This is a genomic window from Herbaspirillum frisingense GSF30 (assembly GCF_000300975.2).
Classification (GTDB): Bacteria; Pseudomonadota; Gammaproteobacteria; order Burkholderiales; family Burkholderiaceae_D; genus Herbaspirillum; species Herbaspirillum frisingense.
This window is the reverse complement of record NZ_AEEC02000036.1, coordinates 1-55567: the sequence shown is the minus strand read 5'-3', so window position 1 is coordinate 55567 and position 55567 is coordinate 1. Positions and strand designations below refer to the sequence as shown.

Here is a 55567-nt window from a genome sequence, read left to right as displayed (position 1 = left end):
TGCAGCGCCGGTGATCATGTTCTTCACATAGTCGGCGTGGCCTGGGCAGTCAACGTGCGCGTAGTGACGGTTGGCGGTTTCGTATTCGACGTGCGCGGTGTTGATGGTGATGCCGCGGGCCTTTTCTTCAGGCGCTGCGTCGATCTGGTCGTATGCCTTCGCTTCGCCGCCGAACTTCTTCGACAGAACGGTTGCGATTGCAGCGGTCAGGGTGGTCTTGCCGTGGTCAACGTGACCGATGGTGCCGACGTTCACGTGCGGCTTGGTCCGTTCAAACTTGCCTTTTGCCATCTTAGACTCCTAGATTTGATGAGAATGTCCAGGCAACACGCCCGACTGATTACTGACTTGTCAGCGATACGACGAGAAACTGGTGCCCTTGACGTGGATTGAACACGTGGCCTCTCCCTTACCAAGGGAGTGCTCTACCACTGAGCTACAAGGGCATTTTTCCGACTGCACAACAACCAAACATGCAACCGGACCAAAACTTGGAGCGGGTGAAGGGAATCGAACCCTCGTCTTAAGCTTGGAAGGCTTCAGCTCTACCATTGAGCTACACCCGCGAGGAAACAACTTTCACTTCACAACCGCCGCGTCTTTCGATCGCGCATGTACTGCAGGACTGCTTTGACTCCCGGCCTAATGGTGGAGAGGGCTGGATTCGAACCAGCGTACTCGCAAGAGGGCAGATTTACAGTCTGCTGCCATTAACCACTCGGCCACCTCTCCGTGCAGGGAACTCAAAACTATAGAGGAACATCTTTGGACTGTCAACTATATTTTCGCTTCAGGGCTAAATATTTATCGACTGCCGGATATTGCTCAGAGGAACGACCCGCGACGTTTTTTCGAATCTTCAGGCTTTTTGTGTCTGCGACTCAACCGGCTTTTCATTCCAGGGCGCAATTCTAGGCAACATCAGCATTCCAGGCAAGGCCAGAACGAAGCAAATCAGAAAAAAATTTAACCAGCCGGTGTCGGCGACGATATAACCGACCGAAGAATTGACGAAAGTCCGGGGTACGGCCATCAAACTGGTGAACAGCGCAAACTGGGTGGCGGTATAGCGTGGATCGGTCTCGCGCATGATATAGGCGACGAAGGCCGTGGTTCCCAGGCCGACGCCGAAGGCCTCCAGCCCGATCACCACGGCCAGCACCGGCAGGCTGGCGCCGACATGGGCCAGCCAGGCAAAGCCCAGGATAGGTACCGCCTGCAGCACGCCAAACACCCACAGACCACGATTGATGCCCAGCCGCACCATCCAGATGCCACCGATGATGCCGCCGGCCACGCTGGCCCACAGACTGGTGGTCTTGGAAACGACGCCGATCTCGGTCATCGAGAAGCCCAGATCGATGTAGAACTTGGTGGCCAGCGCCGTGGCCATGCTGTCGCCCAGCTTGTAGAGGAAGATGAAGCCCAGCACCCAGAGCGCATTGCCCCAGCCGCCACGGGCGATGAATTCGCGGAAAGGCAGCACCACGGCTTCATAGAGGCTCTTGGGCGGCGTCCCATAGACCTTGGGCTCCTTCACCAGCAGCGAGCAGAGCAGCCCCGGCAGCATGAAGGCGGCGGTAATCCAGAACACGGTGGACCACGGCATCTGGTCGGCCAGCACCAGCGAGAGAGCGCCGGGCACCATGCCGGAGAGCTTGTAGGCGTTGACGTGGATGGCGCTGCCCAGGCCCAGTTCAGCCTCGGGCAGGATTTCACGCCGGTAGGCGTCGATGGCGATGTCCTGGCTGGCCGAGAGGAAGGCCACCACCGAGGCCATGAAGGCGATCGTGGTGACATCGGTCAGCGGGTCCAGCATGCCCATGCCGCCGATGGCGAGGAACAGCAGCAGCTGCGTGAACACCATCCACCCGCGTCGCCGGCCCATGCCACCGAAGTGGAAGCGGTCCATCAGCGGCGACCAGACGAACTTCCAGGTGTAGGGAAACATCACCAGCGCGAACAACCCGAGGGTCTTCACGTTCAGACCGGACTTGGCCAGCCACGCCTGCAGCAGGCTCAACAGAATGAACAGCGGAAGGCCGGAAGTGAAGCCGAGGAAGACGCAGATCAGCATGCGCCGGTTCAGGTATTGGTGCCAGGAAGCGGCGGGTGCAGTCATGGGCGGGTCGGCTCGAAAAACGCGGGATATGAAAGAAAAAACGCCGGAGGCCAGCGATGGGGCGCTGCCGGACCGGCGTCTGCGGGGCATGTGAAGCTGAGCGCTTATTTCTTGCGCAACCTGAACACAGCCAGGCTGCCGCGCCAGTTGGGCAGGTAGCGTACCGGCTTGCCGTCCTTCAAGGCCACGCATTCCAGCACCTCCAGCCCGACCTGGTTGGCCAGCGCCTCGAAGTCCCTGATCGTGGCGCAGCGCAGGTTCGGCGTATCATACCACTGGTAGGGAAGGCTTCTGGAAACCGGCATGCGCCCCCGCAAGAGCGCCACCCGGTGCGGCCAGTAGGCGAAATTGGGGAAGGACACCGTCACCTCACGCCCGACCCGGGCGATCTCGCGCAACGTGCCTTCCACGTCCTTGACCATCTGCAGCGCCGACAGGCACAGCACGGTATCGAAGGCATTGTCCTCGAACATGGCCAGGCCGCCATTCAGGTCCTGCTGGATCACCGAGACGTCGCGCGCCACGCACTTGGGAATCTGTGCATCATCGATCTCCACCCCATAGCCGGAACAGCCCTTGTCGGTCTGCAAATAATCCAGCATCACGCCATCGCCACAGCCCAGGTCCAGCACCTGCGACTTCTCACGCACCCAGTGGGCGATGAAGGCCAGATCGGGGCGCAACGCGCTCAATTGTTCGAAAGTCATGCGCGGCCCTCCTGCTGCAGTTCGGTCCAGATGCTGGCGTAGTATTCGCGCACCACCTTCATGTAGCGCGCATCATCGAGCAAGAAAGCGTCATGCCCGTGCGGCGCGTCGATCTCGGCATAGCTCACGCGGCGCTTGTTGGCCACCAGCGCCTGCACCATCTCGCGGCTGCGTTCCGGCGAGAAACGCCAGTCGGTGGTGAAGGACACCAGCAGGAACCTGGCCCGTGTGCGGGCGAAGGCCTTGGCCAGGTCGCCACCGAATTCACGCGCCGGGTCGAAGTAGTCCAGCGCCTTGGTGATCAGCAGATAGGTATTGGCGTCGAAGTAGGTAGAGAACTTGTCGCCCTGGTAACGCAGATAGGACTCGATCTCGAAGTCCACGCCGTAGCCGAACTGGTACTGGCCGGAGCGCAGGTCGCGGCCGAATTTCTCGGCCATGTCGTCATCCGACAGATAGGTGATGTGACCCACCATGCGCGCCACCCGCAGACCGTTCTTGGGCACCACGCCATGCGCATAGAAATCGCCGCCATGGTATTGCGGATCGGTCAGGATGGCCTGACGCGCCACGTCGTTGAAGGCAATGTTCTGGGCCGACAGCTTGGGGGTAGAGGCGATCACCAGGCAATGGCGCAGGCGCTCCGGGTACATCATGCTCCAGGCCAACGCCTGCATACCGCCCAGCGAGCCGCCCATGACGGCGGCAAAGCACTCGATGCCCAGGCGGTCCGCCAGGCGTGCCTGGGCATTGACCCAGTCTTCCACCGTCACCACTGGAAAATCCGCGCCGTAGGGCTGGCCGGTGGCCGGATTGGGGTGCATGGGGCCGGTGGAGCCGAAACAGGACCCCAGGTTGTTCACGCCGATGACGAAGAAGCGGTCGGTATCGAGCGACTTGCCGGGGCCGACCATGTTGTCCCACCAGCCGACGTTGTCGGGGTCGTCGGCATAGACGCCGGCCACATGGTGGGACGCATTGAGCGCGTGGCACACCAGCACGGCATTGGATTTGTCGGCATTGAGGGTGCCGTAGGTTTCATAGGTCAGCGAGTAATCGGCCAGCGCGGCGCCGCTCTGTAGCGGCAGGGGCTGGTCGAAATGCATGACCTGGGGCGATACGATTCCGATCGACATGATGTTTCTGCGTAAGTGACTCGGCGCCAGGCGATCCTTGTGGGTCAGGGCTGGCGGTCGCTTCGCCGGAATGAGCTGGAGCCCGTCTTCGGAGCGCTGGTCACGGGCAACAAAAAAGCCCGGAAGCAATGCTTGCGGGCTCACTCATCGATGGGGCTGGGGCTGGTCTTGGGAAGAACTGCTGATCCAAGCTCGCTTTAGCCGCATTTAGATGGGATCAGGATCCCGGCGCCCGCAAGCTGAAGTTGGTCAAACCGTTCAAATCGGCGCAGTGGCGTAAGAATACCCAAGTCGGGCAGGCCCGTCAAACGACCCTGCCCGACCAGCGCGGCGCAGCTCAGCGTCGCCTTGCCAACTTGGCTTCGACCGCCGGCACTTCGGCGTGCAGGGCCTGCAGTTGCGCCATGGCCGCGCTGATGGCGGACGGTTCGGAGGCGCGCAAGACCTTCTTGACCTGTGGTTCCAGCAGACGCAGGTCGCTGTTGAGGATCTCGTTCTTCACCGACAGGATCTGCGAGGGATGCATGGAAAATTCCAGCAGGCCCATGCCCAGCAACAGGCGCGTCCATTTCAGGTCGCCCGCCATTTCACCACAGACCGACACCGGAATGCCGGCCTTGCGCCCCTGGGCGATCACCGTCGAGAGCAGGAACAGCACGGCCGGATGCAGCGGGTCATAGAGATGCGCCACTTCGTGGTCGACGCGGTCGATGGCCAGCGTGTACTGGATCAGGTCATTGGTGCCGATGGAAAGGAAGTCCAGGCGCTTGATGAACAGGGGCAGTGCCAGTGCCGCCGCCGGAATCTCGATCATGGCGCCCACCGGGATGTCCTCATCGAACTTCTGCTTGCGATCGCGCAGCTGCTGCTTGGCCTGCTCGATCATCGCCAGGGTCTGATCGATCTCGAAGGCATGCGCCATCATCGGGATGAGCAGCTTGATCGGCCCATACGCGGAAGCACGCAGGATGGCGCGCAACTGCGTGAGGAACATCTGCGGCTCGGACAGGCAATAGCGGATGGCGCGCAGACCCAGGGCCGGGTTCAGGGCGGTTTCCTCATCCTCGTCCAGCGGCTTGTCGGCGCCCACGTCGAGCGTACGGATGGTGACCGGCCGCCCCTTCATGGCGATGACGACCTGCTTGTATGACTCGCACTGTTCATCCTCGGAAGGGAATTTCTCCAGATGCCCGGCGCGCCCCATGAACAGGAACTCGGAGCGGAACAGACCGATGCCCATGGCCCCCGCCTCGAAGGCCGGCGCGGCATCGCCCGGCAATTCGATGTTGGCCAGCAGCGTGATGGGTTCGCCATCCTGGGTGATGGCGGGAGTCTTCTTCAGGCGCGAGAGCTTCTTGCGCTCGCGCAGCAGGCGCTCCTGGCGGGCACGGTACTGCGCCAGCACCAGCGGTGAGGGATCGACGATGACCACGCCGGCATCGCCATCGATGATGAGCACGTCGTCGTGCTTGACCAGTACCGAGGCGTTATGCATGCCCACGGCCGCCGGAATGGCCAGGCTGCGGGCGACGATGGCGGTATGCGAATTGGGCCCGCCCAGGTCGGTGACGAAGCCGGCGAAGGCGTTCCCGCGGAACTGCAGCATGTCGGCCGGGGAGATGTCGTGCGCCACCACGATGATGTTGGCGGCGGCCTCCCCGGTGGGGGGAAGATGACTGGCGCTACCGGTCATGACCTTGAGGATGCGCTCGCCCACCTGCTGGATGTCGGCCTTGCGCTCGCGCAGGTAGGGGTCCTCGATTTCGTCGAACTGGGCCGACAATTCCTCGATCTGGGTGACCAGCGCCCATTCGGCGTTGTAGTAGCGGTGACGGATGATGTCCTGCGGCACTTCGGCCAGCATCGGGTCTGACAGGATCAGCGAATGTACGTCGATGAAGGCGCCCAGTTCCGGCGGCGCATCCTTGGGCAGTTCCGAACGGATGGTGTGCAGTTCCTGGTGCACTGCCTTGACGGCGCCCTTCAGGCGCGCGATCTCGGCTTCGACCTGGTCGGCCGCGACCAGGTAATGTTTGACGTCCAGTGCGGCCGGCGCCATCAAGTGCGCGCGTCCGATGGCGATGCCTTGCGACACCGCGATTCCATGTAAGCTGAAAGAAGCCATCGCGTATCTCCTGCCTGTGTTCTTATATTCCGCCGTGTTGCCAGCGCGCGGTAGCCTGGAGCAAGTTACCGAACAAATAGCGGTTTGGCAATCGCGACCGGGGACATCGCGGCGGAGTAGGGTGACAGGCAGCTGGGGTGAATATTGTTTCACGTCACGCAACATGCACGTGACGATCCTCACATCGCAAGAAGCATTCCAGCCGCGCCGCGATGTTGCGGCGCAAAACCGCGGGCGCGGTCGGGGAGGATTACTGGCCTTCGCCGAACTTGTCGGCGATCAGCGCTTCAAGCGCCGTGAAGCATTCCTGCTCGTCGGCGCCATTGGTTTCCAGGGTCACCATGCTGCCCTTGCCGGCGGCCAGCATCATCACGCCCATGATGGACTTGGCATTGACGCGGCGCTTGTTGAAGGTAAGCCAGACTTCGCACTTGAACTTGCCGGCCAGCTGGGTGAACTTGGCCGAAGCACGGGCATGCAGGCCAAGCTTGTTGACGATTTCGAGTTCTTTTTGAATCATGTTCCGCTTTCGTTTTTATCTTGTTGGCGCGCCGTCCGCGACCGCAGTCCACTGCGGTCACAACGATGGATCAGGCCGAGGCTGCCACGCGGATGCGATTGTCGATCCGCACTGCACCATTCTGGCCTCCGGCCAGCGCCATTTCAACCACTACATCCAGCGTGTCATTGCGATAGGTCAGAGCCCGTAGCAGCATCGGCAGGCTGATGCCTGCGATCACCTGGACGTTGCCCAGACCACACAGGAAGCCCGTACAGTTGGAGGGCGTACCGCCCATGACATCGGTGATGACCAGCACACCGCTGCCATCATCGAGGCGACCTACCGCCTCGATGGCGAGTTTTTGCACCTCCGCCGGATTCTGGTCGGCGATCACGTCAATCGCCTCCATCCGTTCGGGACGGCCGCGGAAGACGTGCGTTGCGGCGGCCAGGAAAGCTTGCCCCAGCGGGGCGTGCGTCAAGAGAAGAATACCAACCATGGATTTGTTGCCATCTGATGCGACGCGCTTTTCCCCGAGCAGCCCGTCATGCTCTGTCGATCCCATTATCCGATCGACCCTGTTGCCTCTGCTGCCCCTGCGGCTGCCTCCAGCGCGTCCACGAACATCGCCGCCACATCAAACCCGGTCTGCTGGGTGATTTCCTGGAAGCAGGTCGGGCTGGTCACGTTGATCTCGGTGAGATAGTCGCCGATGGCGTCCAATCCTACCAGCAACAGGCCACGTTCATACAGGACAGGACCCAGCGCTTCGCCGATCTCGATATCCCGCGCCGATGCCGGTTGTGCCTTGCCCAGACCACCGGCGGCCAGGTTGCCGCGCACCTCGTTGCCCTGCGGAATGCGTGCCAGCACATTGGGCACCACCTTGCCGCCGATCAACAGGATGCGCTTGTCGCCTGCGCTGATCTGAGGAATGAAACGTTGCGCCATGATCGTGCGTTGACCGTTGTCGGTCAGGGTCTCGATGATGGAGCCCAGGTTCATGCCGTCGGCCTTGACGCGGAAGATGCCCATGCCACCCATGCCGTCCAGGGGCTTGAGGATCACGTCCTGGTGCTCACCGTGGAAATCGCGCAGGCGCTTGGCATCCCGCGTGACCAGCGTCGGCGCGGTGTATTGCGGGAACTGGGCGATGGCCAGCTTCTCGTTGTGGCTGCGGATCGCAGCCGGCTTGTTGAACACGCGCGCGCCCTGCTTCTCGGCCAGCTCCAGCAGGTAGGTGGTGTAGATGTACTCCATGTCGAAGGGCGGGTCCTTGCGCACGATCACCGCATCGAATTCGGAGAGGAAGGCCGAGGCCGGCTTGTCGGCTCGGTACCAGTCATCGGCATCGCCGGTCAGCGTCAGCTTGAAGGCATTGGCGGTCACCAGCCCGCTTTCCAGCACCAGGTCGCCCTGTTCGAAGGCATAGATGGCGTGACCACGCCGCGCGGCTTCGCGCATCATGGCAAAGGTGGAATCCTTGTACGTCTTGAACGTATCCAGAGGATCGGCGAGGAAAGCGATTTTCATGAGACGGGTGTCCTGTTGGGCCTGGCGCAGGCCCGATATTAATAAACTTCCGGGTTGGGATCGGTCTTTTCCATCTCTACCGATGCCGCCAGCAGCGCCAGTCGCGCCACCACGCCATACATGTAGAAACGGTTGGGCGCGGCCGTCCCCGGCTTGGCGTGCATGTCCGGCAGGGCGTGCTGCTGGGCGAAGGCCAGGGGCACGAAATGCGCGCCGGGCGCATTGAGGTTCTCGTTCACGCCACGGTCGGCATGTACGCGGTAGAAACCGCCCACCACGTAACGGTCGATCATGTAGACCACCGGCTCGGCCACGGCCTGGTTGATGCGCTCGAAGGAGTGCACGCCTTCCTGCACGATCACCTCCGACACTTCCAGCCCTTCCTTGCCGGCCAGCATGCCGGTGCGCTGCTTGCGATTGAGGTCCTTGATCTCGCTGGCGTCCTTGACCGTCATGATGCCCATGCCGTAAGTACCGGCATTGGCCTTGATAAAAACGAAGGGTTGTTCCTTGATGCCGTATTCCTTGTACTTCTTGCGGATCTTCGACAGCAGCGAGGACACGCTGTCGGCCAGCGCGTCGGTACCGGTATTTTCCTGGAAATCGATGTCGCCAACCTTGGTGAAGAGCGGATTGAGCATCCAGGGATCGACTTCCACCATCTTGGAAAACTTCTTCACCACCTCATCATAGGCAGCGAAGTGATTGCTCTTGCGGCGCATTGCCCAGCCGGCATGCAGCGGCGGCAGCACGCTCTGCTCATGCAGGCCCTCAAGCACCGACGGAATGCCGATGGACAGGTCGTTGTTGAGCAGCACCGTACAGGGATCGAAATTCTTGAGGCCCAGGCGACGACCATTGGCCGAACGTTCCAGCGGCTCCAGGGTGATCTGGGTGCCGTCGGGCAACTCCATGTGCTGCGGCTTGGTCACGCCCGGCGCCAGGGTCCCCAGGCGCACGTTCAGTCCGGTCTGGCGGAAGATCTGCATCAGCCGGCCGATGTTTTGCAGGTAGAAGGTATTGCCGGGCTGGTTTTCCGGGATCAGCAGCAGGTTGCGCGCGTCCGGACAGTATTTCTCGATGGCGGCCATGGCCGCCTGCACTGCCAGCGGCAGCATTTCCGGCGACAGGTTGTTGAAGCCGCCCGGGAACAGGTTGGTATCGACCGGCGCCAGCTTGAAGCCGGCGTTGCGCAGATCGACCGAGCAATAGAACGGCGGCGTATGTTCCTGCCATTCCATGCGGAACCAGCGTTCGATGGCCGGCGTGGCGCCCAGGATTTTCTTCTCCAGCTCCAGCAGGGGACCATTCAGAGCGGTGACGAGATGCGGGACCATAAAAAACCTTAACGAGATGTAAATGCCGGCAGCGAGTGACGATTTTAGCGGATTCCTGCATCCGTGTTGCGACGCGGTATAAGCCGCTGGGCTGCGCTGTTGCCATTTCAGCCATGGCCCTCACCGGCCACGGTCGCTGCAAGGGCGTGGCTGGGAGACTCCAGATGGCGATGATGAAGGTATTTTAAAGAGCCCGAGTCAAATAGTCGGGAATTATTGCGCGGCGATGCAAAAGCGCATCACTTGCAGCATTGCCATGAAGAAATCTTCACTAACCTTTCTCTTCCTGGCGGCCGGAAAATGAAAAAAGGCGCCCGAAGGCGCCTTATAAAGAGGCCGTTTCCAGCCCCGAAGGAATACTGCAGACTCGTTACAGCTGATGCTTAGTGGTAAGCCGATTCGCCGTGGCTGGAAATGTCCAGGCCTTCGCGTTCTTCCTCTTCGGTCACACGCAGACCGATGACGACGTCGACGATCTTGTAGGCGATGAAGGAAACCACACCCGAGATCACCACGGTGGTCAGCACGCCCTGGAACTGGATCCAGACCTGGCCGCCGATGGAGTAGTCCGGTGCCACGGCATTGGCGACGTAGTCGTAGATGCCGGTGCCGCCCAGGCTCGGTGCAGCGAACACACCGGTCAGGATGGCACCCAGGATGCCGCCCACGCCGTGCACGCCGAACACGTCCAGCGCGTCGTCCGAACCCAGCAGCTTCTTCAGACCGCTCACGCCCCACAGGCACAGCAGGCCAGCCAGCAGGCCCATGACCACGGCGCCGATGACGCCCACGAAGCCGGCCGCCGGAGTGATCGCCACCAGACCGGCGACAGCACCCGAAGCAGCACCCAGCATGGAGGGCTTGCCCTTGCCGATCCATTCGCCGAAGCTCCAGGACAGCACGGCAGCAGCAGTTGCCAGGATGGTGTTGACGAAGGCCAGGGCAGCGCCACCGTTGGCTTCCAGACCGGAGCCGGCGTTGAAGCCGAACCAGCCGAACCACAGCAGCGAGGCACCGACCATGGTCAGGGTCAGGCTATGCGGCTTGAAGGCTTCCTTGCCGAAACCGATACGCTTGCCGATCACATAGGAACCGACCAGGCCAGCGATAGCGGCGTTGATGTGCACCACGGTGCCGCCGGCGTAATCCAGCGCGCCCTTCTGGAACAGCCAGCCCGAGATCGCAGTCGCCTTTTCAGCGGCAGCAGCGTCGGTGAAGGCGTCCGGACCCGGCCAGAACCAGACCATGTGGGCCATCGGCAGGTAGGAGAAGGTGAACCACAGGATCGAGAACAGGATCACGGCGGAGAACTTCACGCGTTCTGCGAAGGAACCGATGATCAGCGCCACGGTGATGGCTGCAAACGCACCCTGGAAGGCCACGAAGACCAGTTCGGGGATGACCACGCCCTTGCTGAAGGTGCCGGTGTTCGAATCACCGGTCAGGCCATGCAGGAACAGTCGGTCGAAGCCGCCGAAGAATGCTCCGCCCTCGGTGAACGCGATGCTGTAGCCGTACACGAACCACAGGATGTAGATCAGCGAGAAGATCATGAAGCACTGCATCAGCACCGACAGCATGTTCTTGCTGCGCACCAGGCCGCCGTAGAACAGGCCTAGGCCCGGCAGGGTCATGAGGATGACGAAGGCGGTGCAGACCAGCATCCAGGCGGTATCGCCCTTGTTGGGCACCGGTGCGGGTGCGGCGGCAGCGGCCGCCGGGGCGGCAGGAGCAGCAGCGGCAGGAGCGGCAGCTTCAGCCTTGGGTGCAGCCGGAGCGGCAGCGGCCGGGGCAGCGGCGGTGGCCGCAGCTTCAGGCTTGGGCGCGTCCTGCGCCTGGGCCGGGGCAGTAAAACCTACTGCAAACAGCAGCGCGCCAATGGCGAGCGCGCCGGAAAACATTTTCTTCATGCTCATTAGAATTCCCCTTTTTTTACAGAGCGTCTTTGCCGGTTTCGCCGGTGCGGATACGGATCACATCCAGCAGATCCTGGACGAAGATCTTGCCGTCACCGATCTTGCCGGTGCGGGCTGCGGTCTCGATGGCTTCCAGCGCGCGCTCGACGATGGCGTCGTCCACCGCTGCCTCGATCTTGGTCTTGGGCAGGAAATCGACCACATACTCGGCGCCACGATAGAGCTCGGTATGGCCTTTCTGACGACCGAAGCCCTTGACTTCGGTCACGGTGATGCCTTGCACACCGATCGCGGAGAGGGCTTCACGCACCTCGTCCAGCTTGAACGGCTTGATGATCGCAGTGATCAGTTTCATACGAACCTCTTGTTAGAAAGTTTTGCTGATGGAGACGACGACGCCGTTCTTGCCGACGTTCTTGGCACCGTCCGATGCCGGAGTGGTAGCGAAGCCATCCTTCATGTCGGTACCGACATAGGCCACGCCCAGGGTGATGCCGGCGACTTCGTCGAAGGTCTTGGACAGGCCGATCTTCCAGTCGGTGTAGCTGGCCTCGCTGGGGTTGCCGCGCACGTTCTGGTGACCCACGTGCAGACCCAGCATCACGCCGTAGAAGGTCTCGAAGTTGGCACCCAGGTCGTAGTACTGGCTGTACTTGCTGTTGACCGCGCCGAACAGGTTGGTCAGCGATTGCGAATACTTGAAGTAGGCCGGGCCGTAACCGATCTGGCCATACAGTTCGAAGGTATTGGCGTTCTTCAGGCCGGCATTGGCCAGGGTGTTGCCCGGGTAGTAGTAGTACAGGCCGCCGACGTCGTAGGTGAAGCCGCCGCCGATGTCACCGCGCTTGCCGCCGTAGATATCCCATTCGACATCGCCCTTGGTATCGGTACCGGCCAGTGCGCCAGCGTCCTTGATCCACTTGATGTTGGTCAGCCAGGTGCCGGCGTACAGGCCGGTCGGGTTGTGCGTGTAGTCAGCGCCAACCTGCAGGGCCGGGTCGAAACGCGTCTGGGTCAGGCCGCGGTAGCGGTAATCGCTCACGACCGCAGCGTTGAAGCTCAATTCATTGTCTGGCTTGGCGTCCTCTGCACGGGCCACGGTAGAAACGAAGGATGCTGCGATGGCTGTTGCAAGAATCAGTTTCTTCATGACTTTCCCTCTGGTTTGTGTTTAACAGTTAAGTCTTTTAGTCTTTTGCCCAAACCATGTAGCAGGAGCCGTGCCATGTCCTTTCGGCAAGGCAGACTTGTGTTTTTGCTGGAAAGCGGAGATTTACAACGATTTTTTTCGACACCAGCTTCAAAATAGTGCACTCGAAGCGAAAATGCACGACCGTGGTGCGATATTGATTGCTTTTTGATAATCCTGCGTCAAACGAGGCAAACACATTTTGGTGCGTGGGCCCGGGGCGAAGCCAAAGTCACCAAGTCGGAGCATTTCCTGAAGGAAAATTCTTCACTTTCCGGCACCCGCTCGCAAAAAAACGGTCTCATCAGGGCATCGCGTTTTGAGGATGGCTGCGAAACCGCTAAACTTGCAGCTTAGCTATCTGCCAAGGAGATCCGACATGGACAAGCCCCCATTTTTTGAAGACCTGCAATCCAAGATCAACAAGGCGATCGAGAATTCTCCGGCCAAGGACATCGAGAAGAACGTCAAGGCCATGCTGAGCCAGGGTTTTGCCAAGCTGGACCTGGTCACGCGCGAGGAATTCGACATCCAGGCCCAGGTGCTGGCCAAGACCCGCGCCCGCCTGGAAGCGCTGGAAGCGCGTGTTGCCGAGCTTGAGGCTCAGCAAAAACAGACCCCATGACCCTGGCGACAACCCTCACTTCCCTTCTTCCCCCTCCCCTTTTCCCTTCCAGCACACTGCCGGGCTCGTTGCGATGAGCCTGGCGGTCTTGCGCAGCCGCGCCCTGGCCGGCATGGCCGCCCCACCGGTGACGGTGGAGGTGCATCTGGCCAATGGCCTGCCGGCCTTCACCATCGTCGGTCTTCCCGAAGCCGAAGTGAAGGAAGCCAAGGACCGGGTCCGGGCGGCGCTGCAGAATGCGCGGTTCGAATTCCCGGCGCGACGCATCACGGTCAACCTGGCGCCTGCCGACCTTCCCAAGGAATCCGGGCACAGGTTAGTTGCCTCTCATTTATTCCACTAGATTAGCTGCCGCCATGGACGAACTTCCCATTTGCTATTAAAAGCTAAACGCTCGCCACACAAATTCACTGACAACTGTTGCTTGGTCACAAACTTTCCTTCTTCGCCCGCCAGAAGATAGCTACGCGGTCACACGATTTCTCACCCGATCCTCCAGGAGCTCCAGACATCAGTCGTAAGACGGCCGCCCAGAGGCTGGAAGATAATCGCCATCTTGTCTCCCCAATTGGCCAAATAAATAAAATGACATCGGCGGTGACTTTGGCCGAATTCGAAGCCCAATCGCTAGGACCGCATATTTGTGAAAACCGCAATCGGTCAAGAACGGACCTAGTCCGGATTGCTTGCGATCATTTCTCGCTAATCGGGAAATCTGGCAGAATTGATGTGGGGATTGACGAGGAGAACCCTCCAACTAAACCTGGGGACTGCGATGGCAGTATGCCGGACAGAAAAGATTTTAATTCTGGCGAAAACTTATCCTTCACCGAGTGCGCAGTACATGGAAACATCGTGCGTCGCCGGCATCAACCAGGACGGCGTGATGCGACGCTTGTACCCGGTACCATTTCGGATGATTGAAGATGGACAACAATTCAAAAAGTGGCAATGGATTGACGTCATCGTCGAGAAAGCCAATAAAGATCATCGACCTGAGAGCCATAAACTCTACGTTGACACGATTAGCTGTGGCGACTTGATTGAGACGAAACGAGAATGGGTCCATCGCCGCAAGTGGCTCGATAAAATTCCAACGTTCACCAGTTTCGATGCTCTTGAGGCCGATCGGCTTAGCAGTGGATTATCTCTGGCCCTTTTGCGGCCTAAACAGCTCCTCCGGTTAGAGGTCAGTAAAGCCAAAAATCAGGACTGGACCGATGACGAACGTGAGAAACTTGCTCGAGAACAGATGCAGGGAAATTTGTTTTCAGAGGTGGAAGTCAAAAAGGAAGTCAAGACGCTCAAAAAGGTCCCATATGATTTCCACTACTGGTATCTATGCGATACGCCCGATGGCGAGAAGGAGTTCAAAAACAAAATAGTCGATTGGGAAGCCGGTGCGCTTTACTGGAATTGTGTGAAAAGCTACCGGACAGATTGGGAGACTCAGTTCAGAAAGAAGCTGGAAGAAGACTTTGCTTCCAAAGATCTGATGTTTTTGATGGGCAACCAACACCGGTTTCAGGATCAATGGTTGATCATCAGTCTCATCTATCCGCCTAAGCAAAAAACTCACGAACTTGCGCAGTCGTCTTTGTTTTAAATAAGGCTGTCGGCTTCTTTATGTGGCTAATTTGAGTTCCAGCGAGAGCTTGAACCGCGTTGGCCACCATAGAGCGGTGGCAGAAGTTGTGATCAGCCTCATAGCATAAGAGTGCGCAATTGGACGAGTTGACCAGATCGCTTAGTTCGGCAATGGCTTCATCTTGCGTCTTTAGGTATTTCATGAAACCATCGGTATAGCGTTTCCAGCTACCGTCTGCGCGATACTGATCTCGTACATTCCTAGGGCATCCCAGTTGCACCATGTGCAAATAGTCGAGCCCCTGAGAATTCACCGCACCGGCCAATGCTTTCTTCGAGAATCCCGGCTTGCGGGATAAGGGCAGCTCACGGATATCGACCAATGTCTCAATGTCGTGTTTTCGAAGCAACATTAAGAACTCGTCGATATTCAAACCTTCGTAACCAATCGTGAAAACTGTCATTTTTCCCTCACCGAATACGAGATTCTAGCCCATCGACTACCTTCGGCAAATAAACTTAACCGGCGCGCTGTAACCGACAATTGGTTCTGTGGGGCATTTGAACGCTCCAATTTCTCATCAGGGTATTTGATCCGCTAGGTCTGAGGGGAAAAGTAGTCTAATTGGATGCCTGAATAGAACGAAAAGCCACCCGCCGGGTGGCATTTCTCATTTGGAGCGGGACGCCAGTATCAATGCTCGACCAACTTTATTCATCGTGATCGTTTTTTATAGAAATGGCGCCCTAGTATCTTTGTTGATTTAGTGTAAAGTAATTGAAAATCACTGCAATAGAACAACAACTATGGATGAAATGGGGCTTTCCTTCAGTGGATCGGCAGAGGAATTGGAGCGGCGGTTCTCCACTCTCGAGGGAAAATGGGACAACGAGGATAAAGGGATCCTTCGGTTTAGAAAAATCGGAGGAGGCGTCGTCAGTTGGTATCCCCCAACTGGAAAAATCGTTTGCCAAGGCAAGGTTAAGATCCTGGATGAGTTGATCAAACAGGTCGCTGCTGCTTTGTCCGATGAGCAGCGTGTGCAAAAAGCAGAGGGCGAAGCCATAGCCACTGCTAAGAGCAAGCCCCAACGTGCTGCGACCAGCAAGGTCCCCAATCCCGAACCCAATGGCCAGACATACAAGCTTGATCACGACTCGGAGCTAGTCATTGGCCTAGTCGGAGCTGTCGGCACGGATCTGGAGCACGTCACAAAGATACTTTCGGATCGCCTCGGAAAGTTTGAATACACGACCAAGTCGATCCGCATATCGAACGACATCATCACGCCAGTGGCAGAAATTGAGCAGACCAAGGACAACTACCAGCGCATTGATCGCTTGATGACTGCCGGGAATAAGCTGCGCAAGGATGCCTCTGACAAAGCACTGTTGGTCAAAGCTGCCGCAGCAAAGATAAGTCAGATCCGTGTCGATATCAACAAGAAAGAAGAACCGCTGAAGAAGCATGCCTTCATCATTTCTTCGTTAAAGCACCCTGATGAAGTGCAGGCGCTCCGCAAGATTTATTCGAACGGCTTCTTCTTGATCGGAGTATTTGCCGCGGAAAGCAGACGCGTAGAGTATCTCATCAAGAACAAGGACATCTCGCCAGAGAATGCCGAGTTATTGATCAATCGCGATGTCGATGAATCGAATCCGTTTGGTCAGCATACTCGCAATACGTATCACCTCTCAGATTTCTTCATTAACTACGACGGCAACATTGATCGCCTGCAGCACGATCTCTGGCGTACATTGGACCTGATGTTTGGCAGTCCCTTTGTTACGCCTACTTTCGACGAATTCTCCATGTTCATGGCATTTTCAGCGTCGCTACGTTCTGCTGACCTTTCTAGGCAGGTTGGGGCCGTCGTCACCAAGAACAAATCCATCGTGGGCACTGGCGCCAACGATGTCCCCAAGTATGGGGGAGGCCAATACTGGCCGGAATCCAATGGGAAAGAGATCCTCGATCAGAAGGGTGGGCGAGACTACACGCTAGGGAAAGATCCGAATGTCGCCGAGCGGCAGGCGATTATTGATGACATTCTTCGTGGCATACCTGCGGATCAACACGGAATCGTGCGCGATGCCTTGAATCAAAGTAAACTACGCAACCTGACGGAGTATGGTCGAGTTGTTCATGCAGAAATGGATGCACTGTTATCGTGCGCCCGCGAAAGCATCGGCACTCAAAATGCTGAGCTGTACTGCACTACATTCCCTTGTCACAATTGCGCTAAACACATTATCTCTGCCGGCATTAAGAGAGTTGTGTACGTGGAGCCATACCCGAAGAGTAAAGCGCTTGATTTCCATGGCGATGCGATTACTCTAAGTACTGAAGGGCCGCAAAATAAAGTAGTTTTCGAACCATTTGTAGGTGTTGGTCCTCGAAGTTTCTTTAATCTGTTCTCTACGAATCTTGGCAGTGGTTATCCGATACGGCGCAAAGAGGATGACGGTAGTACGGCCGAATGGGATCCCCACAATAGTCGGTTACGCATGCAAATGCTTCCAACGTCCTACATCGAACGCGAAACGGCGGCAGCTGCTGAGCTGAAAGAAATACTGGAGAAAATAAAATGAATGCCAAAACCGGATTCTGGGCTCATCTGAATCGTTCCAGTGCGATAGTGAAAGAATGGCCAAGCTGGAAACAGCCGCCCGCCGAGGGAAATCATCCCGCCAAGGTAGAGGTGGCGCAAAAACCAGCCCCAATGGAAGTTCAGCAGAAGGCCAAGAGCCGCTGATTCCAACAAAAAGACCCGCAAATTGCGGGTCTTTTTGTTTTTATGGGCGCGATCCGAATGTCTGCCCATATGCTCCCAATTACACCTCTGTCGTCACCAAATTAAAATGACTAGTGTCTTCCGAACAGTCAAAACTGGACAGTTTCTTGCTTGGTCGAAAATGGACTTCACCGGCAAAAATCACCTCATCCGCTCAGGCGTTCCAGCGCGATATGTGGGCGAGCTGGCATCCGCCATGAATATGCCAAAAGAAGTTCTGATGAAGTCGCTAGGTCTTTCTGGCACCACCGTCAACCGTAAAATGCAGTCTGCGTGGCTACTCTCGCCTGGAGAGTCCGAGTGAGTGATAGGTAGCAGGTGCTGCTCGACTAGGTGCTGACCATGATCAATGCCGAGAGCCCGTCGGAATTTAGTGCAGAATTGCCTTGCAAGCTGGTTGCTTACGCCTACTTCACAAGTCATAAACCGCTCCCCATTTTTTTGATCTTTTGTTGTTGTACATCGCTTCCCTCCTAGTATGGCGTAATAAGCAACCATGGGTAAAACTTGCACCCTAGTGAAGGCGCGATTAATGAACGACAAAAGAAAATTCATTTAGCGCGCAGGAGAACCCCAAAATGGAAAAGGCCGCTTTCCCCTAAAGCGGCGCTGTAATTACACTACGAGCCCTCGGTGTGATCTTTGCAAAAGCATGCTCCGGGCACATTACGTTTTTATTGGGTAAATACCCGAATATCCATTCCTTCTTGAGCCGCTTGGGAGGCTTGCTCTGAGGGTACGTCTTTTTGCATCGGCCCACACGATACAACGCTATATTTCGAAGGAATGTAAACATTGTCGATCGCAGAGCGATTTTTCACAAACTGCTCGAACGATTCCTGGATAGACAATTTTTTATCAATGAGTACTTTGTTCTGATCTTGGCCAAAGAATAGATAGCTCTTACGCTCCTCCTCAAGGCTGCTGGAATTGACGCAATAGGCCGCCTCACTGAAATCTAGGTAGTGTGCCAATTTATAGGCCTTACTCCTGATTTGATCATCGCCAAACGCCACATGTGTTAGCCACCAAAAATTGCCGGCAACCAAGAGCGAGCTTACGATAAACATGAGGGAGTTCCAAGGAAACAGAAATACGTCCTCTTTATTTCGAGCCGCGTTCCAAACCACCATCCCGTGAATTACCGCGAATAAGGCCAAAACAAAGAGGAACGGGGTGCACATTTTCAAAAAGAAAACTGCAGAAAGTATCGCTCGGGTGTAGGGCAAATTTGATCCGTCAATCTGGAAAATCGAATTCAACTGGCCGCTTGCCTGTGAACTGGCATAGATGACTGCCGCAGAAAATATCAGCGCACAAAGCACCTTTGCTGAATTGAATTTCAAGATGCGACTTATTGGCAAGCTTCGCTCCATCGAGGCAGCTGCAAACATCACAGTTAAAACAAATCCCATAACGAAGAAGAAGTATGAGTAAGTACGCCACCACTCCCAATCGCTATTGGTATTCGCAGCTAACAGCACTAGGATCAGCCCCAAAACACCTATTGTTCCTAGTGAGATACCTTCAGACCGCTCTCGATCTTCGCGTCGATTCTTATCCGCCCAATGGTGGTCATTCAAATTTTTATATATAGATGCGAGGTACCCTTTAATCGTCTGCTCGGGACGTTTTTCTCTGTCAGTCAAAGGAGTGATACTGAGCTCTTCATATATCGCCGACACAGTTTCTTCCGGGGTCTTCGGCTTGGTGTAGTGAAATTTTCTGCTGTCGTAGCTGTCCATCGTTTTTTCTCGTTTCGAATTCTTTAGATGATGCAAGTTAAAACCCATTCGGTATCTGCCAATAGTCAACTTGAGGCTAAACGCACCACATGATTTTTCCGTTACGAACCCAGAAATGAGAGCGGCACCCATCTCTTAGCCAAACAGATGGCGTCAATGTCGGCCGTCCCCCCGTGCCAATGTGTAACTCCCAATGCGGATTGGCTTCCCGTACTAACAATAATTCGATGGTTCGCCCGCAGCCGCATGGGCATTTAAATCCAACACTCCAGTGCTCCCCTGCATCGTGAACGAGAACCAGATTTCGCCTAGGCATTTGGGAGGGAAGGAAATCACCTTTTGCCATTTCAATCCGCCGATCAACCCAGCGCTCTTCAAATGCCGCCCGGAATTTATTCCAAAGTGCTTTGAGCATTGTTTACTCCTGGAGCAAGGAAGCAATGTTGGGAGGTGCGCTCAGGTAAGGCATACCAAGCAAAGGCTCACCCCCACCCCTCGCCAAAAGCGGGTTATTTCCAATCTCGAATTTTTGTTCTGGAATGAATTCCTCTTCGCCGGCGGCGAAGCTCAGTTCTCGGCGACTGTAGTTTCGATTTGAGGTATGCCGGAATGGATATACACGTGCGATGTATTCCAACATCAGATCGGCTGCGGCCCTCATGTTTAGTGAAATTACCGAAGGAGCTTCTTCGATGGCACCTTTTATGTAGCCATCTTGCAACTCCTTCTTATACTGTTCGGGCGCTACTCGTTGCAGATGTTCAGCACGCAACCCTTCAAGCGTATAAACGCCGCGATCAAAGAGCGTCGGCCCTCCTGGGCGAACATAGTCAATTCGCGCACAGACATCCAAAATTGCCGCCTCCCCCTGCTTCTGGCGCGTAGGAATACACACACCGACATCAAATATGGGAATCAGAAAGGCCGAGGAAATGAGATCCACGACCTGCCTCCCCTCTTTAGAATCAACGCAACAAAAGATGACGTCGGCTTGACTGACTTGCAGAACCGTGTCCCGGTCCAGAATGGAATTGGGAATGGGAACCGCAATATCTTCGCCGCGGTGTGATGCGATCGCTTTGGCAAGTACATTGACTTTGTATAGCCCCACGTCCCCAACACCTGAATTAAGGACCCGATTGAGGTTCTTCAGCTCAATTTTGTCAAAGTCCACTAGCAGGACGTCACCGAATCCCAGCCGGGCACCCTGTTCAATCGCAATCGATCCAGTGCCTGACGCTCCGATAAACGCAGCTTTAATCCTGTTCATTTCGTGACGCGACTCCGAACTGAATGCCATTGGACGCCGGCGAAATTTCTCATCGGACCACCAAAGATGGATATCGTCTGCGGCCACGGTCACCAAATCAATTTGCTGACACCTCATGTCGCCGCCATAAACTCGCGCGCGCATTTCCCCACTAGGGACCATGATGGCGGATCCGTGAATTTGACCAACTGCCTGAGAAATACATGGAATGGTTCGTTGATCGCTACGATCATCTAGCGATGAAAAGTTGAAATATCCTCCAGGGTGAGAATGCAGCAGAATTAGGCTTAGACCTTCCTGTTCTGCCATGTCAATCGCGCTTTCTATAGCCATTCCTGGCCACTGCAGAAAATCCGCTTCTCGTTTGCATTCTGCGTGGGGCACCATGGCCACACCGCGAACGATCAACCGGAGACGCGGGCCGGCGCCGCGGGCGCAGAGCAGAATTGCCGCAGCCTCGAGCCCGTCTCCGGGAAACAGATGACAAAGAAGCCGTTCATGATGCTCTTGCGTCATCACCAGAACAGACTTAGATGTCATGGCTGCACCTCTTTAACCACCGCCGACTCCACAAGCGCGAGATGCGTCATGACGTTGTCGATCCCAGGGCGCCATTGCGAATTTCCGCCACGATGGCGCGACCAACGCTGGTAAGAATTGCCCTGAATGGCCTCTCTGTATTCCGTTGCTGGGATCATGGCGCCCGACAACACCGCCACGGCGGGAAACAGATAGAACATATCGATCTGCTGCATCGGGTACGTTGTAGGTATCTCGATCGCCAGTGAAACGAAATGCTCCGAGTAACCTGACGGGAGGGCGTACTGCGGCAAAATTACCCACTGGCGCCCGTTTTCAAGAATGGCTTGCCAGCTGGGGTAAGTACTGTCCAGATAAGCCTCATCGTTCGGCAATAACCGGAACTGCCGAAGCAGCTCGGCGCTCGCTTCGCCGTTGGACACATCCTTCGGTGTCAGGCGAAGCTTTTCAATGCCTGGGGCCGTCAGATCGATCTCGTCATCCAAGGTCACTTCTCGTTTATCTTGACCCTGAACGATCAAAAAGATGTGCCAACCTTGGTTCGCATCCACCCCCGCCAGCTCCAAAGCTTGGCGTACTTTGACCTTGGGCGTATTCAGCGTGAGCACGACGCCCTGGACATTCAGTTTCCAGGTCGGCACCTTCGTCACTAGGTTTTCGACTCCTGCCAGGGAAAGATCCAGTACGGTGCCCTCAGCCTGCAGAAGTTCGCCGCGATCGGGATCCACAAGAAAGATTTCCTTATTCGCAGGCACAGACGCCAACATGCGAATAACACTTACAGGGATACGTGGCGCAGGCCAGTCGTATCGCACGCCGTCGATGATGAAGCGAGAACTACCATCACTTTCTGCCACGATGAATCGCGAATTGCCATCAGGCAAATTCACGGTCTCAGTCGGGCGGATATCTTCCAGACCATGTTTCAGCCATTGGAGCACCGTAATTTGCGGTGTTGGCGCAAATCCGGCTTTTTCTGCGAGCTGCATTCCAGTTGGCTTATCGTCCTCGATGAAAGCGACGCTCGGCGTCAAATTGAGATCGTAGAGGGTGATTTCGTGACGACCGCGTTGGTGCAAATTTTGTTGCGAATCCATTTCGTACCTCTTAGCAAGGAAAACTCGAAGATCGGCCATGTCACGACTGAGCATGTATGCGCCGGCTGATCAGTGTTCTCCCTCTTGCATAGACTTCCTGCAATGCCATCATCAAAAGTTCGGAACTCCGATACTTTTCAGTCTCGCATTATTTTTCACGGAACGTCAAGATAAAAAGTTCGGAATCGTGGTATAATGCGCTTATGTTTCACTAGGAGGATTCCGTCCATGCCCAACCAATTGGGGGAAAAGCTTCGTGCTTTACGCAAGGAAAAGAAGCTGACCCTTGATCAGCTGGCCGCTCAGGCCAAGCTAAGCAAGAGTTATCTCTGGGAACTTGAAAACAGAGAGTCACAGCGCCCATCCGCAGAAAAACTGACTGCTCTGGCGGACGTGCTAGGAGTAAGCACTGCTTATTTTTTAGAAGATGACGTACGCCAGCCTGAAGAAAAACATCTTGATGAAGCCTTTTTCCGGGGCTATCAAAACCTTGATCCAACAGGAAAAGAGCAGTTAAGAAAAATCTTAGAGACGTTTAAGAAATCGTGAGCTTGGACACTTCAACGCCCCAGAGAGCGGCGATTCAGTTATACAAAATCATTGATGCCTACAGTGCCGCCACCGGAACCTCTCCGTTTCCAATCGATGTGAAGCAGTTGGCACTGAACATCGCCGAGCAGTTCAAATGGCCCGATCCGATTGTAGAAGTGATGCCTGCAAATATCCAAAAATTTGAGGGAGCACTCTTTTCTAACGACAGGGGCGATAAATGGATGCTTGCCTACAATGATAAGCTTGCTTCTCCTGGCCGTATTCGCTTCACTATGGCGCACGAACTCGGCCACTACGTGCTGCATCGTTTAAAACGTGCAAAATTTGAGTGCGGACAGAAGGACGTCCTCAACGGGCTTGCCGATGAAAAGAACATCGAAGCGCAAGCGGACCAGTTTGCATCCTATCTTTTGATGCCACTGGATGACTACCGCAAGCAAATTACTACGATGGTGGATTTTGATCTGCTAGGAAAATGCGCCGCTCGGTATGACGTGTCGCTCACTGCTGCTGCGCTCAAGTGGATCAATTTCACGGAAGAAAAAGCTGTCCTGATCAGTCACAATGACGGATTTATCAATTGGGCATGGTCAAGCCTGTCCGCTCGCGAAGCTGGTGCCTTTTTTAAGACTAGCCAAAGCCCAATTGAAATTCCGTCGGGATCTGTGGCAGCAGAAGAGTCTCTAAAGCATGAGCGCTTGGGTGTACAGATCCCTTTGAGCACCTGGTGGCCAAATGCGGAAGAAGAATCGCAGATTCGAGAAATGAAAATCTCCGCGGATCAGTATGGAAACATACTGACTCTTCTAGTATTACCTCGACTGGCGAAAGCCTGGCCAAAATGGCGCCCCCGTTAAGCGGTCGTTAGTGTGAACGAGCAAGCGTTCGCTCACACTCCATTCACCTAGAGAAATGGTGTTGTAGATCCCGGGATCGAGTATCCTTGATCGCCTTGGCCCAGTCTGCGAACTGCTCCAATGACTCAACGTCAGTCGCTACTTCGTTCAATTGACGCTTCGGCCTTACCGCCTTCCACCGAACGACTAACCTTCCCTCTGTCGTCATATAGATAAACTGCACAGATCTGGTGACCCCACCATTTCCTATGTAAGTGGAATGCGGCCGAATATCGGTAACGTTCATATCATCTCTCATCCTGCGTAAGACGCACAGAATCCACCTGCACGTGGTCAATAGCAATGTAAGACCAAGAAGGCCGCAATACTAAGGAAGTCTTAATACATCGTCAAGTGCATCCTAAGAAACTCTTAGGATGACATCGCGGCAAAACACCTCAGATCCTTTTCCAAAACGCCTTAAGAAGGCAAGGCTCGCTGCCGGCTATACTCAATTTGCTTTGGGTGTCGCTGCAGGAATCGATGAATACAGTGCCAGCCCCAGAATTAACCAGTACGAACGCGGTGTTCATAGCCCTGATAAGAACATGGCAGGCCGCCTAGCAGATGTTTTGGGCGTCCCTCTGAGCTATCTACTAGAGCCTGATGAGAATTTGGCCGAGTTCATCTTGCTGGCAGGAAGACTTGGAAGCGAAGACCTATTGAGGCTAACGATCTATTTAAAAGAAGCACTTGAATAGTGTGTGCGTATTTCAGTGATTGTGGACACTTCTAGTTCAATCGACTTGGATAGCTGAAAGGCTCAAAAATTACTTAGCGCCGACGACTTATCGCTATAAGATGTCCGCTATCGGCCAGAAGCTGCCCTCACTAGAACGGGGACCCCGCGCGATACAATCCCTTTAGGAAAAATACAGAAAACATCTATGCGAGTGTTTTTAGACGATGAGCGGGCAACTCCAGTTGGCTGGGTTCGAACCTACTGGCCGGAGGAAACTATTGCCTTGCTCGAAGCTGGAGGTGTCGTCGAGATCAGTCTTGATCATGATCTAGGCGATGACGAACATGGGACCGGCTACGACGTCATCGTGTGGATAGAGGAGGCTGTTGCAACAAGAAACTTCACGCCCCCGATCATCAAAGTGCATTCCGCTAATCCATCCGCACGTGAAAAGATGCGTGCTGGAATCAGGGCAATCGAAAACCTCGTGCAACGCCTAAAATAAGCCCGCAACCGGCCAGAAGCGGATATCGTCCGTCCCCAAAGAGCGCCCGAGCAGGCCTTTTATTAAACCAGATGGTCTCATCTGGAGACCGCGCACCTATCCGTACCAAGCTCTAGCAGAACCGCTTTCATGGCCGAAGGTGCATCGAGCGATTTGCCGCTGGCAGGAGAGGTCGTTTCAAGGTGCCCCTGCGGAACCAAGCCGGAGTGCTATTAGGGTTGCCTTCTTCCATGCGCGAAGGCGTCGAGGGCAAGTCTGATGCCGAGAGCGGCGACGGGCCCGCTATCTATGTCTCTGCTTATTCCGACTATCATCCTCCATCTTCTACTCCTGACTGATACCACGACCATCTGCCGCGATGGCATCAAGCGTCGCGCTAACGCTTGAAAGCAAATCTGGATGGTGCCGCTGAAGATGCAGACGGATATTTTCGTTGCGAAGAAGACGATTGATAAAACCTTTGGCCACGACAAGGGAAAGCATCGTGTCTCCAATCGTATCCTCTACAGCAAGACTGTCATGTTGCAGCCGTTCCATCTCGGCTTCCATACGAGTAATGTCCTCGGGTGAAATGTTCTTACCGACCTGGCTTTTCGCTTTTTCTAGCAACCCTTCTGGCCGCGTAGTCACGAGTATCATGTCCGCATAACTTTTCGCGAACTTATTTGCCGCTATCATCATTTCTGCAGCTTCGATTTGCCGTATGGGTTTCATTTTTCTGAGTACCCTGAAGACTTCAGGTGAGACTTGTCTATCCCTAAGAAGTCTGGCAGCCTCTGGTGCAATTCCATCGAGTAAATGCGCTTTCTCCCGTACTTTTTTGACGTCTATAGCCAAAACCTTTGCGATTCTTTCCTCGGAGGCTCCCTTCGCTAGCGCTGCTCGAATCATCCGGTATTCCTGAACTGAGGCAATCCGATTTATTTGCTTATTGTAAGTAAAGCTCTCGTCATCCAGTGCAACCATACAGCGAACGGTGCTCTGGCCAAGTGATTTCAACGCTTCCAGCCTGAGTCTTCCATCTAGAAGATCAAAATAGTCTGGTTGTCCTTGGGAAGGATGTACCGCTAGTGGTTCGATGATGCCAAGCTCTTTCACTGAACTTAAAATGCTTCTAAATTTCGGGGTCAAAAGAACTTGCTTCTTAAGTGGTACCAACACGCGAATTTTGTTAACTTCCAAATCTAAGATAGCGCGGTCAAAGCAGTGTTTGATATGGCTCATGGCAGCAGATCTCCTGGTAGACGCCTAGCAATGACTTCTGGAATGTCGTTTACCTGTTCAGCACGAAGAAGAGTTCGAAAGTGTTCGTCAGATAAAAAATGTCGTATTGCTGAAATGATGAGTAGAAGGCGTTCTTCTTGAACACGAGCCTTTTGAATGTTCAGTTGCTGCCGACGGACTTCGGTTTTATATATCCGGAGCAGCTTCTGTGGTGTCGGACTATCTTGATCTCTCTTGCGCTTGGGATACGCCGATTTTCCTAGCGCTTCTCGCTTGCTGATTATTTTTCTAACGACAAGAAGCTCGTCACCTTTTAGCGTGCCGTCTTCATATGCATCCATCAGCGCCTTCTGCACCCCGTCGTTAGACGCACGCGAAATTTCGACGGCAAGCCAGACCGGTACTTGAGACTTTTCAACTGCGCGCAGAAGCCTTTGTTCGCCGTTATCGAGGAGATGGAGAATACTGCGAACATAGCTTGTCTCTAGATTTGTTTTGATAGCAATCTGCTCTGTACTGTATCCTTTTTGTCGTAGCACGAGAATGCCGCTGAGCAGTTCCTCGGTAGTGTGCCTTCGCCTAGCGATATTTTCGGTGAGCGAGATTAGGAAACGATCTATTTCAGGTGCGGCCACGATGCAGCAAGGTATCTCAGTCTCGCCAAGGTGTTTCAATGCCTCAAATCTGCCCTGCCCGCACAGGACTTCGTACCACTCACCTGTTGCGTCTTTTCCCCCTATGGCGACGGTAACAGGGCGTTTTAATCCTAGTACCGAAATGTTCTCAACAAGTCGAGAAAAAATGAGTGGATTTCTGCTGCGCGGATTCAAAATCCGAATACGGTCGGCGGGGATAAGCGAAATTTGTTTGGACGCGTCTAGATGTTCCGAATGAAGCTCTCGAGGATTTGCCATATTTCTCTCTTAAAGCGCTATTCGGCGCGCTAAATAGGTAAGCATGGAGAGGTCATCATAGCGGTACGCATCGAACCCATTTTCATTCGCCTCCCCAAGTCGGAGCTTTTGAGAAAAGAGGTCTATATGGGGAAGGAGATAATAGTCTCGGATCGAGCATGCATCCTCGCTCATCCGGACTGCAATAGTGATTTCAGCTCGTACTAAATTGTCGAATCGTAAGACCCATCTGTTGCCGCCGTTAGTCAGACTGCGGCAACGACATAGCACAAGTGCTGCACTAAACTCCCTGTTGATCCACAGTAGATCGGATTTCTGGTCTTGTTCAGCCGTTGCTCCAACCGCATGTATCGCGGTAATCGCCGCGGAGACGATTTTTGGATGAGCTTCCCGGAGCTTTTTGTTTATTTCAAGATAGCGATAGTCCCGCCCAGGATCGTAACCAATAAGAGTATATGTTCTAATGAGGCTACCGAAACGGCTGGCGAATGCGCTGCTAGACGGGCATCCATTAGATTCGTCAATGATTATTCCTGAGAGCCGTCCGTGTTGATGCAATAATCGTTTCAGAGCAGCCAGCATTTCATCGTCAGTAAGCCGATAAGAGCGGGCCAAAATGATCTGACGTGCTGCATTGAAAATGAGGCGGTCTACAACAGCAGAAAAGGCACCCTCAGCGCGGGCCCAAGCAGCTGGTGGATTGTGAACACGCTCCAACTTAAGCTTGAACGATGTACGGTTCCAGACGTTATCCCCTACATACTTCTCATTAATCAAAATCTGATGAACCGTGCCACGAGTCCATGGTGTCCCACGGTCTGTTAGCTTTCCCTGACCGTTAAGGTTGGCAGCAATTTCAGCCTCGCTCAAACCGTCTTCGACAAATGCGTTGTAAATCCATCGAACTGTTTCCGTCTCGTCTTCGGGTCCTGGTACTAGGATTACCCGGTCTGTTTGAATAGATTTATGTTGGCCAGCCTGCAGTATTCCTTTGTGGTTCCCAGTGTGATCAATCAGCATTCTTCTGAGGCCATATCCAGCAGCGCCGCCTTGTCGAACACCGAGTTGGATCAGCCGTAGCTGCCCTGCATGAACCTTTACACTTAATTCGCGGCTGTACTCTCCTGCCATTGTTCGTTTGACATTCTTGATGATGCTAGAAACGGCACTCCCGTCATTTTCAAATTGTTCTGCACAATACAGAACTCGAACACCGGCTTGCTTACAACGAATCTCGTAGCTAGCGCTCTCATCTGGATCCTGAAAACGCCCCCATCGGCTGACGTCGTAGACTAAAATAACTCCGAATTCAGCGAATCCAGACTCTACGTCATTCAAAAGTGACTTTAACTGGTCACGACCTTCTAGTCGTAATCCACTTTTACCCGCATCGGTGTAGACCTTAGTAATTTCAAGGTTTCGTGACAGAGCGAACGCCGTTATTACATCGAGTTGATTTTCGGTCGAATATTGCTGGTGCTCAGTGGACATACGTACATACGCAGCAGCGCGCTGCTGAGTTAATTTGTCCTGGGTGCGATTTGCGGGTCTGTTTGTAGACATCGCCTTCACCTCATCTAAAGCATCTGCGCTACGACCTAACCTCCTATGGATTGGGATCAATATACTTTCGCCGAGGTGAAATATGTTGCGAGAAGAACGCAAAAAATTGCGGAATGAACCTCCCAAAAATTTAACAGCTCATGAGTATGCGATAGCGATTGAGGTCGCGCTCAAGCGAGAGATTGGGGCATCTCGGCATGCGGTGAAGACGCTTTGCAAGCTTACAAACGCAAGCGAGAGGACTGTGCAGAACTGGTTGGCCGGTGTGAGAGGGCCGAGCGCTGTGCATCTGATATTGTTAGCGCAAAATTTTTCTTCCGTCCGATCTACGATCATGTTTCTTTCTGGACAGGAAGGACAGTATGCCGTTGGATCAGAAATAATCGTTGACCTCTTATTTGAGGCCATTGCGCTACTTACTCAGCAGTAGGGTTTAGCCTCCTAGAAATGAGCCAAGTTTGGAGTGCCCCCCTCGGACTAGACAAGGATTGAGCGAGAACTAAGCCGCTTGCTGAGCGAGTTGTGCTTCGAAATGATTAGGTGATTGATAGCCCAGTACAGAGTGCGTGCGCCGCTCGTTATAGATCTCTCCGATGAGTATGGCGGTCTCGCCGCCACGTCGTCGAATTGCTCATAGCCGGCCAGATAAACTTCTTCGACCTTGATCGTCTTCATGAAGCTCTCCTCGTGCGCGTTGTGATACGGATTAGCTGGCGCACTCATCGATCCTATCAAACCAAATTTTTCCAGAAAGTCCCGGTACAAGGCGCTGGCATATTGGCACCCGCGATCCGTATGGTGAATGCACATGCCGCGCGCCGGTTTGCGAATTTTGTAGGCAGCTTTCAGCGCTGCCAGAGCCGAAGGTGTGTTGATATGCTTGGATAAAGCATAACCAATTACCTTGCGACTGCAAGCATCTGGCTACTTATCCAGGTTTCGAGCTTAGTCCATTCCCGCGAGATTCTTCTTCAGGCTAAGATGTCCGCTATCGGCCGAGGCTGTGTAAAAACGTAAAACATTGGAAAATTCATGGATAGGGACACCCCTTCCCGACATCGAGAAAATTGAATGTAGGCGTGTCTAAGAGGTCGATTTTTCGATTGATTAAGAATTCCTACGTTTTTACACAGCCTCGGCCGGAAGTGGACTTGGCAGTCCCTAGCGTCACCACGCTGGCCGATGGCATGTCACGGTTGCGCTGAGCAGTTGGACTGCCAGCTTGCGGAGATTATGGTATGCGTCCATGGATAAAGGCAACCAGCAGGAGAAAACAACATCGCCTCTGCCTTGCCCGCCGACTGCGACATGCTTTGTCGCAGTCGGCGAACAGGATCAGGTTATCGCCAGGCGTACGAACAATGACGGCGCACCGTGACATTGCCATGGCTTCGCGGAGGACGCGGGGACCGCACACGCACGACACACTATCGATAGGGGAATGATGAGGGCATTCAACGACTGGCAGTCGCTTCTTACCGAATATGACGACAGTGTCAGCAGCGACATGAACGTGGACCCGCTAGGCATGCTGGTGATCTGGTCGGCCTATGGACAGAAGATCTTCAGGAACCGCATCAGCTCGATCTCCAATGATGTGCGCAATTTTACGATCAACCTGTTCAACCACGCCGTCATCCGGCAGGTGATGGAAGACGACGATATCGCGCTAGCCGCAGCGCTGCTCAGGGAAAAGGACTACGCCGGGTATGGCAAGCAGGCCCTGCCCTTCCGGCAGGCTTGCTTGGTCTATCTCGAAAACCTGTATGCCTTTTCGATGGTCGCGGCGGAAGCCCGACCAATCCCCGGCCTTGCCACTGGCGGCGTGCTGGGTATCGCCAAGGCACGGCGCGACTGGCGCGCACACGATAACAATCCTGAACTGTTGTTCAGCCATCGGAAAGAGGCACATGTCCTGGTGCGCCAGCATTCCCTGGGCATAAGCGGTCGGTACAAGACACCGTTGGTGCAGATGGGCTTCTTCGATCATCGCTACGATAGCCGGGCCGCTAATTGCCAGGCACTGTGGGATAAGGTCGAGACGATGCTGTTCGGACGCTGGCCTGCGCTGGCCGCGTTGAAGAAGATGGCGGTCATGCATCTGAAGGAGGTCGTCGCCACGCCCAATGCGCCGCCCAGGATCAGGCTCGACGCCATCCCGCGCGCCTTGCGCAACTCGTTCGTCGCCACCTTCCGCTCGCCGCAGGCGGTAGGCCAGCATGCGCGCGATTTCTGGCTGGAAGTCAGCGAACTCAATCGCGGTGCGGCCGGCGCCCTCTATGCAGTGCTCCAACAAGAATGGCGGGTGGACGGTACAAGCGATGCAGGCCGAAAGCCGGCGGAAATCTTCGCCGAAGCCCGTAAGATGCCCGGATTCGGCGCCGCCGCGCAGGCACAGCTGGAACACGTCATGCTTTTGGAACCGCTGCTGGGAGAACTCGACCTGCTGATGACGATCATGTTATCCGCGAAGTCGCAGACACTGGACGACGTCGAACGCCAGTGGCGGCACGCCGGCCGTAATGCACAGACCCTTCAGAGGATCTCCGCCCCGGTCGCAGCCAATGCCGCGATGCTGGCGGAGGCGTCCGGGACCACGGCTGCGCGCTTGAGGAAGTTGCTGGCCCTGGCCGGGGAGGTCACGCTGCACGACCAAGTCCGGCATTTGCTGACCTATCACGAAGAAGTCATGCAGGCACGCAGGCAGTCACCCTGGCTGCGCCTGAGCGCCCGGCAAGAACTGAAGAGCGATGTCGGCGTGCGTACCGTTCCCGACCAGGTCGCCCCGCCCGGGACACGCTGGGTGCATCGTTATTACTTGCCGCAATTCAGAGTCTTGCTGGCCGGCTTGAGAGGGGAAGAGCATGAAGCTGCTTGAGCAATTGCGCGAACAGGTAGCGAGCCTGGGAGAAATCAGGCGCGCGTGGTTCACCAGCTTCAACCTGAATATCCCCTTCTTCGAGACGCATCTGCTGTCGGCGCTGCTTGGCACGGACACCCCGGCTAATCGGCTCGATTATGAAAATATGCAATGGATGCTGGCCGATAGCAAAATGGATGCCAGGATCTTCTGCGACGCACGCATGCTGGAAGCTGACCAGCTCAAGCGCACAGCCATCCCGATCCATGGCATCCTGCCGCAGCGCCTTGGGCGCAAGGTGTTCCAGTCCAAATCGATCTTCCATCCCAAGGTGATCCTGCTGGAAGATAAACAAGGACGCATGGTGCTCGGCGCCGGCAGCGCCAATCTCAGCGTTGATGGCTGGGGACGCAACCAGGAGGTATTCCGGTTCCTGCCAGTGTGCACCAGCCAACAGCGCGACCAGATCGCGGCATTCTTTTCGCCCCTGTCGGAGGCCGCAGGCCTCGGACCATTCGAAAAATTCAAAGCCATTTATCACGGCGAGGATGACGCATGGCGCTTCGTGCACAGTTTCCAGGACAAGGTCTTCTTGCAGCAGCTCACGGCAGGCCTGACGGTACAGCGGCTGTCGGTGTGGTCGCCCTATTTCTCGCGCGACCTGCCGGCACTGCTGGACAAATTGCGCCCGGTCGTGGGCGAGCAGGCGGTTTTTTCGCTGGTGCCTGATCGCCGCGAAAATCACTACGTGCCGACCCGATGGACACCCAGGATCGCCGAGCTGCAGGAGCCGTCGGATCGACAGGATCAGCAGGAGGTCCTGAGTTTCCATGCCCGGCCCACCGCCCGTGACGCGCGCACCGACTTCACGCATGCCAAGATCTGGCTGGCGTCATCGGGCAAGCAAGCGCGCATGGCGGTAGGCTCCTGGAACTTCACCGGCCGTGGCTGCGCCAGCCTGGACTGCCGCAATATCGAGGCCGGCATCGTGTTCGACGTCAACGCCCGCACTGATATCACCGGTGCAAGGGAGCTGCTGCAGTCCGATGCCTTCAGCGATAACGCTGCACTCGACGCCGACGCGCTGGACCTGCAGGACTACCCTCTGCCGTTCGATCTTTTCGTAGTGTACGACTGGGAGAAATGCGCCTATGCCATCACCGGCAAGTGCGATCGGCGTTTCGATGCCGGCGTCTATACTTTGCGCCTGCCGGGCGTAAGCAAGCGCCAATCGCTGTACAGCATGACCAACCTGCGCGGCGATACGATTCCCCTGGCTGCGCTGGCGCTGGAGCCTGATGACGATGGCGTACTGCTGGCCGACCACAGCTATGAAGTCTGGCAAGGCGGCGAGATGCGATACCGCGGTCTGATTCAGGAAGTCAATGTCAAGTACCGGCGCGGGCAGGGTTATGACTCGCTCAAAGACTTGCTCAACGACCTCGTTGATGGTGCCGATCCGGAGCGCAGCAGCAACACCCGCTTGCGCGAAGCGCTGCGGCATCAACCGGTTCCGGGTGAGGAGGAAACATGGGTCCCGCCCGCCGTCGATAGCCAGGGCATGAGCTATTTCCGGCTGTTCCATGCCTTTGCACAGTTTCGCGCCAGGCTGGCTGCCCCCAGCCGCGCGGCACTGGAGCACATGCTGTTCGTGTCCCCTGGTTGCCTGCAGGAGCTGGTTAGCAAAGTCGATGAACAGATCAAGCAAGACGGCAATGCCGTCTTCAACTGGTTCCTGCTGCAGGAAACCCATGCGTTGTATCGCGCCGCCTGCGCGGCCTATGACGCCACGCGCGAAAAATACCAGTCCAAGGCGCCCCCAGACAACTACCGCTGGCGCAGCCTGTGGCTGGATCCCCATTCGGTGCGCTTGCCGCGCGAACTCGGCCGAAAACCGACCATGAAACAGATACTGGACGTATGCAATTATGAAGCGTGATCAATGGGGTGGCCTGACACCGGAACAGGTAGCGCGGACCATGAGTTTTCAGCGTGACGACCCAAGCTGGACCTACCATAAGGACGACCGAACCATGCAGGCCCGCCAGGCGGAAGGAGTGGCCGGCCTGTGGAACAAGCTGGCCCAGCATGACGCTGCCCTGCTGGCCGATGAGGTCGGCACCGGCAAGACCCTGCAGGTCCTCGGTGTCATGGCCATGCTGTGGCGGATGAAGCCAGGGGCGCGCGTGCTCGTCATGGCGCCAAACCGGGAAATCTGCCGGCACTGGCAGCGCGAATACGAGCAGTTCGTCGCTAGCCACTACAGACAGTCGGACAATCGGGTACGACGCACCGATAACGGCGCTCCCGTCCATGCGGCCTTACTGGCGCCGCGCCTGGCCGATCTGGCCGACGCCTGTGTAAACCAGGAGAGCCGCTTCTTCCTCACCACCATCCATACCTTGAGCCATCTGCTGGGCAGCGAGCACGAACCGGGAAACAGTGACGCCGATCGTCCCGGGGCGGCGGCCGCGGAAGCAAGCAAGCTTCACGACCGGATCAGGGAGGCCTTCGACGGCGAAGGCTTCGACCTCCTGGTCCTGGACGAGGCGCATTACTTCCGCAACAGCCATCGCGGCTCTCTGCGGGCGGCGGCGGCCAAGGCTTTTTTCGGCCAACCACCCGGCCGCCTTGCAAGGCGATCCCTGCTGATGACGGCCACACCCAGCCATGGCTCGATGGCCGACATCACCCGTATCCTGTCACTCGTGGCCGAGGTCGAGGGGGAATCGCCCGAGCATGCCCTGAAAAAATATGCCTTGCGCCGCCTGCGACGCATGCAGGGGCGCGATACCAGCCACGACAAATATAGTTACCGCTGCGAGAAAGTGCTGCCTGTCGATTTCAGCGATCCGCGGGCAGAGATGTTCTTCGCGCTCTACCAGAAGATGCTCGTCGAGCAACAACAGGTGGCCGGCGGACGGCGCTACCTTTACGGTTACCTGGAAGGCTTCGAGTCGTTCAGCGTGGAGGCGGACAAGTCACAGGAGGATGCCCCCGACGACGCTTCCCATCCGGACTACCACGGCGCACCGGATACGCGCATACTGAAACGTCTGTCGCAGATGCTGGGCGGCCTGCCGCCCCATCCCAAGTACGACGAGCTGATACGCGCATGCGTGCCCCAAGATATATTCGCCATTCCCGACGCATCGGACAATGCGCTGCACCAACACAAACACCTGGTCTTCGTCCGCCGGATTCCGTCGGTGCGTGAGATCACTGCACGCGTCAATGCTCGCTACGACGAACAGATGGCGGCCAAAATTATAGCTGCGTGGAAGCTCGCCAAGCCCAAGTCCAAGCTGATTGCCTGGCGCGATACCCGGTGGTCGCGGGCGGCGTTCAACCGCCTTTTCCGTTTCAAGGACCAGGAGCCCAGGGACGGGCTGCCGACGGCAATGGATTCAGCATTGGCGCCTCCGGAAGAAGGTGATCCCGTCGTCTATTCACAAATTGCGCAGCTGTTTGTCGAGAAAGCCTCAGGCGAAGCTCCCACCGACTGCTCACTGTTCCGTTCACGGCTACGCCGCCCGGAAAGCGCATTTTCCCTCTTGCTGGAGCCGGCTAGCGATTACCGCCAGGGGACTTATACCGAACACCATCGCAGGCTTGCAGGCGACCGCGAGCGCGACGAATACCTGTCGGCCACGCTGGCCGCGCGTACCGGCGAAGTGTCCAGTGAGGGGGTAATACCGCTGGTCGGGTTCGCCATGCCCATGCCAACCTTGTGGGGCATGATCGTGGACCTACTGGAACGTAGCAAGGCGCCGCAGCTTGGCTTTCTCGACAAGATCATTGCCAATCCTGCGCTCGCCGAAAGTTTCGGCCAGTATGTCAAACATGGATTCATGTATGCCAGCCCGGTGATCGTCGAGCTGTATTGCTGGTACGTGGAATTTCGCAGTGGGGAAACCCAAGTGGCGAGCGCACAGGAACGTTATCTGGCATTCACCCGGTTTATCCGCCCCAGGCTCGCACAATCACTGGTGCCGGCCTACTTCTGCGCCGCACTGGAAACCTTCGAACAACTGTATCGCCGCGTGCCGGGGGTGATGCGCAAAGAATGGCGCAGCCTGATCGGATTGAGTAGCCCCGGATTTTATGCCAGTGGCGAAGTGAATGACCGGCAGCGCCTGATCATTGGCTTCAACAGCCCCTTCTACCCCAATGTGCTTGCTTCGACCTCCGTGTTGCAGGAAGGTGTGGACCTGCATCTGCAATGCAGCAAGGTCCATCACTATGGCATCGCTTGGACTCCTGGCGACAATGAGCAACGTGTAGGCCGGGTTGACCGTATGTTCGGCAAGGTCAACGCCCATCTGCAGCGCGATGGTCGAGCCGAACTGGCGATCCACTACCCCTATCTGGCGCGTTCTTTCGATGAAGAGCAACTGGCCTCCTTCATCCGGCAAAAGTATGACGTGGAGGACCGCATGGATGCGTGCAAGCAGAAGGAAGTCCATTCCGACATCGACCTGCGCCACGCGACCGATGGCTGGCAGGCCTTCTTGCGGCGTCCAGACACGGGCCGCGGCGTAGCCGACAACGGCGACCCGTATCCGTTTGAGCCAGATGAGCGCCCCAAGAAGGACTATCAGCTGGATCCGCGCGATGGCTGACTTGGGGCTGTCCGACGCGTGGCGTACTTCGTCAGCGACCTGCCCCTGGAAACCTACGAATTCGTCGCATGTGCGTATTTCCGTGATAGAGGACACCTAATTCGGCGACGTGAACGCTTCTAGTTCAGTCGACCTGGACAGCTAAAAGACCAAAAAAACTATTTGGTGCCGATGGTCTACCGCACTAAGATGTCTACAACCGGCCAATAACCGACCTCTGACGGTCCGTTCTGCCCAGCTAATCAAGGTGAGCTTTTACAGGGACCGTAGTCACATAAATGTAAGCACGCTATGATGGTGCTGATCCCTCCGGTCCGACGTCTGCGAGAGCATGCCACCCAGGGGCATGGTTTTCTAGAACCGGTATTTTGTTTGTACAAAACAGTTCTCTATGAAGGAGTTTGCTATGGCAATTACTTCCCTACACAAGCAAGAGTTTGCTCAGGATATACATAGGGCCTTTAGCTCGACCGAGAACGGGCCTGTTTTCATTACTGATCCCGACGGCATGCCAAGTCATGCTCTACTCAGCTACGTTGACTATCAACGTTTACTTGCGCTGAAGCGCAACATTGCTAGCAGCCTAGCGATGCCAAACAATTCGGACGTCGAATTTGAGGCCCCACGCATTAATATCGGTATTCAGTTGCCGGATTTCACCTGATCTTATGACTGAATACTTATGCCACCTACGATCGGAGCGGACGAATCGATAAATCGTGGGCGCCCCACACAAGCTTCTCCGTTCTGGATTACCTTTTTCTAAGCTGCCGCTACGCTAAAGCCATGTATTCATTTGATGGCTACGACATTTGAAGGAAGCATTGTTTCCAAAAATGTCACTTTTTTCGACAACTCTAGAACTCTACTATCTGCTTGGAGTAGAAGTGAGGCCATTCGGTCTCGTTGCTGCTCTAACTCTTTAATTCGGTCTTTCAACCTTCTATCGCTATCGCGATGACTCACCGGTCGCTTCTTTACGAGTAAAGAGGATGGATTTTCGAGAATCCATGCTTGGATTTCTCTAACTAATATCGGATAACGAGATTTCTTTAAAGCAGATGGATCGCAGCCGGCCTCTCTAGCAATATTGTTCTGAGAAATTTTGGCCCCCTTCGCCAAGATTATGGGCCGATTTGCCTTTAATCGGTCAAAAGCTGCGCGAAAGGCTATCTCCGCCTTGGCTAAAGTAGATTTACTATTTTCTTTTAAGGACATTTAGCGCATTCTCCGTAGCTCTCAGCTGTGCCTGAAGTGAGGACCTGAGTGGCGACGCTAGCTCAGCTTTATCTAACTGCATGCTTAAGGTCTGGCGAAGCTTCTGCATCTGCGGCACGCGGGTCTGGTCAAAAAGTGCATCAGTACAGGGCGCTTTCCCATCTCCTCCACCGCATCTTGCGACGTTATCAATCCCGCCATATTCGCAAGGCCCACTCTTTGTACAGCCACCTAATAAAGTCCTTCGCCACGCGACTCGCCCTTCTCGGGCTGCAACAAAGAGCTTTCTCTCGTCACTTTCGGAAACCAGTTTGAGAATACTTTGCTTCCGCTCATCTCCGTAAGGGCTCTGAAACCGATCTGACAGAAGCATTGCTAACTCTCGCCCCATCATCTTGTACATCGTATGGATATACTCAGCCTTAGCGCTACGGTTAAGCACTAGATGAGAATATCCTTGCCCGTAGTAGAGCGAACTAGCGACTGTGTCGTGCTTCAGCTGATACTGCAAAGAAAAGTCTGAGACAAGCCCCGAAGCCTGCATATTTACGCTTCCTGTGCGCCTCAGCTGATGCCAAGCTAGCTTCCATATCTTCCCTATTCCAAAGGCACTTTCGTCGAGAGACGGTGTTATAAGTTTCGCCAGGTTCCAATCTTCTTTCGTAATCCTCAACTCTGACAGATCAAATAATTTTGGATAGTTCTCAACCACCTCCGCATAAGACGGATACATACTTTGCTTTCCCCTCGCCTTAACTCTAATTGCCCACGGTTCGCATGATTGTTGGAATAAATAAATAACATCTCCGGCCGAAACATCACCATAAGACTTTTTGACACGCGTTCTCCATTGAGCAATTGCGGACATAGCATCAATAGCGATTGATACCGAACTAGAAGCAATCCACCGCGCATCATCGTCTCGGACGGTTTTGGTTGTCTCTCCACAAAGCATCGTGATTTGGCCAATTTTTTCATCTTGTTCTATATGGAGACAATCGACACATAATCCCCAAGCCTCCTGCACTCTCATTAGAGACATATTCAATATGTAGGCAAATCCGGCTCGATTTACCAAGGAGAGAAAGTTAGTGAGCGCGAAAAGTGGTAGATATTTCCGATGTGGCGTCTGCTGATACCAACGGATCAACAATTCATAGATACCAAATTTTTTGCTCAACACTTCAAATGCCCCTGCACCATCAGCAATTCGAAGTCTTTTAGGATTGTTTCGAGATCCTGCTAGTGAGCCATATCTGCGCTCATAGATATCTAAGATCGTGTTGTAACAGGCTTCGATCTCGTTCTTATAAGCCAGAAAATCGTCCAATACGGCACGAAGACGCCTTACTTGATAGGCCCAGATACGTGGGGGAATATAGGCTGTCTGCTCAACATCGTTTTCGGGAGGAAACGCCGATACTAGATCCAACAGTCCATTGCGATCCAAAAGGATAAAACCCAGCTGATCACGTTGCTCGTACAGCGCGTGTAATAAAGTGAGTGCTGATTTCTTGGCAGAAGGAGCTATCTCACGAGCAACCTCCTCAATGAGTGCGGGATATCTACTTAAATCTTTAACGTCAATGCCGTGGCGTGTGCTTACGACAAAAAGGATCTTCAGAGCTCGGTGCTGCGATACTAGGGTTGCGGCTGCAAATACACTTCTTGGCCCCCACAGCCACCAGGCAACGACCATGCGGAATACATCGGCATTTTCTGGAGAAACAGCTCCTAGGTTCCCAATAATCGGTCCGTCACCAAAGTTGATGCGTTTAGGAATGTTGGCCCAGACGCTCAAATCCCAAACTGAATCACCATATTTACTCACTACCTCGCCACTAACATCAACGACGACAGGAAAGTCTTTAGGTGGTGGCCAGCTGGGAAGATAGAAATTTATAGAGCTCGGCGTTACGATCGGTGAATCGATGCTCAAACCATATTCAGTTATTGGAAGCTTCAACGTGACACCTCGATTAGCTCAATGAACCCGCCCCACATGGGATGATAGTCAGCTTCTCTCATCCTTTGAAGAGCCGATGTAACCCAAGCATTTCGTACTGGGCCTCCTGTCTCAAAGACCTTTATTTTTTCCGTTACTCGATCTACTACCAAGGAGGCCGGGTGGATAGGATTTCTTTTGGAAGGCGGCCTGTACATTCCCATCTCAAGCGTTTTAAAGCGTCTATACGATACTAGGCACCAAACATGATCAAAACTATCGAGATCGCGTTGATACGAACAAAACATACATCCAGCCGGACTAATACAATCGGGTTCAGGTGCGCCTCGAGGTGAATTTTTGATGACAGATGGTGATGCAAATATGCAGACACCAGGGCCTGGAGATGAAAACGAAAGACTATTCTCTTCAAGAAAAAAATTTGTTATCTCGACCGCCGCAATCTGCGGATCTGGCTGTAAGTAGTTACGAAAGAGAACCTCCTTCGAGCTTTGGGCGATTTCAGCTGTTTCGTCGATACTTCCGAGCCTTCGGGCAAACCAATTGATTCGCACCTTTCGTAGCAACCTTGGAGTAAAAAACTGCGTTCCTAATATTTTAGAAAATCTCCGAACAGCTTTCAGATTTTCGCAGGTGCCTATCAGTGAGCGCTTCGAGCTAGCTTCAGCTGCGATAAAAGGAAACAAAACTAGTTCATCATGTGCAGGAAAAATCTCCTTTATCCAATTAAGATAGCGCTCGAAAAAGGGGCGATATCCTGCATAAATTTCGAATTCAACCTCTCCTTGCTTTCGCTCTTTATATACTCGGCTGACCAAGTATCCATCCGAGTGAGATTGGTAAGAAAATTGGCCTAGGCGTAGGCTCCTAACCTGAGATAAATTCATTCCCGTCTGCGCGATGAAAATGAGCATTTCAGATTGAACCCGCAAATTAATTAGCTGCTTTCTCTCGGCATTTGATGTGTCCCGCTTTGCCACATTTTCAGGATTCAACCTACCTTTTTTTCTTACGGGGACATAATCATCTAACGAAGATGGCAACAGCTCAATCCCACGGAGGCCTGCCCAATGATTGACCACTTGTCCGCCACAGAATTCGATTCTTGCGGGAAGAATTCCGCGCACCTTGCGTACTGTAAGCGCATCACAAATGTCACGAAGCATTCTCCCGAATTCCATCGCTCCCTCAATATTTATTTTCGCGTTTTTTCTCCATGAATTTCGACCGTTGCGTCGATGCCTAGTCTGGCGGGTCAAGCCTACTTCCAAGTCTAGTGCCTCACTAAGAACACCTGACACCACCGCCACTGTGCCATATGCAGTCATCTCGTTAATATCGCCAAGACGAGCTCTTTGACTTAGATGTTCGCTCCATCGAAGAAAATAACGTGTCACATTTTCCAATGTGAGAGCTACCTCTTGCTCATCTGCCCAGGAGTAAAATGTTCGAAGCTTGTCGATTGTTGTCTTTGCTGATATTGGGCTGCGGCCTGCAATAAGTCGGGCATCTATGACATCCGCAATTTTTGTTACGAGAGGCAATCGGCTTAAATCGAGAGCACCAACCATTGCCCCCATATCTGCCGTAAGAATAGTGCGCTTAACTGCGGCCCCACCTGGATACAAAAGTCGATCATAGTCATATGACCAAGATTTGAAAGCCACCGTTCGCGAAGCACCTCCGGACCCGCATTCACTGGTCTCGCTCATGACTCACTTCTTTTCTTCGAAAGCCCCTATAAAGGAACGAGTAAATTCATTAGCTATCTCGATCTTTATGGGAGTCCGTTCGACGAATCGAATGTAGTGAAGTGCACTAAGCTCGCTCCGCTGCAACAGTGCCTCCTTAACCATAGATATGGCCTCGGTTGCGTTTGCATATTTCAACGCCAGGCGTGCTAATTCCGTACCAAAAGTTGCTCTAGTTTGATGAAATTTAAATGTGCAGGCCATTTCCATACCAGCAGCTGTAGCCTTCTTTCTCAGAGCGTGCATCTCGACGTTTACTGCAACGCTTTTGTCGACACCACGTTGAGCATAAGGATTTCCATGCTTAGTAAGAAATACCAGGCGCCGATTTTCCTGCTTTGCCTTTGTTTCACGTAGAAGACGCCTCGTACCCTCAACATATGCACGCAGTTGATTTAACAAAATTCGAGGGATATAGGTAAATCCTGTAATGCCGAATTTTGTGGCTACCGGAGGGCGTGCTCCGGGGCCTATATGGAGTCTAAATAAGTCCTCACATCTCGGATCTGGAAGGGCATTTTCCAAGGTCTCGATCTTGAGGTCTGACAAGGTACCCAACCGCATACCCGTGAAAAAGCCAAGAGAAAGTAGTAGAAAAATTTCTATTGAAGATTTTTCGAGAGCAAACCGAAGAATTTCATCCCGATCATTACTGGAGACGGGCATAAGTCCATTTTCAGGCGCATCACTTGGGCTTTTACGATTAGGAATGGCAAGTTCGGAACTTAGAACAGTGTATGTCCGTGCAATGCCAAATAAATTGGACTGAGAAATTCTTACCGACTTGTCGCGCCATAGAGGCAGGAGCTGAGATAACAACCCATTTGATCTGGCCCAACGATAAAAGCTAATCACAACTCTCATCCGTTCGGACGTCGTCGATGGAGCCAAGCGCCCCGCATCTCTTGCTTCTATCAAGTCCCCTCGATAGCGGAACAGGCATCGATCCATTTTCCTATCAGGAAAATGGATCCACTCCAGGTCATTTAACTCAAGCCAAGTTGCATAGGACGCTAACGTGGTTATTTCAGCTAGTACTGTAAGTGCTTCAACATTGTTGTCAAATGCTCTTTCAAACGCCCATAAGTTAGCCTCCCTCCATGGGTTTCCATCCGTCCAAAAGACTTGCGGCAAGATATCAACCTGTTTTGATCGCCGATTGATAGACCATTCGACAGCAACGCCCGCAATGTCGCAGTAACGTCCTCCCAAACAAACTGACTCAATGCGGGCCATAGTGCGCTCCTCCAACAAAGCGACTTCGAAAGAATGCCCAAAGAAAACATTTGGGTGTATCCACCGGGCCTTGCTGTGCTGAACTCAAGTGCACTTATGGACACTTTTCGAGAATAGTCCATGAATGAGTGTGGTTTCCACTGACAACTGTGTGCATCCTAGAAAATATTTCTACGCCAGATAAAAGCTATACGCATGGCGATGTCCATATCTACATAGCTAACCTGTGGCTTGTCGCTTCGATCTGCCCATCGCGCTGGGTATCCTCGCCGCCTCCGGGCAGATTCCCTCTGACCATCTGGATGACTACGAATACGCAGGTGAACTGTCGCTATCGGGCCAATTGCGGCCGATCCGCGGTGCACTGGCAATGACCTGCGCCATGCAACACCCCGGCGAGCCGGACCGGCGGCAACGCGCCTTCATCCTGCCGGCCGGCAATGCCGACGAGGCGGCGCTGGTCCAGCAGGCGACCATCCTTCCAGCCGCGTCGCTGCTGGATGTATGCGCGCATTTCAGCGCCCGCGACGAGAGCGGCCGTCTGCAGCGCCATCGAGGCGCCACCGGGGCAGGAGCGAATGGTCAGCGCCCAGCCTATCCCGATTTCAGCGATATCAAGGGACAGCTCCGGGCCAGGCGGGCGATGGAGGTCGCGGCAGCCGGTGGCCACAGCATCCTGCTAGTGGGGCCACCCGGGGCGGGCAAATCGATGCTGGCCACGCGTTTTGTCGGCATCCTGCCGCCCATGAGCGAGGCACAGGCGCTGGAGTCGGCCGCCGTCCAATCGCTGGCCGGCCACTTCGACAGCGCCCGTTGGAAACAGCGCCCCTATCGCGCTCCACATCACACGGCCTCCGCCGTCGCGCTGGTCGGTGGCGGTGGCACACCCCGCCCGGGCGAGATCTCGCTGGCCCATCACGGGGTGCTGTTCCTGGACGAAATCGCGGAATACCCGCGCAGCGTGCTCGACGTGCTGCGCCAGCCGATGGAGTCGGGTCACATCGTCATTTCACGGGCGGCACGCCAGGCGGAGTTTCCCGCGCGCTTCCAGTTGGTCGCGGCGATGAACCCCTGCCCATGTGGCTTCTACGCCGACCCGAGCGGACGTTGCCGCTGCACGCCGGAGCTGGTCAAGCGCTACCAGCAACGCCTGTCCGGCCCCCTGCTGGATCGCATCGACATGCAATTGCAGGTGGCCGCCCTGACGCCCGCAGAGCTGGGCGCGCCGGGCCAGGGCGAATCCAGCGACGCCATCGCCGCACGGGTGGCCGCCGCCGCCGAGCGGCAATGGCAACGCCAGGGCATGCTCAACAGTCAATTGAGCGGCAGCGCGGTGGACCGGTATTGCGAACCCGGCGCCGAGGGCGCGCAACTGCTGCAACAGGCCATGGTCCGCCTGCAGTGGTCGGCTCGGGCCTATCACCGCGTGCTGCGGCTGGCGCGCACCATCGCCGATCTGGCCGGCGCACCTGCCATCCAGGCGGCGCATATCGCCGAAGCGATCCAGTACCGTCGCGCCCTCAATACGGGATGACGCCGCACTGTTGACGCCGCCAGGACCTGTTGCGATGACCATGCGGCGGCTCTGTATCTTTTGCGACCGCCCTGACGGGGCTAGTCTGTGATGGCTGGAGCGGCGATGACGCCGCTCGCGTCTTTTCCGGAAAGAGCCCGCCCATGCCCACCACCTCCACCCTGCTTGCCTTTGGCGCGATCTGCCTGGGCATGGTACTCACGCCCGGACCGAACATGCTTTATCTGGTTTCGCGTTCGGTCTGCCAGGGCCGCAAGGCCGGGCTGATCTCGCTGGGCGGCATCGTCCTGGGATCGGTCTTCTATATGCTCTGTGCGGCGGGCGGCATCACCGCTCTGGTGATGGCGGTGCCCCTGGCCTATGACGCGCTGCGCCTGGGTGGCGCGGCCTACCTGCTCTACCTGGCCTGGCAAGCGTTGCGGCCGGGTGGGCGCTCCCCCTTCGCGTTGCGCGAGTTGCCGCCGGACAGCCCGCGCAAGCTCTTTGCCATGGGCCTGGTGACCAGCCTGCTCAATCCCAAGATCGCCGTGATGTACCTGTCCCTGCTGCCGCAATTCATCCATGCAGACCAGGGCAGCGTACTGGGGCAATCGCTGGCGCTGGGCATGACCCAGATTGCGGTGGGCCTGAGCGTCAATGCCATGATCACGCTCTCGGCGGCGTCCATCTCGGCCTTGCTGGCCGCCCGCCCGGGCTGGCAGCTGGTACAGCGCTGGCTGATGGGCACGGTGCTGGCCGGGCTGGCCTTGCGCATGCTGATGGAGAGCCGCCGCTAGGCTTGTACTCAGCGCGCCGGCATGATGCGCCGTACGAAGGCCACCAGGATCAGCACCAGTGCGGCCAGTCCCAGCCATTGACCGGTGGACTCGAAGTCGCCCGACACCAGCGCCAGTGGCGCATCCTTGCCGGTGAAGCCGATCACGGCCGCCAGCAGCACCCCGACCAGGCTTTCGCCGACGATCAGGCCCGATGCCACCAGGATGCCGCGCTGGCGCGGCTTGTCGGCATAGGCGTCAAAGTCGGCACCGGCAGCCCGGGCGCGTCGGCGCAGGCCGCGTTCGATCAGCCAGCCCAGTACCGCACCCAGGAACAGGGCGCTGCTGACCATCGGCGGCAGGTAGATGCCGATGCCCACTGCCAGTACCGGCAGGCGCGCCACACCGCCACGACGCGCCAACAGCCAGTCGATCACGATCAGCACGATGCCCAGCGCCACCCCCACACCCAGCATGGTCCAGTTGAGCTCACGGGTGAAGATGCCGGTGGCGATCGCCGTCATCAGGGTCGCCTGCGGTGCCGCCAGCGCCTGTGCCGCATCCATGCCGGCTCTCGGCAAGGCGCCGGTGAAACCGTAGGCGTTGTACAGCAGGTTCAGTACCGGCGGGATGATCAGCGCACCCACCACGCAACCGACCAGCAACGCCACCTGCTGGCGCCATGGCGTGGCACCGACCAGCTGGCCGGTCTTGAGATCCTGCAGGTTGTCGTTGGCGATGGCGGCCACGGCAATGATGGCGGCCGTCACGAACAAGGCCACGGCAATGGCCAGCTTGCTGCCTTCAGGCGTGGCCAGCAGCGGATCGACCGCCCCCGAGACCAGCAGCAGGACCGACACCAGGATCACGGCGACGATGCCAATCCCGGAAATCGGGCTGGACGAAGAACCGATCAGCCCGGCCATGTAACCGCAAGCGGCCGCGACCAGAAAACCGAACACGAAGGCGAACACCACCGCATAGACGACCAGTCCGATGAACAGACCCGCCGTCACCGGCGTACCGGAGAGGAACGAGGCAAACACCACCGCCAGCAGCGCGATCATGGCCAGGCTGATGACGATGATCCAGCGCGGCGACATGTCCTGGTCGGTGCGCTCGGTGCTGCCCTGCTGGCGGCGCGCCAGCGTCGACAGCGAGGCCTTGACGCCTTCCAGCATGGGCTTGAAGAGCGTTGCCAGGGTCCAGATCGCCGCCACGCCGATCATGCCGGCACCGATGAAGCGCACCTGGCTTTTCCACAGCCCGTTGGCGAAGTCGGACAGCGCCACGCCGGCAGCATGCGGGGTCACCGCGGTCAGGTACGGCACGGCCACGCCCCAGGCCAGGACCATGCCGATCAGGATGGCAATGCCGGAGACGATGCCGATCATGTACCCCGCGCCGACCAGTGCCAGCGAAAAGCCCATCGTCAGCCTTACCACCGAGGCACCGGCAGTGAGCCACACGCTGATGCTCTCGGCGAACAGCTTCAGGCCGCTGGCGATGACGCTGAAGGCGGCCGCCAGGGTGCCGCCGAAGAGGATGTCCCGCAGCCCGCGGCGGGTCTCCTCGCCGCCATCGGCGTCGGCGCTGCCCACCCGCAGGATTTCGGCCGCCGCCACGCCCTCGGGGTAGGGCAGCGCACTTTGCACCACCATCACCCGCCGCAGCGGGATGGAAAACATCACGCCCAGCATGCCGCCGGCAGCACAGATGCCCAGCGTCTGCAGGAAGGGAAAGCCCTGCCAGTGTCCCATCATCACCAGCCCCGGCAGGATGAAGATGATCGAGGACAGGGTGCCGGCCGCCGAGGCCTGGGTCTGCACCATGTTGTTTTCGAGGATGTTGGCATTGCTGAACAGGCGCAGCACCGCCATCGAGATCACGGCGGCGGGAATCGCCGACGAGAAGGTCAGGCCGACCTTCAGCCCGAGATAGACGTTCGAGGCGGTAAATACCACCGTGATCAATGCGCCCAGCAGCATGCCGCGCAGCGTCAGTTCCGGCAGGCTGGTTTGGTTGTCGTTTTGCATATCCGTAGAGGGTTCCGTTGGGATGCGTTCTTATACCGCAAGAATTGCCGGCCGGCCATCAGACAATGGCGCTTTTTCAGCAGCCCGGGTCGGGCCTGATGCCTTTGCTATGATGGACGCCCTTCCATTCCGGTCTGCCCCATGCGCCCTGTCCGCGTCGCCCTCGTCTCCCTGAGCCTGGCCTGCATGTGCCTGGCGGCCTGTTCGCCGCGCTACAACTGGCGCGAAACCAGTGACAACGGCGCTCATTTCGTGGTGCTGCTACCGGCCAAGCCGGCCAGCGTCACGCGCCCGGTCGATCTGGACGGCCCCAAGGTGGAGATGAGCATGACCGCCGCCGAGGCGGACGGTCTGACCTTCGCCGCCGGCACCGCTGAATTGCCCGACGCTGCCAGCGCCAGCCGGGCGCTGGACGCCATGCGCACGGCCCTGCTCAACAACATCGGTGGTCAGGTTCAGTCAGGTGCGGCCTGGCCGGGCAAGACCGAGGGCTTTGCGCGCACCGTCGATCTGGACGCCCGTGGCGTCTCCCGTGGCCGGCCGCTGCGGTTGGTGGCGCGCCTGGTCGCCCGTGAGCGGCGGGTGTACCAGATCCTCATCGTGGGCGATGAAAAGGCCTTCACCGAGGAAAACATTGAAACCTTTTTCAGCTCTTTCAAACCAAGCTGAGCGGGGCCATTGCAAGATGACAGAAATCAGGCGACCGGAGTATTCTTGTCGCTGCCCGTCACTCCAAACGGGCAATCCCGCAGGAATGCGGATGCAGTCTGCAGCGCATTTCCACCATGGCCCGGCCCAAGCGGCCGCGCCCGAAGAAACGTTTTCAATCAAAGACCCTGAGGAAATATGCTGATTACATTCAAATCAAAAGCGGCTGCCGATGTGGTGATGTACGAATCACACGCCAAACCCATTCTGGACCTGCTGCACAAGGATCCCGCACGCGGCGTGATCACCGCGGCCGAGGCCGGTGACGCCGTCACCCTGCTGGAACAGCAGATCAATGCCAGCAAGGCGCACGAAGCGGCCGAAGCCCTGGCGCGCGATGTCAACGCCCACCACAACGCCGACACCGACGACCACAACCACGAAAAGATCGAGGCCGTCAGCTTCTCGGCGCGTGCCTATCCGCTGCTGGACATGCTGCGCGAGGCCAAGAAGGGCGGCTACGACATCCTCTGGGGCGTCTGACCCCGTTACGCCCCCTGCCAGTCAAGACGGCTGCCGCGATCATCCACCGCGGCAGCCGTTTTTTATTGGTGCCGGCCAGGTTACCCCGCCACACCGACAGGTGTAGGACACCTTGGCGGCTGGTACACTGGCGGCCCGCGCCCTTTCGCCGACCCATGACCGCCGCCAATACCGCAAGCCATTGCCAAGGTGCAACTCCGGTCTGCAACGGGCCTCCTAGACAAGCATAGACGTGATCCAGATTTCCCTTCTTTCTCCCTCGGCCAAGGCCGATTCGCTGGCGTACCAGCTGGCCTACGCGGCCCAGGCCGTGGCCGCCGTGCGTGCCGGTCATGCCCTGCCCCAGGCCCTGGCACAGATTTTTGCCCGTAGCGACGCCCCGGCGCCGGCCCGCGGGGCCATCCAGGACCTGAGCTACCGCGCCATGCGCCGACTGGGCCTGACCGATGCCCTGCTGAGCCTCTTGGCCAACAAGCCGCCCCAGCCTGACGTGCTCCACGGCCTGCTGGTGAGCGCCCTGGCGCTGCTGGTGGAAGATGACGAGGCCGGCTATGACAGCTTCACCGTGGTCAACCAGGCCGTCGAAGCGGCCGCCATCAGCCCCGAGATGAGCTTTGCCAAGGGCGTGGTCAATGCCATCCTGCGCCGCTTCCTGCGCGAGAAGGCGACGCTGATGCCGCAGGCCACCAAGACCCCGCCAGGGACCTGGAACTATCCCACCTGGTGGATCGACCGTCTCAAGGCTGCTTACCCCGAGCAATGGCAGGCCATCCTGCATGCCGGCAACCAGGCGCCACCGCTGACCTTGCGCGTGAACCGCCGCCGCGCCAGCGTCGCCGAGTATCTGGCAGAGCTGCAGCAGGCCGGCATCGGCGCGCGCCAGGTCGGTCCCTATGCGGTGCGGCTGGACCAGCCGACACCGGTGCAGCAGATTCCCGGTTTCGCCGCGGGCGTGGTTTCGGTACAGGACGCCGCTGCCCAGCTGGCCGCGCCGCTGCTGGATGTGGCCGACGGCATGCGCGTGCTGGACGCCTGTGCCGCGCCCGGCGGCAAGACTGGCCACCTGCTGGAACTGGCCGATCTCGACCTGCTGGCGCTGGATCACGATAGCCGCCGCCTGCAACGCATCGCCGAAAACCTCGAACGCCTGCACCTGCGGGCCAGCCTCGTCACCGGGGACGCCCGCCAGGACGACTGGTGGGACGGCCAGCCCTTCGACCGCATCCTGGCCGACGTGCCGTGCACGGCTTCCGGCATCGTGCGACGCCACCCGGATATCCGCTGGCTGCGCCGCAAGACCGACACCGCGCAGCTTGCAACACTTTCTGCGCAAATTCTGGACAAGCTTTGGCAGATGCTGCGACCGAATGGTAAATTGCTGCTCGTAACCTGCTCGCTGTGGCCCCAGGAATCGGAGCAGCAAGCGATCGCCTTCGCGCAGAAACACAATGCCATCCGGTTGCCCGCTCCCGGTCAACTATTGCCGACCGCAAACGCAGAAGCAGACGCCGACCACGATGGCCTGTTCTATGCGCTGTTCCAAAAACCTGGTGCATGAATTTGACGCAATCGGCCTTCCTCCCCTCTCCAGCACGCAGCCTGACCACGGGCGGCGCCCGACTGCTGCGCAGCGTGCTGCCATGGCTGCTGGCGGTGCTGCTGGCCTGTTCCACCCTCACCGCCCGGGCCGCCGAGATCACCGTCAGCCAGGCCAGCATCGAAGCCAGCGACCAGGGCTATCGCCTGTCGGTGTCCTATGACTTCGAATTGAATCGCGGCCTGGAAGACGCGCTTTCACGCGGCGTGCCGCTGTACTTCACGACCGAAGTCCAGCTGACGCGGCGGCGCTGGTACTGGTTCGACGAAACCAGCGTCTCGGCCACACGCACGGTACGCGTGTCCTATAACGTGCTGACCCGGCAATACCACACCGCCATCAGCGGCCAGTTGCAGCAGAGCTTCAGCAACCTGGAGGACGCGATGACGCTGATCCGCCGCCCGCCGCGCTGGATCATTGCCGACAGCAACACCCTCAAAGCCGGCGACGCCTACCAGGTCGGCCTGCGCATGCGCCTGGACGTGGCGCAGCTGCCCAAGCCCTTCCAGGTCAATGCGCTCAACAATAGCGACTGGCGCCTGTCCTCCGACTGGATCGAATTCACCTACAAACCCGAATGAGCCGCACCTTACGCTATCTGCTGGTGGTCGGCGGGGGCGTCATCAGCATCCTGCTGTTCCTGCTGGCCTCGGCCTCCGAAAATTCCGCCCTCTTCGAGCAGCACTACCCGTGGCTGCTGTTCCTCAACGGCCTGGCCGCCATCTCGCTGCTGGGCCTGGTGCTGCTGCTGCTGGGCCGGCTCTACAAGCGCTACCGGCGCGGCAAGTTCGGCTCCAAGCTGCTGGCGCGGCTGGTGCTGATGTTCGCGCTGGTGGGCATCGTTCCGGGCGCGGTGATCTACCTGATGTCGGTGCAGTTCGTGTCGCGCTCCATCGAATCCTGGTTCGACGTGCGCATGGAAGCGGCGCTGGAGTCAGGCCTGAACCTGGGCCGCAATGCCCTCGACTCCTCGCTGTCGGATCTGGTCTCGCGGGCACGCGGCATCGCCCAGGAACTGTCGGACATGAGCGACTCCGAGCAGGTGACCTACCTCTCCCGCCAGCGTGACCAGAACATGGAAATCACCATCGTCAATGGCAACGGCCAGGTGATGAGTACCGTGGGCGGCGCCATCGGCTCGCTCACGCCGGTGCTACCCAGCACCCAGGCGATGCGCCAGGCACGGGTCTCGCGGGCCTTCTCGGCAGTGGAAAGCGACGATGCCCGCCCCAGCATCGGCGAATCCGATACCGACGGCAACCTGCGGCTCCATGTGGTGGTGCTGGTCCCGGCGCCCAGTCGCGGGCTGTCCTTGCAAAGCGAGACGCGCTACCTGCAGATCCTGCAGCCGGTGCCGGATTACCTCGCCACCAATGCCGAAACGCTCAGGCTGGCCTACAACGAATACCAGCAGCGCTCGGTCTCGCGGTCCGGCCTGCGCAAGATCTACCTGGTCACGCTCACGCTCACGCTGCTGCTGGCCATCTTCGCGGCCATCGCCAGTGCCTTCCTGATCGCCAGCGACCTCGCCAAACCGCTGCTGCTGCTGGCCGAAGGCACCAAGGCGGTGGCCGAGGGCAATCTCTCGCCACGGCCCATCGTCAGTACCTCCGACGAACTGGGGACGCTGACGCAATCGTTCAATACGATGACGCGCCAGTTGCTGGAAGCCCGGACCTCCGTCGAAAAGAACCGCGCCGAACTGGAAAACGCCAAGGCCTACCTGGAATCGGTGCTGGCCAACATGTCGGCCGGGGTGATGGTGCTGGACGGCCAGTTCAACATCGTCAGCGCCAACGATTCGGTGCGGCGCATCCTGGGCTATGACTTCTCGGCCAACATCGGCACCCCGCTGCAGACCATCGAAAGCCAGGCCCCCTTCGCCCAGGCCATCATCCGCGCCTTCTCCGAGCAACTGGCCCAGCACAGCGGTGAAGCCGGCGACGGCCTGCACTGGCAGCGGCAGTTCGAACTGTCGCGCCAGCCCGGCGTGAGCTTCGAGGCCAATGACGAGCAAGGCGGCAAGCCCGACCACGACAAGCTGACCCTGCTGGCGCGCGGCTCGCACCTGCCGGTGGAAAACGGCGTGGGCTACGTGGTGGTGTTCGACGACATCAGCAACGTCATCTCCGCCCAGCGCTCGATCGCCTGGGGCGAGGTGGCGCGCCGCCTGGCGCACGAGATCAAGAACCCGCTCACGCCCATCCAGCTCTCGGCCGAACGCCTGCAGCACCGCCTGTCGGACAAGCTCATGCCGGGTGATGCCGCCATCCTGGAAAAAGGCACCACCACCATCGTCAACCAGGTCACGGCCATGAAGCGCATGGTCGACGACTTCCGCGACTATGCCCGCACGCCGCCGGCCAAGCCGGTGGCACTGGATCTGAACGCGCTGATCGAGGAAATCCTCAACCTCTACCTCAGCGGCGACGGTCGCGACGTGATCCACGCCCGCCTGGCACCGCAGATGGCCAAGGTCCTGGGGGATGCCACCCAGATGCGCCAGGTCATCCACAACCTCCTGCAGAACGCCCAGGATGCGGTGGCCGACGATGGCCAGGAAGCGCCACGCATCGACGTGCTGACCGAGCAGATCGACATCGCCGCCGCCAACGGCCAGCGCCAGCCGGCGGTGCGGCTGTCGATCATGGATAACGGCCCCGGTTTCTCGGCCAAGATCCTGGCCCGTGCCTTCGAGCCCTACGTCACTTCCAAGACCAAGGGAACCGGCCTGGGGCTGGCGATGGTCAAGAAAATCGTCGAAGAACACGGCGGTCGTATCGATATACAGAACCGTACAGAGGGCAGAGGCGCAAAAATTGTAATTTTGCTGGTAAAGTTAGCATCTATTGATCAAGAGACGGTTTCATAGGGAAACCGACCCTACGGCTCAAGATTCGACAGCACTACGCCGGGGGGACCTGGCAGTTCATCAAGGCCTGCTCGCTAACGCCGCGTTGGGCAGGCCGGCCCGGAACAAGATCGAAAACTTGGACAATGAACTAGCAGCGAGGAAAGCAGCACATGGCAAACATCCTGGTCGTCGATGACGAAATGGGTATCCGCGAATTGCTCTCAGAAATTCTGGGCGATGAGGGACATGTCGTGACCACTGCGGAAAACGCGCAGCAGGCACGCGAGCTTCGCCAGGCCGGTGTACCCGACCTCGTGCTGCTCGATATCTGGATGCCCGATACCGACGGCGTCACGTTGCTCAAGGAATGGCAGCGCGACGGTCTGTTGACCATGCCGGTCATCATGATGTCCGGGCATGCCACCATCGATACGGCCGTCGAGGCCACCCGCATCGGTGCGCTGAATTTCCTGGAAAAGCCGATCGCCCTGCAAAAGCTGCTCAAGGCTGTGCAACAGGGTCTCTCGCACAGCCGCGAGGCGGTGCGTCCGGCCAGCTATCGTCCGGCACCGGTGGCCGCCGTGGCCAATGGCGCCGGCGACAGCCTGCACTCGCCAGAACATGTGGCACCGGTGGCCGCCTACGCCCCGGCCATGGGCAGCGAAGCGCTGCACCACGGCACCCCGGCTGCCGCCCCGTTCGGCCAGGTGGCCGACAACGCCGCCAACATCTCCTTCGACCTGCCCCTGCGCGAAGCCCGCGACGCCTTCGAACGCGCCTATTTCGAATACCACCTGGTGCGCGAGAACGGCAGCATGACACGGGTGGCCGAACGCACCGGCCTGGAGCGCACCCACCTCTACCGCAAGCTCAAGCAACTGGGCGTGGAACCGGGCAAGCTGGCGCGCAAGAATCACTGAGCCAACCGAGTCCACTGGACAGGACGCCACTGTCCACCCACCATCAGGCAGTACAGAACGGGATCGCAGCGCGGTCCCGTTTCTTTTGCTACTCTGGGTTCGTCCGGCGGCAGGCTCAGAAATTTCCTGATGTTCTTTTCCCGCTGACAGCGGCATCCTGCAGTCATGGGACAGGGCTTGCCCGGTTGCAATGGATACGCTGGCTGAGCGCGCCATCGATGAACTTCCACGGCAGCGCGTCATCTACCCTCAGCAGGCAAGTGCCGGTGCAAGCCACCCAGCCATGGAATTTTGTGTGGATTGCATGACTTGCAGGCAAGGAACACGACAGGGGCCAAAGTTTTCCGCCCTCCCTGCCGTAACCAGACTCAGGAACGCAAGCGACGCGGCGTTCCCCGAGGGAGCTGTATCGAAGCAGCAGAAATGCACCAGCGGCGCGGCCCGCAAGGGTCTTGAAATTGACGGTGATGGCGCCACTTCCTTTTCGAAGCAGTATTCCAGCATAAGGAGTCACTATGAACCTGATCTACAACAGCGAGCAGTACAGCGTCGTCGAATTCGGTGCCGATACCGACCACGAAGCCTTGCGCTTCGGCGGTTACGAGATCATGGACAAGTCCGGCCAGCGCGAAATCTACATCGATGGCCCGGCCGCCGAACTGTTCCGCAAGGACGTTCAGGAGCTGATCGCATCCGAGCCGACCATGGAAGACATCGACAACTTCCTGAGCCGCTACGACGTGATGATGCGTCATCCCATGACCTTGCACTGATCGGGTCCGTCATCCCGGGTTCAACCCAGTGATCCACGCCGCGCCGCCAGCGCGGCGTTTTTATTTCCAGGTCAGCTTGCTGCCGGCGTGCCACGCGCAGAGTCCATTAAAATGGCGCTTTGTCGCCCATCCCTGGTTTTTCGTGAATTCCTCGCCCATCAGCAGCGCCCAGACCGGCGTACATGAGCAACTGGCCGAACTGGTCGCCCGCCATGCCCAGCATCCCTTCCGCAAACCCGTCACGGACTACAACCAGCGCGCCTTCGACGCCAGCATGCACGCCTGGCAGTCGGCCGGTGCGGCACCGCTGATCCTCGATACCGGTTGCGGCGTGGGTCTGTCCACTCTCAACCTGGCCACGCAATACCCTGATCATTTTGTCATCGGCATCGACCAGTCGGCCGACCGCCTGGCGCGCAACACCCACTGGGACGGCCCGCAGCCGGAGAACCTCTGCTTCGTGCGCGCCGACCTGGTCGATTACTGGCGCCTGGCGCAGCAGACCGGACTGCGCCCGGCCCGGCATTACCTGCTCTATCCCAACCCCTGGCCCAAGATTGGCCACCTGGCGCGACGCTGGCCGGGGCATGCGGTGTTTCCCAGCATCGTGGCCCTGGGCGGCCAGATCGAATGCCGCAGCAACTGGCGCATCTATGTCGAGGAATTCGCCGCCGCGCTGAACCAGTTGAGCGGCCTGTCCGTCCAGGCCCAGGCCTGGCATCCCGCCGCACCGATCACCCCCTTCGAGCGCAAGTACCTGGCCTCCGGCCATGCGCTGTGGCGCTGCGTGGCCGATCTCGACCAGGGGCGGGCGACATGAGCCTCGGCGTCATCGGCCTGGTGCTGGCCGCAGCCCTCCTGCATGCCTCCTGGAACGCCCTGCTCAAGAGCAGCCATGACCGCCTGGCCTCGCTGTCGCTGATGACCATCGGCGCCGGCCTCGGTGCCCTCCCGCTGGTTCTGTGGCGACCGCTCCCGGACGCGGCCAGCTGGTTCTACATCGTCCTCTCAGGCCTGCTGCACACCGGCTACAACCTGTTCCTGATCCGCGCCTACCGGATCGGTGACTTCGGCCAGTCCTACCCGATCGCCCGCGGCTCCTCGCCCCTGCTGGTGGCATTGGGCGCAGCCCTGTTCGCAGCTGAACAACTGGGCAGCACCACCGTCATCGGCATCGCCCTGGTATCGGCCGGCATCGTCAGCCTGGCCAATCTGCGCGCCATGCGCAGCCGCGAGCACCTCTCCGGCCCGCTGGCGGCGTTGGCCACCGGCGCCTTCATCGCCGCCTATACCATCACCGACGGCATTGGAGCGCGCCTGGCGGGCGATGCCATCGGCTATGCCGGCTGGCTGTTCGTACTGGACAGCATCCCACTGGCCCTGATCTACCACCGCAAGCACGGCCGCTCCCCGCTCGTGCTGTCGCAGAAGGAAACCTGGATCGGCCTGGCCGGTGGTGTCATGTCGCTACTGGCCTATGGCATCGTGATCTGGGCGGTCACGCTGGCGCCCATGGGCATGGTCTCCGCCCTGCGCGAAACCTCGGTACTGTTCGCGCTCCTGATCGGCGCCCTCTTCCTGGGCGAAAAGCTCACCCTGCGGCGCGTACTGTCCTGCCTGGTCATCGCCGCGGGTGCGGTGGTGCTGGGCGCGCATCATTGAGCGATCGCCGGCGGCTACATCCCTGAATAA

At 57.1% G+C, this 55567-nt stretch carries 49 protein-coding genes, 3 tRNA genes and 2 pseudogenes; 25 read left to right on the top strand and 29 right to left on the bottom strand.

The features are described from left to right. The 15 genes from HFRIS_RS20090 to HFRIS_RS20020 form a co-directional block, all read right to left on the bottom strand. Positions 1 to 291, bottom strand: a 291-nt coding sequence (locus HFRIS_RS20090) for a GTP-binding protein (RefSeq protein ID WP_006465487.1), incomplete at its 3' end; no start/stop codon positions are given. A gap of 80 nt (positions 292 to 371) precedes the next feature. Then, positions 372 to 446, bottom strand: a tRNA-Thr gene (locus HFRIS_RS20085). 46 nt (positions 447 to 492) lie between these two features. Beyond that, positions 493 to 566: transfer RNA gene (locus HFRIS_RS20080), tRNA-Gly, on the bottom strand. A gap of 80 nt (positions 567 to 646) precedes the next feature. Further along, positions 647 to 732: transfer RNA gene (locus HFRIS_RS20075), tRNA-Tyr, on the bottom strand. 127 nt (positions 733 to 859) lie between these two features. After that, a complete protein-coding gene (locus HFRIS_RS20070; protein WP_039876625.1) occupies positions 860 to 2122 on the bottom strand; it encodes an AmpG family muropeptide MFS transporter in 1263 nt (420 codons plus the stop codon). A gap of 104 nt (positions 2123 to 2226) precedes the next feature. Further along, positions 2227 to 2829 (bottom strand): methionine biosynthesis protein MetW, encoded by a 603-nt coding sequence (gene metW / locus HFRIS_RS20065; protein WP_006713312.1) that lies wholly within the window; start codon positions 2827 to 2829, stop codon positions 2227 to 2229. Then, a complete protein-coding gene (gene metX, locus HFRIS_RS20060; RefSeq protein WP_006713310.1) occupies positions 2826 to 3965 on the bottom strand; it encodes a homoserine O-succinyltransferase MetX in 1140 nt (379 codons plus the stop codon). Before metX ends, metW begins: the two co-directional genes overlap by 4 nt. Before the next feature lie 337 nt (positions 3966 to 4302). Next, complete coding sequence (gene ptsP, locus HFRIS_RS20055; protein WP_006713308.1) at positions 4303 to 6090, bottom strand: phosphoenolpyruvate--protein phosphotransferase; 1788 nt, start codon at positions 6088 to 6090, stop codon at positions 4303 to 4305. 250 nt (positions 6091 to 6340) lie between these two features. Further along, positions 6341 to 6610 (bottom strand): HPr family phosphocarrier protein, encoded by a 270-nt coding sequence (locus HFRIS_RS20050; protein WP_006713306.1) that lies wholly within the window; start codon positions 6608 to 6610, stop codon positions 6341 to 6343. A gap of 70 nt (positions 6611 to 6680) precedes the next feature. Then, positions 6681 to 7091: a PTS sugar transporter subunit IIA gene (locus HFRIS_RS20045; RefSeq protein WP_008334083.1), complete on the bottom strand. Its 411-nt coding sequence runs from the start codon at positions 7089 to 7091 to the stop codon at positions 6681 to 6683. Positions 7092 to 7156: 65 nt separating this feature from the next. Beyond that, on the bottom strand, positions 7157 to 8125 hold the full coding sequence (gene gshB / locus HFRIS_RS20040; RefSeq protein WP_006713301.1) for a glutathione synthase: 969 nt from the start codon (positions 8123 to 8125) through the stop codon (positions 7157 to 7159). Positions 8126 to 8163: 38 nt separating this feature from the next. After that, positions 8164 to 9462 (bottom strand): glutamate--cysteine ligase, encoded by a 1299-nt coding sequence (gshA, locus tag HFRIS_RS20035; RefSeq protein ID WP_006713300.1) that lies wholly within the window; start codon positions 9460 to 9462, stop codon positions 8164 to 8166. Positions 9463 to 9845: 383 nt separating this feature from the next. Then, positions 9846 to 11378, bottom strand: a complete 1533-nt coding sequence (locus HFRIS_RS20030) for an ammonium transporter (protein ID WP_006713299.1) — start codon at positions 11376 to 11378, stop codon at positions 9846 to 9848. 16 nt (positions 11379 to 11394) lie between these two features. After that, the gene (locus HFRIS_RS20025; protein WP_006713297.1) at positions 11395 to 11733 is read right to left on the bottom strand and encodes a P-II family nitrogen regulator; all 339 of its coding nucleotides are present in this window, start codon (positions 11731 to 11733) and stop codon (positions 11395 to 11397) included. A gap of 12 nt (positions 11734 to 11745) precedes the next feature. Next, positions 11746 to 12528 carry a TorF family putative porin gene (locus HFRIS_RS20020; protein ID WP_006713295.1) on the bottom strand — a complete coding sequence of 261 codons (783 nt, stop codon included), beginning with the start codon at positions 12526 to 12528 and terminating at the stop codon, positions 11746 to 11748. Positions 12529 to 12946: 418 nt separating this feature from the next. Here HFRIS_RS20020 and HFRIS_RS20015 point away from each other — a divergent pair, with 418 nt between their 5' ends. The 3 genes and pseudogenes from HFRIS_RS20015 (at position 12947) to HFRIS_RS20005 (ending at position 14798) form a co-directional block, all read left to right on the top strand. Then, complete coding sequence (locus HFRIS_RS20015; protein WP_006713294.1) at positions 12947 to 13192, top strand: accessory factor UbiK family protein; 246 nt, start codon at positions 12947 to 12949, stop codon at positions 13190 to 13192. 73 nt (positions 13193 to 13265) lie between these two features. Continuing rightward, positions 13266 to 13502, top strand: a pseudogene (locus tag HFRIS_RS20010) (magnesium chelatase domain-containing protein); the annotation flags it as partial. A gap of 465 nt (positions 13503 to 13967) precedes the next feature. Next, positions 13968 to 14798 carry a hypothetical protein gene (locus HFRIS_RS20005; protein WP_039876619.1) on the top strand — a complete coding sequence of 277 codons (831 nt, stop codon included), beginning with the start codon at positions 13968 to 13970 and terminating at the stop codon, positions 14796 to 14798. On the opposite strand, the gene HFRIS_RS25050 is transcribed toward HFRIS_RS20005, so the two are convergent. Beyond that, on the bottom strand, positions 14755 to 15243 hold the full coding sequence (locus HFRIS_RS25050) for a DUF488 domain-containing protein (RefSeq protein WP_006713291.1): 489 nt from the start codon (positions 15241 to 15243) through the stop codon (positions 14755 to 14757). The two genes, HFRIS_RS20005 and HFRIS_RS25050, sit on opposite strands and share 44 nt — an antisense overlap. 343 nt (positions 15244 to 15586) lie before the next feature. On the opposite strand from HFRIS_RS25050, the gene HFRIS_RS20000 reads away from it, so the two are divergent. The 3 genes from HFRIS_RS20000 to HFRIS_RS25340 all read left to right on the top strand — a co-directional run bounded on the left by HFRIS_RS20000 (position 15587) and on the right by HFRIS_RS25340 (position 17878). Further along, complete coding sequence (locus tag HFRIS_RS20000; protein WP_006713290.1) at positions 15587 to 17371, top strand: anti-phage dCTP deaminase; 1785 nt, start codon at positions 15587 to 15589, stop codon at positions 17369 to 17371. After that, positions 17368 to 17535 carry a hypothetical protein gene (locus HFRIS_RS25475; protein WP_161625985.1) on the top strand — a complete coding sequence of 56 codons (168 nt, stop codon included), beginning with the start codon at positions 17368 to 17370 and terminating at the stop codon, positions 17533 to 17535. Before HFRIS_RS20000 ends, HFRIS_RS25475 begins: the two co-directional genes overlap by 4 nt. A 106-nt stretch (positions 17536 to 17641) precedes the next feature. After that, a complete protein-coding gene (locus HFRIS_RS25340) occupies positions 17642 to 17878 on the top strand; it encodes an antitoxin Xre-like helix-turn-helix domain-containing protein (RefSeq protein ID WP_152486727.1) in 237 nt (78 codons plus the stop codon). Between the two features lie 370 nt (positions 17879 to 18248). Here HFRIS_RS25340 and HFRIS_RS19995 read toward each other — a convergent pair whose 3' ends face one another. From HFRIS_RS19995 to HFRIS_RS19985, 4 genes are all read right to left on the bottom strand, one after another. Next, positions 18249 to 19319: an ABC transporter permease gene (locus HFRIS_RS19995; protein ID WP_006713289.1), complete on the bottom strand. Its 1071-nt coding sequence runs from the start codon at positions 19317 to 19319 to the stop codon at positions 18249 to 18251. 76 nt (positions 19320 to 19395) lie between these two features. After that, positions 19396 to 19734, bottom strand: coding sequence for a ubiquitination-like system serine protease family protein (locus tag HFRIS_RS25045; protein WP_006713288.1), 339 nt, complete (start codon positions 19732 to 19734; stop codon positions 19396 to 19398). 3 nt (positions 19735 to 19737) lie between these two features. Beyond that, a complete protein-coding gene (locus tag HFRIS_RS19990; protein WP_006713287.1) occupies positions 19738 to 21129 on the bottom strand; it encodes a ThiF family adenylyltransferase in 1392 nt (463 codons plus the stop codon). Next, positions 21126 to 22226, bottom strand: coding sequence for a multiubiquitin domain-containing protein (locus tag HFRIS_RS19985; RefSeq protein ID WP_039876634.1), 1101 nt, complete (start codon positions 22224 to 22226; stop codon positions 21126 to 21128). Before HFRIS_RS19985 ends, HFRIS_RS19990 begins: the two co-directional genes overlap by 4 nt. Before the next feature lie 228 nt (positions 22227 to 22454). On the opposite strand from HFRIS_RS19985, the gene HFRIS_RS19980 reads away from it, so the two are divergent. From HFRIS_RS19980 to HFRIS_RS19965, 4 genes are all read left to right on the top strand, one after another. Further along, positions 22455 to 22775, top strand: a complete 321-nt coding sequence (locus HFRIS_RS19980; RefSeq protein WP_006713285.1) for a helix-turn-helix domain-containing protein — start codon at positions 22455 to 22457, stop codon at positions 22773 to 22775. After that, positions 22772 to 23635 (top strand): ImmA/IrrE family metallo-endopeptidase, encoded by an 864-nt coding sequence (locus HFRIS_RS19975; RefSeq protein ID WP_039876617.1) that lies wholly within the window; start codon positions 22772 to 22774, stop codon positions 23633 to 23635. Before HFRIS_RS19980 ends, HFRIS_RS19975 begins: the two co-directional genes overlap by 4 nt. A gap of 416 nt (positions 23636 to 24051) precedes the next feature. Next, complete coding sequence (locus tag HFRIS_RS25040) at positions 24052 to 24375, top strand: helix-turn-helix domain-containing protein (protein WP_006713282.1); 324 nt, start codon at positions 24052 to 24054, stop codon at positions 24373 to 24375. A 186-nt stretch (positions 24376 to 24561) separates the two neighbouring features. Continuing rightward, the gene (locus HFRIS_RS19965) at positions 24562 to 24861 is read left to right on the top strand and encodes a cyclic-phosphate processing receiver domain-containing protein (RefSeq protein WP_006713281.1); all 300 of its coding nucleotides are present in this window, start codon (positions 24562 to 24564) and stop codon (positions 24859 to 24861) included. A 324-nt stretch (positions 24862 to 25185) separates the two neighbouring features. Here HFRIS_RS19965 and HFRIS_RS19960 read toward each other — a convergent pair whose 3' ends face one another. The 4 genes and pseudogenes from HFRIS_RS19960 to HFRIS_RS26065 all read right to left on the bottom strand — a co-directional run. Next, positions 25186 to 26085, bottom strand: a complete 900-nt coding sequence (locus tag HFRIS_RS19960) for a plasmid partitioning protein RepB C-terminal domain-containing protein (protein WP_006713280.1) — start codon at positions 26083 to 26085, stop codon at positions 25186 to 25188. Further along, on the bottom strand, positions 26082 to 26999 hold the full coding sequence (locus HFRIS_RS25035) for a plasmid partitioning protein RepB C-terminal domain-containing protein (RefSeq protein ID WP_006713279.1): 918 nt from the start codon (positions 26997 to 26999) through the stop codon (positions 26082 to 26084). Before HFRIS_RS25035 ends, HFRIS_RS19960 begins: the two co-directional genes overlap by 4 nt. A 9-nt stretch (positions 27000 to 27008) precedes the next feature. Further along, positions 27009 to 28562: a recombinase family protein gene (locus tag HFRIS_RS19955; RefSeq protein WP_006713278.1), complete on the bottom strand. Its 1554-nt coding sequence runs from the start codon at positions 28560 to 28562 to the stop codon at positions 27009 to 27011. Positions 28563 to 29039: 477 nt separating this feature from the next. Beyond that, positions 29040 to 29471: pseudogene (locus HFRIS_RS26065) on the bottom strand (DDE-type integrase/transposase/recombinase); the annotation flags it as partial. Between the two features lie 532 nt (positions 29472 to 30003). Between HFRIS_RS26065 and HFRIS_RS19945 the strand changes: the two are divergent. From HFRIS_RS19945 to HFRIS_RS19930, 4 genes are all read left to right on the top strand, one after another. Continuing rightward, positions 30004 to 31440, top strand: a complete 1437-nt coding sequence (locus HFRIS_RS19945) for a hypothetical protein (protein WP_006713275.1) — start codon at positions 30004 to 30006, stop codon at positions 31438 to 31440. Next, positions 31427 to 33361 (top strand): phospholipase D-like domain-containing protein, encoded by a 1935-nt coding sequence (locus HFRIS_RS19940; protein ID WP_006713274.1) that lies wholly within the window; start codon positions 31427 to 31429, stop codon positions 33359 to 33361. Before HFRIS_RS19945 ends, HFRIS_RS19940 begins: the two co-directional genes overlap by 14 nt. Then, entirely contained in the window at positions 33351 to 36044 is a 2694-nt protein-coding gene (locus HFRIS_RS19935) for a DEAD/DEAH box helicase family protein (RefSeq protein ID WP_039876611.1), read from the top strand. The genes HFRIS_RS19940 and HFRIS_RS19935 overlap by 11 nt, the downstream gene beginning before the upstream one ends. 406 nt (positions 36045 to 36450) lie before the next feature. After that, positions 36451 to 36708 (top strand): hypothetical protein, encoded by a 258-nt coding sequence (locus HFRIS_RS19930; protein WP_006713271.1) that lies wholly within the window; start codon positions 36451 to 36453, stop codon positions 36706 to 36708. 128 nt (positions 36709 to 36836) lie between these two features. Here the strand turns inward: HFRIS_RS19930 and HFRIS_RS25020 are convergent, their stop codons facing one another. From HFRIS_RS25020 to HFRIS_RS25010, 4 genes are read right to left on the bottom strand one after another with little or no spacing between them, the layout of a single operon-like run. Further along, positions 36837 to 37262: a hypothetical protein gene (locus HFRIS_RS25020; RefSeq protein ID WP_081626888.1), complete on the bottom strand. Its 426-nt coding sequence runs from the start codon at positions 37260 to 37262 to the stop codon at positions 36837 to 36839. Further along, positions 37243 to 39201: a hypothetical protein gene (locus HFRIS_RS25715; RefSeq protein WP_209443033.1), complete on the bottom strand. Its 1959-nt coding sequence runs from the start codon at positions 39199 to 39201 to the stop codon at positions 37243 to 37245. The genes HFRIS_RS25020 and HFRIS_RS25715 overlap by 20 nt, the downstream gene beginning before the upstream one ends. Before the next feature lie 23 nt (positions 39202 to 39224). Beyond that, positions 39225 to 40940 (bottom strand): site-specific integrase, encoded by a 1716-nt coding sequence (locus tag HFRIS_RS25335; RefSeq protein ID WP_152486725.1) that lies wholly within the window; start codon positions 40938 to 40940, stop codon positions 39225 to 39227. A gap of 3 nt (positions 40941 to 40943) precedes the next feature. Next, on the bottom strand, positions 40944 to 42215 hold the full coding sequence (locus HFRIS_RS25010) for a site-specific integrase (RefSeq protein ID WP_209443032.1): 1272 nt from the start codon (positions 42213 to 42215) through the stop codon (positions 40944 to 40946). 226 nt (positions 42216 to 42441) lie between these two features. On the opposite strand from HFRIS_RS25010, the gene HFRIS_RS19915 reads away from it, so the two are divergent. Then, positions 42442 to 43749, top strand: coding sequence for a YifB family Mg chelatase-like AAA ATPase (locus tag HFRIS_RS19915; protein WP_006713268.1), 1308 nt, complete (start codon positions 42442 to 42444; stop codon positions 43747 to 43749). Positions 43750 to 43892: 143 nt separating this feature from the next. Continuing rightward, the gene (locus tag HFRIS_RS19910; RefSeq protein WP_006713267.1) at positions 43893 to 44525 is read left to right on the top strand and encodes a LysE family translocator; all 633 of its coding nucleotides are present in this window, start codon (positions 43893 to 43895) and stop codon (positions 44523 to 44525) included. 8 nt (positions 44526 to 44533) lie between these two features. On the opposite strand, the gene HFRIS_RS19905 is transcribed toward HFRIS_RS19910, so the two are convergent. Then, positions 44534 to 46540 carry an OPT family oligopeptide transporter gene (locus HFRIS_RS19905; RefSeq protein ID WP_006713266.1) on the bottom strand — a complete coding sequence of 669 codons (2007 nt, stop codon included), beginning with the start codon at positions 46538 to 46540 and terminating at the stop codon, positions 44534 to 44536. A gap of 141 nt (positions 46541 to 46681) precedes the next feature. On the opposite strand from HFRIS_RS19905, the gene HFRIS_RS19900 reads away from it, so the two are divergent. The 9 genes from HFRIS_RS19900 (at position 46682) to HFRIS_RS19860 (ending at position 55537) form a co-directional block, all read left to right on the top strand. Next, positions 46682 to 47209: a hypothetical protein gene (locus tag HFRIS_RS19900; protein ID WP_039876607.1), complete on the top strand. Its 528-nt coding sequence runs from the start codon at positions 46682 to 46684 to the stop codon at positions 47207 to 47209. Positions 47210 to 47386: 177 nt separating this feature from the next. Continuing rightward, positions 47387 to 47731, top strand: a complete 345-nt coding sequence (locus HFRIS_RS19895) for a DUF1840 domain-containing protein (protein ID WP_006713251.1) — start codon at positions 47387 to 47389, stop codon at positions 47729 to 47731. A 232-nt stretch (positions 47732 to 47963) separates the two neighbouring features. Beyond that, the gene (gene rsmB / locus HFRIS_RS19890) at positions 47964 to 49289 is read left to right on the top strand and encodes a 16S rRNA (cytosine(967)-C(5))-methyltransferase RsmB (RefSeq protein WP_006713250.1); all 1326 of its coding nucleotides are present in this window, start codon (positions 47964 to 47966) and stop codon (positions 49287 to 49289) included. After that, positions 49286 to 49909 carry a DUF4390 domain-containing protein gene (locus HFRIS_RS19885; protein WP_006713249.1) on the top strand — a complete coding sequence of 208 codons (624 nt, stop codon included), beginning with the start codon at positions 49286 to 49288 and terminating at the stop codon, positions 49907 to 49909. Before rsmB ends, HFRIS_RS19885 begins: the two co-directional genes overlap by 4 nt. Beyond that, positions 49906 to 52200: a sensor histidine kinase gene (locus tag HFRIS_RS19880; RefSeq protein ID WP_006713248.1), complete on the top strand. Its 2295-nt coding sequence runs from the start codon at positions 49906 to 49908 to the stop codon at positions 52198 to 52200. The genes HFRIS_RS19885 and HFRIS_RS19880 overlap by 4 nt, the downstream gene beginning before the upstream one ends. A 152-nt stretch (positions 52201 to 52352) precedes the next feature. Then, a complete protein-coding gene (locus HFRIS_RS19875; RefSeq protein WP_006713247.1) occupies positions 52353 to 53102 on the top strand; it encodes a response regulator in 750 nt (249 codons plus the stop codon). Between the two features lie 515 nt (positions 53103 to 53617). Continuing rightward, entirely contained in the window at positions 53618 to 53875 is a 258-nt protein-coding gene (locus tag HFRIS_RS19870; protein WP_006713246.1) for a BTH_I0359 family protein, read from the top strand. 142 nt (positions 53876 to 54017) lie between these two features. Next, on the top strand, positions 54018 to 54695 hold the full coding sequence (gene trmB / locus HFRIS_RS19865; protein ID WP_006713245.1) for a tRNA (guanine(46)-N(7))-methyltransferase TrmB: 678 nt from the start codon (positions 54018 to 54020) through the stop codon (positions 54693 to 54695). Further along, entirely contained in the window at positions 54692 to 55537 is an 846-nt protein-coding gene (locus HFRIS_RS19860; RefSeq protein ID WP_006713244.1) for a DMT family transporter, read from the top strand. The genes trmB and HFRIS_RS19860 overlap by 4 nt, the downstream gene beginning before the upstream one ends. Positions 55538 to 55567 lie beyond the last annotated feature (30 nt).

Coding starts and splice junctions, on each gene's coding strand:
- gshA (WP_006713300.1), bottom strand. CDS start 9,462: ATGGTCCCGCATCTCGTCACCGCTCTGAATGGTCCCCTGCTGGAGCTG.
- HFRIS_RS19870 (WP_006713246.1), top strand. CDS start 53,618: ATGAACCTGATCTACAACAGCGAGCAGTACAGCGTCGTCGAATTCGGT.
- HFRIS_RS19880 (WP_006713248.1), top strand. CDS start 49,906: ATGAGCCGCACCTTACGCTATCTGCTGGTGGTCGGCGGGGGCGTCATC.
- HFRIS_RS19860 (WP_006713244.1), top strand. CDS start 54,692: ATGAGCCTCGGCGTCATCGGCCTGGTGCTGGCCGCAGCCCTCCTGCAT.
- HFRIS_RS25040 (WP_006713282.1), top strand. CDS start 24,052: ATGACATCGCGGCAAAACACCTCAGATCCTTTTCCAAAACGCCTTAAG.
- HFRIS_RS20005 (WP_039876619.1), top strand. CDS start 13,968: ATGGCAGTATGCCGGACAGAAAAGATTTTAATTCTGGCGAAAACTTAT.
- HFRIS_RS20025 (WP_006713297.1), bottom strand. CDS start 11,733: ATGAAACTGATCACTGCGATCATCAAGCCGTTCAAGCTGGACGAGGTG.
- HFRIS_RS19885 (WP_006713249.1), top strand. CDS start 49,286: ATGAATTTGACGCAATCGGCCTTCCTCCCCTCTCCAGCACGCAGCCTG.
- HFRIS_RS25340 (WP_152486727.1), top strand. CDS start 17,642: ATGACTAGTGTCTTCCGAACAGTCAAAACTGGACAGTTTCTTGCTTGG.
- HFRIS_RS25020 (WP_081626888.1), bottom strand. CDS start 37,262: ATGTCCTTAAAAGAAAATAGTAAATCTACTTTAGCCAAGGCGGAGATA.
- HFRIS_RS25475 (WP_161625985.1), top strand. CDS start 17,368: ATGAATGCCAAAACCGGATTCTGGGCTCATCTGAATCGTTCCAGTGCG.
- HFRIS_RS19980 (WP_006713285.1), top strand. CDS start 22,455: ATGCCCAACCAATTGGGGGAAAAGCTTCGTGCTTTACGCAAGGAAAAG.
- metX (WP_006713310.1), bottom strand. CDS start 3,965: ATGTCGATCGGAATCGTATCGCCCCAGGTCATGCATTTCGACCAGCCC.
- HFRIS_RS19900 (WP_039876607.1), top strand. CDS start 46,682: ATGCGCCCTGTCCGCGTCGCCCTCGTCTCCCTGAGCCTGGCCTGCATG.
- HFRIS_RS25050 (WP_006713291.1), bottom strand. CDS start 15,243: ATGACAGTTTTCACGATTGGTTACGAAGGTTTGAATATCGACGAGTTC.
- HFRIS_RS20020 (WP_006713295.1), bottom strand. CDS start 12,528: ATGAAGAAACTGATTCTTGCAACAGCCATCGCAGCATCCTTCGTTTCT.
- HFRIS_RS19910 (WP_006713267.1), top strand. CDS start 43,893: ATGCCCACCACCTCCACCCTGCTTGCCTTTGGCGCGATCTGCCTGGGC.
- ptsP (WP_006713308.1), bottom strand. CDS start 6,090: ATGGCTTCTTTCAGCTTACATGGAATCGCGGTGTCGCAAGGCATCGCC.
- HFRIS_RS19935 (WP_039876611.1), top strand. CDS start 33,351: ATGAAGCGTGATCAATGGGGTGGCCTGACACCGGAACAGGTAGCGCGG.
- HFRIS_RS20045 (WP_008334083.1), bottom strand. CDS start 7,091: ATGGTTGGTATTCTTCTCTTGACGCACGCCCCGCTGGGGCAAGCTTTC.
- HFRIS_RS20070 (WP_039876625.1), bottom strand. CDS start 2,122: ATGACTGCACCCGCCGCTTCCTGGCACCAATACCTGAACCGGCGCATG.
- metW (WP_006713312.1), bottom strand. CDS start 2,829: ATGACTTTCGAACAATTGAGCGCGTTGCGCCCCGATCTGGCCTTCATC.
- HFRIS_RS25045 (WP_006713288.1), bottom strand. CDS start 19,734: ATGCTCAAAGCACTTTGGAATAAATTCCGGGCGGCATTTGAAGAGCGC.
- HFRIS_RS25335 (WP_152486725.1), bottom strand. CDS start 40,940: ATGAGCGAGACCAGTGAATGCGGGTCCGGAGGTGCTTCGCGAACGGTG.
- HFRIS_RS19945 (WP_006713275.1), top strand. CDS start 30,004: ATGATGAGGGCATTCAACGACTGGCAGTCGCTTCTTACCGAATATGAC.
- HFRIS_RS19985 (WP_039876634.1), bottom strand. CDS start 22,226: ATGGATTCGCAACAAAATTTGCACCAACGCGGTCGTCACGAAATCACC.
- HFRIS_RS20015 (WP_006713294.1), top strand. CDS start 12,947: ATGGACAAGCCCCCATTTTTTGAAGACCTGCAATCCAAGATCAACAAG.
- HFRIS_RS19895 (WP_006713251.1), top strand. CDS start 47,387: ATGCTGATTACATTCAAATCAAAAGCGGCTGCCGATGTGGTGATGTAC.
- gshB (WP_006713301.1), bottom strand. CDS start 8,125: ATGAAAATCGCTTTCCTCGCCGATCCTCTGGATACGTTCAAGACGTAC.
- HFRIS_RS19905 (WP_006713266.1), bottom strand. CDS start 46,540: ATGCAAAACGACAACCAAACCAGCCTGCCGGAACTGACGCTGCGCGGC.
- HFRIS_RS25035 (WP_006713279.1), bottom strand. CDS start 26,999: ATGGCAAATCCTCGAGAGCTTCATTCGGAACATCTAGACGCGTCCAAA.
- HFRIS_RS20030 (WP_006713299.1), bottom strand. CDS start 11,378: ATGAGCATGAAGAAAATGTTTTCCGGCGCGCTCGCCATTGGCGCGCTG.
- HFRIS_RS20050 (WP_006713306.1), bottom strand. CDS start 6,610: ATGATTCAAAAAGAACTCGAAATCGTCAACAAGCTTGGCCTGCATGCC.
- HFRIS_RS19930 (WP_006713271.1), top strand. CDS start 36,451: ATGGCAATTACTTCCCTACACAAGCAAGAGTTTGCTCAGGATATACAT.
- HFRIS_RS19875 (WP_006713247.1), top strand. CDS start 52,353: ATGGCAAACATCCTGGTCGTCGATGACGAAATGGGTATCCGCGAATTG.
- HFRIS_RS19990 (WP_006713287.1), bottom strand. CDS start 21,129: ATGACATCTAAGTCTGTTCTGGTGATGACGCAAGAGCATCATGAACGG.
- HFRIS_RS19960 (WP_006713280.1), bottom strand. CDS start 26,085: ATGAGCCATATCAAACACTGCTTTGACCGCGCTATCTTAGATTTGGAA.
- HFRIS_RS19940 (WP_006713274.1), top strand. CDS start 31,427: ATGAAGCTGCTTGAGCAATTGCGCGAACAGGTAGCGAGCCTGGGAGAA.
- HFRIS_RS19965 (WP_006713281.1), top strand. CDS start 24,562: ATGCGAGTGTTTTTAGACGATGAGCGGGCAACTCCAGTTGGCTGGGTT.
- HFRIS_RS25010 (WP_209443032.1), bottom strand. CDS start 42,215: ATGGCCCGCATTGAGTCAGTTTGTTTGGGAGGACGTTACTGCGACATT.
- HFRIS_RS20000 (WP_006713290.1), top strand. CDS start 15,587: ATGGATGAAATGGGGCTTTCCTTCAGTGGATCGGCAGAGGAATTGGAG.
- HFRIS_RS19955 (WP_006713278.1), bottom strand. CDS start 28,562: ATGTCTACAAACAGACCCGCAAATCGCACCCAGGACAAATTAACTCAG.
- HFRIS_RS19995 (WP_006713289.1), bottom strand. CDS start 19,319: ATGGACAGCTACGACAGCAGAAAATTTCACTACACCAAGCCGAAGACC.